The organism is Vibrio sp. VP6 (genome assembly GCF_028823755.1).
Classification (GTDB): domain Bacteria; phylum Pseudomonadota; class Gammaproteobacteria; order Enterobacterales; family Vibrionaceae; genus Vibrio; species Vibrio parahaemolyticus.
The window spans coordinates 57,672-115,342 of record NZ_JAPEID010000011.1; the positions used below are offsets into that span (position 1 = coordinate 57,672).

General features: G+C 43.8%; 50 protein-coding genes (2 of these 50 cut by a window edge). 21 read left to right on the forward strand and 29 right to left on the reverse strand.

Annotated elements, in window-relative coordinates; genetic code table 11:
- Together OU793_RS09510 and OU793_RS09515 are read right to left on the reverse strand one after the other, a co-directional pair.
- Positions 1–174, reverse strand: the 5' end (the start) of a protein-coding gene (locus tag OU793_RS09510; RefSeq protein ID WP_005455294.1) for a D-alanine--D-alanine ligase. It extends 816 nt beyond the left edge of the window; 174 of the gene's 990 nt are visible here — the first part of the coding sequence; the start codon lies at positions 172–174; its stop codon lies off the left edge, out of view.
- 151 nt (positions 175–325) lie between these two features.
- The gene (locus tag OU793_RS09515; protein ID WP_140103426.1) at positions 326–895 is read right to left on the reverse strand and encodes an SPOR domain-containing protein; all 570 of its coding nucleotides are present in this window, start codon (positions 893–895) and stop codon (positions 326–328) included.
- Positions 896–1,137: 242 nt separating this feature from the next.
- Between OU793_RS09515 and OU793_RS09520 the strand changes: the two genes are divergently transcribed.
- Positions 1,138–3,771, forward strand: a complete 2,634-nt coding sequence (locus tag OU793_RS09520) for a bifunctional acetate--CoA ligase family protein/GNAT family N-acetyltransferase (RefSeq protein WP_062888387.1) — start codon at positions 1,138–1,140, stop codon at positions 3,769–3,771.
- A gap of 86 nt (positions 3,772–3,857) precedes the next feature.
- Here the strand turns inward: OU793_RS09520 and OU793_RS09525 are convergent, their stop codons facing one another.
- A complete protein-coding gene (locus tag OU793_RS09525) occupies positions 3,858–4,745 on the reverse strand; it encodes a LysR family transcriptional regulator (RefSeq protein WP_140103427.1) in 888 nt (295 codons plus the stop codon).
- Positions 4,746–4,977: 232 nt separating this feature from the next.
- On the opposite strand from OU793_RS09525, the gene OU793_RS09530 reads away from it, so the two are divergent.
- On the forward strand, positions 4,978–7,059 hold the full coding sequence (locus tag OU793_RS09530) for a TonB-dependent hemoglobin/transferrin/lactoferrin family receptor (protein ID WP_159404336.1): 2,082 nt from the start codon (positions 4,978–4,980) through the stop codon (positions 7,057–7,059).
- An 83-nt stretch (positions 7,060–7,142) separates the two neighbouring features.
- Positions 7,143–7,268: a hypothetical protein gene (locus tag OU793_RS09535; RefSeq protein WP_005480852.1), complete on the forward strand. Its 126-nt coding sequence runs from the start codon at positions 7,143–7,145 to the stop codon at positions 7,266–7,268.
- Positions 7,269–7,394: 126 nt separating this feature from the next.
- Here OU793_RS09535 and galE read toward each other — a convergent pair whose 3' ends face one another.
- Together galE and OU793_RS09545 are read right to left on the reverse strand one after the other, a co-directional pair.
- A complete protein-coding gene (gene galE / locus OU793_RS09540) occupies positions 7,395–8,411 on the reverse strand; it encodes a UDP-glucose 4-epimerase GalE (protein WP_005498859.1) in 1,017 nt (338 codons plus the stop codon).
- Between the two features lie 54 nt (positions 8,412–8,465).
- Entirely contained in the window at positions 8,466–10,424 is a 1,959-nt protein-coding gene (locus tag OU793_RS09545) for a diguanylate cyclase (protein ID WP_025522598.1), read from the reverse strand.
- 319 nt (positions 10,425–10,743) lie between these two features.
- Between OU793_RS09545 and OU793_RS09550 the strand changes: the two genes are divergently transcribed.
- Genes OU793_RS09550 through OU793_RS09560 form a run of 3 tightly spaced genes read left to right on the forward strand, consistent with a single transcriptional unit; the run spans position 10,744 to position 13,114 of the window.
- The gene (locus OU793_RS09550) at positions 10,744–11,499 is read left to right on the forward strand and encodes a 5-oxoprolinase subunit PxpA (protein ID WP_140124211.1); all 756 of its coding nucleotides are present in this window, start codon (positions 10,744–10,746) and stop codon (positions 11,497–11,499) included.
- Positions 11,499–12,182, forward strand: a complete 684-nt coding sequence (locus OU793_RS09555) for an allophanate hydrolase subunit 1 (protein ID WP_140351675.1) — start codon at positions 11,499–11,501, stop codon at positions 12,180–12,182. Before OU793_RS09550 ends, OU793_RS09555 begins: the two co-directional genes overlap by 1 nt.
- Positions 12,179–13,114 carry a biotin-dependent carboxyltransferase family protein gene (locus tag OU793_RS09560; RefSeq protein ID WP_140351676.1) on the forward strand — a complete coding sequence of 312 codons (936 nt, stop codon included), beginning with the start codon at positions 12,179–12,181 and terminating at the stop codon, positions 13,112–13,114. The genes OU793_RS09555 and OU793_RS09560 overlap by 4 nt, the downstream gene beginning before the upstream one ends.
- A gap of 22 nt (positions 13,115–13,136) precedes the next feature.
- On the opposite strand, the gene OU793_RS09565 is transcribed toward OU793_RS09560, so the two are convergent.
- The 3 genes from OU793_RS09565 to OU793_RS09575 form a co-directional block, all read right to left on the reverse strand.
- A complete protein-coding gene (locus OU793_RS09565; RefSeq protein WP_029832362.1) occupies positions 13,137–14,570 on the reverse strand; it encodes an FAD-dependent oxidoreductase in 1,434 nt (477 codons plus the stop codon).
- Positions 14,571–14,912: 342 nt separating this feature from the next.
- On the reverse strand, positions 14,913–17,369 hold the full coding sequence (locus OU793_RS09570) for an ABC transporter permease (protein WP_193237412.1): 2,457 nt from the start codon (positions 17,367–17,369) through the stop codon (positions 14,913–14,915).
- Positions 17,369–18,061 (reverse strand): ABC transporter ATP-binding protein, encoded by a 693-nt coding sequence (locus OU793_RS09575; RefSeq protein ID WP_005455354.1) that lies wholly within the window; start codon positions 18,059–18,061, stop codon positions 17,369–17,371. Before OU793_RS09575 ends, OU793_RS09570 begins: the two co-directional genes overlap by 1 nt.
- Between OU793_RS09575 and OU793_RS09580 the strand changes: the two genes are divergently transcribed.
- The 4 genes from OU793_RS09580 (at position 18,060) to OU793_RS09595 (ending at position 23,771) form a co-directional block, all read left to right on the forward strand.
- Positions 18,060–18,662, forward strand: a complete 603-nt coding sequence (locus tag OU793_RS09580; RefSeq protein ID WP_005455373.1) for an arylesterase — start codon at positions 18,060–18,062, stop codon at positions 18,660–18,662. The two genes, OU793_RS09575 and OU793_RS09580, sit on opposite strands and share 2 nt — an antisense overlap.
- A gap of 83 nt (positions 18,663–18,745) precedes the next feature.
- On the forward strand, positions 18,746–19,945 hold the full coding sequence (gene fabV, locus OU793_RS09585) for an enoyl-ACP reductase FabV (protein ID WP_140103432.1): 1,200 nt from the start codon (positions 18,746–18,748) through the stop codon (positions 19,943–19,945).
- A gap of 188 nt (positions 19,946–20,133) precedes the next feature.
- Positions 20,134–22,044 carry a GGDEF and EAL domain-containing protein gene (locus OU793_RS09590; protein ID WP_005498840.1) on the forward strand — a complete coding sequence of 637 codons (1,911 nt, stop codon included), beginning with the start codon at positions 20,134–20,136 and terminating at the stop codon, positions 22,042–22,044.
- A 71-nt stretch (positions 22,045–22,115) separates the two neighbouring features.
- On the forward strand, positions 22,116–23,771 hold the full coding sequence (locus OU793_RS09595) for an ABC-ATPase domain-containing protein (RefSeq protein WP_140075747.1): 1,656 nt from the start codon (positions 22,116–22,118) through the stop codon (positions 23,769–23,771).
- Positions 23,772–23,899: 128 nt separating this feature from the next.
- On the opposite strand, the gene OU793_RS09600 is transcribed toward OU793_RS09595, so the two are convergent.
- Both OU793_RS09600 and OU793_RS09605 read right to left on the reverse strand, forming a co-directional pair.
- Positions 23,900–24,520 carry a DNA-J related domain-containing protein gene (locus OU793_RS09600; protein ID WP_021483976.1) on the reverse strand — a complete coding sequence of 207 codons (621 nt, stop codon included), beginning with the start codon at positions 24,518–24,520 and terminating at the stop codon, positions 23,900–23,902.
- A 132-nt stretch (positions 24,521–24,652) separates the two neighbouring features.
- The gene (locus OU793_RS09605) at positions 24,653–25,492 is read right to left on the reverse strand and encodes an isopenicillin N synthase family oxygenase (RefSeq protein ID WP_005455357.1); all 840 of its coding nucleotides are present in this window, start codon (positions 25,490–25,492) and stop codon (positions 24,653–24,655) included.
- A 275-nt stretch (positions 25,493–25,767) separates the two neighbouring features.
- On the opposite strand from OU793_RS09605, the gene OU793_RS09610 reads away from it, so the two are divergent.
- Positions 25,768–26,364 carry a DUF2238 domain-containing protein gene (locus OU793_RS09610; RefSeq protein ID WP_025532604.1) on the forward strand — a complete coding sequence of 199 codons (597 nt, stop codon included), beginning with the start codon at positions 25,768–25,770 and terminating at the stop codon, positions 26,362–26,364.
- On the opposite strand, the gene cutA is transcribed toward OU793_RS09610, so the two are convergent.
- From cutA to OU793_RS09635, 5 genes are all read right to left on the reverse strand, one after another.
- Positions 26,326–26,658 (reverse strand): divalent-cation tolerance protein CutA, encoded by a 333-nt coding sequence (gene cutA / locus OU793_RS09615; RefSeq protein WP_005455382.1) that lies wholly within the window; start codon positions 26,656–26,658, stop codon positions 26,326–26,328. The genes OU793_RS09610 and cutA overlap by 39 nt on opposite strands.
- An 8-nt stretch (positions 26,659–26,666) precedes the next feature.
- Positions 26,667–26,918 carry a hypothetical protein gene (locus OU793_RS09620; protein WP_005479768.1) on the reverse strand — a complete coding sequence of 84 codons (252 nt, stop codon included), beginning with the start codon at positions 26,916–26,918 and terminating at the stop codon, positions 26,667–26,669.
- Positions 26,902–28,608 (reverse strand): SgrR family transcriptional regulator, encoded by a 1,707-nt coding sequence (locus OU793_RS09625; protein WP_020835280.1) that lies wholly within the window; start codon positions 28,606–28,608, stop codon positions 26,902–26,904. Before OU793_RS09625 ends, OU793_RS09620 begins: the two co-directional genes overlap by 17 nt.
- A gap of 79 nt (positions 28,609–28,687) precedes the next feature.
- A complete protein-coding gene (locus OU793_RS09630; RefSeq protein WP_020835279.1) occupies positions 28,688–28,921 on the reverse strand; it encodes a DUF3389 domain-containing protein in 234 nt (77 codons plus the stop codon).
- Between the two features lie 42 nt (positions 28,922–28,963).
- Positions 28,964–29,398 carry a hotdog fold thioesterase gene (locus OU793_RS09635; RefSeq protein ID WP_005455359.1) on the reverse strand — a complete coding sequence of 145 codons (435 nt, stop codon included), beginning with the start codon at positions 29,396–29,398 and terminating at the stop codon, positions 28,964–28,966.
- Positions 29,399–29,602: 204 nt separating this feature from the next.
- Here OU793_RS09635 and OU793_RS09640 point away from each other — a divergent pair, with 204 nt between their 5' ends.
- Complete coding sequence (locus OU793_RS09640; RefSeq protein ID WP_005455384.1) at positions 29,603–30,391, forward strand: M48 family metallopeptidase; 789 nt, start codon at positions 29,603–29,605, stop codon at positions 30,389–30,391.
- 84 nt (positions 30,392–30,475) lie between these two features.
- Here the strand turns inward: OU793_RS09640 and OU793_RS09645 are convergent, their stop codons facing one another.
- Positions 30,476–31,558, reverse strand: coding sequence for a site-2 protease family protein (locus OU793_RS09645; RefSeq protein ID WP_024701252.1), 1,083 nt, complete (start codon positions 31,556–31,558; stop codon positions 30,476–30,478).
- A gap of 358 nt (positions 31,559–31,916) precedes the next feature.
- On the opposite strand from OU793_RS09645, the gene OU793_RS09650 reads away from it, so the two are divergent.
- The 3 genes from OU793_RS09650 (at position 31,917) to OU793_RS09660 (ending at position 36,424) form a co-directional block, all read left to right on the forward strand.
- The gene (locus OU793_RS09650) at positions 31,917–33,158 is read left to right on the forward strand and encodes an outer membrane protein transport protein (RefSeq protein WP_005455385.1); all 1,242 of its coding nucleotides are present in this window, start codon (positions 31,917–31,919) and stop codon (positions 33,156–33,158) included.
- Positions 33,159–33,179: 21 nt separating this feature from the next.
- Entirely contained in the window at positions 33,180–35,588 is a 2,409-nt protein-coding gene (locus OU793_RS09655; RefSeq protein WP_153644192.1) for a VolA/Pla-1 family phospholipase, read from the forward strand.
- Positions 35,589–35,866: 278 nt separating this feature from the next.
- Positions 35,867–36,424 (forward strand): PhnA domain-containing protein, encoded by a 558-nt coding sequence (locus OU793_RS09660; protein ID WP_005455388.1) that lies wholly within the window; start codon positions 35,867–35,869, stop codon positions 36,422–36,424.
- 160 nt (positions 36,425–36,584) lie between these two features.
- Here OU793_RS09660 and OU793_RS09665 read toward each other — a convergent pair whose 3' ends face one another.
- From OU793_RS09665 to OU793_RS09675, 3 genes are all read right to left on the reverse strand, one after another.
- On the reverse strand, positions 36,585–36,776 hold the full coding sequence (locus tag OU793_RS09665) for a hypothetical protein (RefSeq protein ID WP_005451745.1): 192 nt from the start codon (positions 36,774–36,776) through the stop codon (positions 36,585–36,587).
- Positions 36,777–37,055: 279 nt separating this feature from the next.
- Positions 37,056–38,075 (reverse strand): TerC/Alx family metal homeostasis membrane protein, encoded by a 1,020-nt coding sequence (locus tag OU793_RS09670; protein ID WP_159404335.1) that lies wholly within the window; start codon positions 38,073–38,075, stop codon positions 37,056–37,058.
- Positions 38,076–38,596: 521 nt separating this feature from the next.
- On the reverse strand, positions 38,597–40,339 hold the full coding sequence (locus OU793_RS09675) for a bifunctional UDP-sugar hydrolase/5'-nucleotidase (protein WP_159404334.1): 1,743 nt from the start codon (positions 40,337–40,339) through the stop codon (positions 38,597–38,599).
- Between the two features lie 271 nt (positions 40,340–40,610).
- Between OU793_RS09675 and OU793_RS09680 the strand changes: the two genes are divergently transcribed.
- Positions 40,611–42,245, forward strand: a complete 1,635-nt coding sequence (locus tag OU793_RS09680; RefSeq protein WP_015313222.1) for an ATP-dependent endonuclease — start codon at positions 40,611–40,613, stop codon at positions 42,243–42,245.
- Between the two features lie 196 nt (positions 42,246–42,441).
- Here OU793_RS09680 and OU793_RS09685 read toward each other — a convergent pair whose 3' ends face one another.
- Entirely contained in the window at positions 42,442–42,924 is a 483-nt protein-coding gene (locus OU793_RS09685; RefSeq protein WP_005483841.1) for a DUF1097 domain-containing protein, read from the reverse strand.
- Positions 42,925–43,192: 268 nt separating this feature from the next.
- Complete coding sequence (locus OU793_RS09690; protein WP_005498809.1) at positions 43,193–44,098, reverse strand: LysR substrate-binding domain-containing protein; 906 nt, start codon at positions 44,096–44,098, stop codon at positions 43,193–43,195.
- A gap of 264 nt (positions 44,099–44,362) precedes the next feature.
- Between OU793_RS09690 and focA the strand changes: the two genes are divergently transcribed.
- Positions 44,363–45,814 (forward strand): formate transporter FocA, encoded by a 1,452-nt coding sequence (focA, locus tag OU793_RS09695; protein ID WP_015313220.1) that lies wholly within the window; start codon positions 44,363–44,365, stop codon positions 45,812–45,814.
- A 119-nt stretch (positions 45,815–45,933) separates the two neighbouring features.
- On the opposite strand, the gene OU793_RS09700 is transcribed toward focA, so the two are convergent.
- From OU793_RS09700 to OU793_RS09710, 3 genes are all read right to left on the reverse strand, one after another.
- Entirely contained in the window at positions 45,934–46,503 is a 570-nt protein-coding gene (locus tag OU793_RS09700; RefSeq protein ID WP_140103936.1) for a YceI family protein, read from the reverse strand.
- A complete protein-coding gene (locus OU793_RS09705) occupies positions 46,500–47,039 on the reverse strand; it encodes a cytochrome b (protein WP_021448503.1) in 540 nt (179 codons plus the stop codon). Before OU793_RS09705 ends, OU793_RS09700 begins: the two co-directional genes overlap by 4 nt.
- A gap of 174 nt (positions 47,040–47,213) precedes the next feature.
- Positions 47,214–47,456, reverse strand: a complete 243-nt coding sequence (locus OU793_RS09710) for a DUF2164 domain-containing protein (protein ID WP_005454378.1) — start codon at positions 47,454–47,456, stop codon at positions 47,214–47,216.
- A 214-nt stretch (positions 47,457–47,670) separates the two neighbouring features.
- Here OU793_RS09710 and OU793_RS09715 point away from each other — a divergent pair, with 214 nt between their 5' ends.
- Both OU793_RS09715 and OU793_RS09720 read left to right on the forward strand, forming a co-directional pair.
- Complete coding sequence (locus OU793_RS09715) at positions 47,671–48,303, forward strand: hypothetical protein (protein WP_015313219.1); 633 nt, start codon at positions 47,671–47,673, stop codon at positions 48,301–48,303.
- A gap of 188 nt (positions 48,304–48,491) precedes the next feature.
- On the forward strand, positions 48,492–49,280 hold the full coding sequence (locus OU793_RS09720) for an EAL domain-containing protein (protein WP_005454373.1): 789 nt from the start codon (positions 48,492–48,494) through the stop codon (positions 49,278–49,280).
- A gap of 39 nt (positions 49,281–49,319) precedes the next feature.
- On the opposite strand, the gene OU793_RS09725 is transcribed toward OU793_RS09720, so the two are convergent.
- Complete coding sequence (locus OU793_RS09725; protein ID WP_005479127.1) at positions 49,320–50,573, reverse strand: DEAD/DEAH box helicase; 1,254 nt, start codon at positions 50,571–50,573, stop codon at positions 49,320–49,322.
- Between the two features lie 78 nt (positions 50,574–50,651).
- Positions 50,652–51,248, reverse strand: a complete 597-nt coding sequence (locus tag OU793_RS09730) for an ACP phosphodiesterase (protein WP_025504500.1) — start codon at positions 51,246–51,248, stop codon at positions 50,652–50,654.
- Between the two features lie 577 nt (positions 51,249–51,825).
- Between OU793_RS09730 and OU793_RS09735 the strand changes: the two genes are divergently transcribed.
- The gene (locus OU793_RS09735) at positions 51,826–53,256 is read left to right on the forward strand and encodes a methyl-accepting chemotaxis protein (protein ID WP_140103300.1); all 1,431 of its coding nucleotides are present in this window, start codon (positions 51,826–51,828) and stop codon (positions 53,254–53,256) included.
- A gap of 552 nt (positions 53,257–53,808) precedes the next feature.
- On the opposite strand, the gene OU793_RS09740 is transcribed toward OU793_RS09735, so the two are convergent.
- From OU793_RS09740 to OU793_RS09750, 3 genes are all read right to left on the reverse strand, one after another.
- The gene (locus OU793_RS09740) at positions 53,809–54,477 is read right to left on the reverse strand and encodes an HAD-IA family hydrolase (protein ID WP_020842100.1); all 669 of its coding nucleotides are present in this window, start codon (positions 54,475–54,477) and stop codon (positions 53,809–53,811) included.
- Between the two features lie 183 nt (positions 54,478–54,660).
- The gene (locus tag OU793_RS09745; RefSeq protein ID WP_140103301.1) at positions 54,661–56,412 is read right to left on the reverse strand and encodes an HD domain-containing phosphohydrolase; all 1,752 of its coding nucleotides are present in this window, start codon (positions 56,410–56,412) and stop codon (positions 54,661–54,663) included.
- A 70-nt stretch (positions 56,413–56,482) separates the two neighbouring features.
- Positions 56,483–56,992 (reverse strand): hypothetical protein, encoded by a 510-nt coding sequence (locus OU793_RS09750; protein WP_020842098.1) that lies wholly within the window; start codon positions 56,990–56,992, stop codon positions 56,483–56,485.
- Positions 56,993–57,262: 270 nt separating this feature from the next.
- Here OU793_RS09750 and OU793_RS09755 point away from each other — a divergent pair, with 270 nt between their 5' ends.
- Positions 57,263–57,671 carry the 5' portion of a CreA family protein gene (locus OU793_RS09755; RefSeq protein WP_005454218.1) on the forward strand. 65 nt of this gene lie beyond the right edge of the window, so the window shows 409 of its 474 coding nt (coding positions 1–409); its start codon is at positions 57,263–57,265; its stop codon lies off the right edge, out of view.

Sequence of the window (57,671 nt, forward strand, 5' to 3'; positions counted from 1 at the left end):
AAGGTAAACCAATTCGCCTTGATCTGTAACCCAACCTTCATTTTTTATTTCTACGCGAGTGACTTTGACGTTCTGAATTAGGTTTAGTTGTTGTTCAACAAAGTTAGCCGACAACAGTGAAATTTCGTGTTCAGAAGAGCCGCCGCCGCATAATAGAAGAATATTTTTAATCATGAATCAATCTTTCCGTGACCTACAAAAGATACTAGTTAATATGATAAACCTTTGAGGTGTAACGTACAGTTATTTTAGTGTGAGGAATTCTGTTCGAATAGGATTTGACCAAAGAAATAAGGGAGCGTATTGCTCCCTTATTTTGGTTTGATTAGTTGAGTTTGTTAAGCGTTGGAAATGATGAGTTCTTAATTGCGTCAATGCTTTTAACAAAAGGCTTCAACTGTTGGAATTGAGTTGGAAGCGTTGAAATCGCTTGTTGAGCTTCGGCGCTTGTTGCGTAGTCACCGTAAAGAACCGAGAACCACTCTGTGCCGTTGACAACTTTGTAATTCTCCCAAATCGGCTGACCGTTTTGAGGCAGTTTGTTTGCAAATTGATCAACTTTAGCTTGGCTACCTACGGCGACTACCTGGATGGTGTAACCGAATCGTTGAATACCTGCTTGCTTCTTGCTCGGAGGGACGATTTTAACGGGTTTTACCTGCTCTTTTGGTGTGAGTTTCACCACTTTTTTCTCTTCAGGCTTTGCCGTCATTTTCACGACTTCAGGCTTAACGTCTTGTTCTACAACTGCACTTTCAGACGCCATTATAGGCTTAGAGACTGCGTCTGATTTGTAGTCTTCTCGGTAGCTTTCGGAGGTGACATCTGTGATGTAAGTTTCCGAAACACAAGCTGAAAGAAGGACTGATAAGCCAATGATTGCGATTTTTTTCATGAAGTAACAAACGCTCTGGATAAATATTACGATAAATCATGCCGATAGCAGGCCCGTTTATCAAGCATCAAATACAATAATCTGCGAATTTGATGTGATGAGTAACACAAACTCTACAAGCACTGTATAGATTTGCTTCAATGTCCGGTTCGTTTATGTTTTCTGGCCTATTTATTCGTTTATGATTGTTGATATCAACGTAGCAGATTGCAAGTAAGTCGCGACAAGCCGCAGGAGTTCACATGAATAAACTACATAAGCTCTTTAAACCTAGTTCTGTAGCGGTAATTGGCGCCTCTCAAAAAGAACTCCGTGCAGGGCAAGTCGTTATGCGGAATCTTCTGCAAAGTGGGTTTGACGGTGCAATCATGCCAGTTACCCCAAGGTATAAAGCGGTATCGGGTGTCATTGCCTATCGCGATGTTGCTTCCCTGCCCTATACGCCGGATATCGCGATTCTCTGTACTAATGCTTCGCGAAATGAACAACTTCTCAAAGAGCTGGATGAGCGTGGTACTCCATTCGCGATAGTAATTTCTGATGATGCACAAACGCTAGATTTGTCATCTCTTAATATTCGGGTTCTTGGACCAAACAGTCTTGGAATTATCTTACCTTGGCATAATTTCAATTGTACGTTTTCGCCTGTCGCAGCAAAGCCGGGAAAGATTGCTTTTATCTCTCAATCGGCTGCCGTTTGTACCACGGTTTTAGATTGGGCTAACGACAAAAATATCGGGTTTTCTTCATTTATCTCGATTGGGCGTGGACAAGATATTGATTTTGCAGATTTGCTCGATTATTTGAGTATGGATGGCAATACCGAAGCAATATTGTTGTATGTCGACTCCATTCAAGATGCACGACGATTTATGTCCGCAGCCCGTGCCGCTTCTCGCAATCGTCGTATATTGGTGTTGAAAGCTGGTCGTTCAAAAGAAATGAATACGTTCGAGCAGCAAGATGGCGATACGCTCGATGTGATTTATGACTCTGCGATACGAAGAACGGGTATGCTGCGTGTTAGCAATACGCATGAGTTATTTGCTGCGGTAGAGACGCTGACGCACTCAGTTCCGTTGCGTGGAGAACGCTTAGCCATCATCACTAACGGTGGAGGCCCTGCCGTCATGGCGGTCGATACACTAGTTGAACGAGGTGGCAATTTAGCGACTCTGGACGAAGTAACAACCGATCAGCTCAGAGCCATTTTACCGTCTAACTGGCGGGGTGTTAATCCGATAGATCTTTCCGGAGATGCAACGAAAAAACGCTACGTAGATGCGATCAATGCGGTAATGAATAATGATTGTGCTGATGCGATTTTGATTATGCACAGTCCTTCTGCCGTGTCTGATTCTTATGAAACGGCTTTGGCGGTTATTGAAGCCATCAAGAATCACCCTCGACATAAACATTTTAATGTCCTAACTAACTGGTCTGGGGAACAAACATCTCGAGATGCTAGACTGGCATTCACTCAAGCGGGGATACCTACCTATCGTACGCCGGAAAGCGCGGTCGTTGCGTACATGCACCTAGTTGAATACAGGCGAAACCAGAAACAGTTGATGGAAACGCCAACAACAGCAGAGCCGCTGCACTCAGGTAGCGTAAATTCTGCAAAAGAATGGGTAGATGAACGACTACTGGATAAAAACACAGTTACACTGGATACACACCAAACTAGCCCATTATTTAAGCTCTTTGGCTTTAATGTTTTGCCTACTTGGATAGCATCGGATGAAATCGAAGCTGTTCACATGGCAGAAAATATTGGCTACCCGGTCGCCGTGAAGCTTCGCTCTCCTGATATTCCTCACAAATCAGACGTACACGGCGTGGCGCTTAATTTGAGAAATAGTCGAGAAGTTTCTAACGCTGCACAATCGATTTTAGATGCCGTCAAATTCAGTTACCCATCTGCAAGCGTACACGGCCTGCTAGTTCAAGGCATGGCGAAGCTTGGCAGCGCGGAAGAGTTGCGAATCAGTATCGCGGTCGACAAGGTATTTGGGCCTGTCATTTTACTTGGTCAAGGTGGATCTGAATGGAACATCGCTCAAGATGCAGTGGCCGCCCTGCCTCCTTTGAATATGACGCTTGCACGCTATTTAGTCGTGGTTGCATTAAAGTCCGGGAAGATCCGTCTTCAGAAACACAAAGATGCGCTCGATATTACTGAGCTGTCAAAATTCTTAGTTCGTATTTCGCAAATGGCGGTTGAGTTACCTGAAATACAAAGACTGGATATCCATCCAGTGTTGGTATCTGGAGATGACTTAACCATACTTGATGCTGATGTGACGCTTTGTAAATATGAAGGTGACGCTCAAAAACGACTGGCTATTCGCCCTTTCCCTGCTGAATTTGTTGAAACTGTGACACTGCGTGATGGTCAACCAATCCTTCTTCGTCCAATTCTTCCTGAAGATGAGCCACTCCACGCTCAGTTCATAAATAGTGTATCCAAAGAAGATCTCTATAAACGGTTCTTCTCAGAGGTTGGTGAGTTTAACCACGAAGCTTTAGCTAATTTTACTCAAATTGACTACGACCGAGAGATGGCCTTTGTCGCAGTAGCCTTTGATAAAAGTGGACCGTCGATCATTGGTGTAGCGCGTGCGCTGATCACGCCAGACAATAGTGATGCTGAATTTGCGATTTTGGTTCGCTCAGATTTGAAAGGAAAAGGATTAGGAAAAATCTTGATGGAGAAGATCATCAGCTATTGCAAAATTAAAGGCACGAAACAAATGTCAGGTATGACAATGCCTACCAATCGAGGGATGCTGATGCTTGCTCAACGTTTGGGGTTTGAAGTTGATGTCCAGTTTGCAGACGGTACGGCAGATATGGTGCTACCTTTAAATTAATGAGTGAGGAGCGTGCTCTCTTTCTACCGCTCAACTTCTTAGATTCAGTAGTCTCATCTGAATCTAAGAAGTAAAAAGTGACGCTGTTACTTTAGTTTCCAATTCTTCTTCAGATACTGAATGCACCAAGATTTCGCTTCACCCATGGTGTTTCTTCTCCACGCTAGAATGATATCCATCGGCTGCTCTTCTGTGCCTTCAATTTGTTTAAGTACGCTTTTTTCTATTAACGGTAGCGCGATTTGTCTAGGTAAGGTACCAATCCCTAAGCCTGCGGTTAATGCTTCTACTTTTGCTGTAAAGTTAGTAACAGTGAGTCTAGGTTGCTTTTGAATGATGTTTATCGAAAGTGCTGGCTGTTCGCGTGCGGTGTCTGCAATGGCAATAATTCGGTATTTCTCTCTTGCTGAATCATCAAACTCGCCACTGCGTTTGTGAACGTAATGCTCGGTTGCCGCAACCCAAATCATGGACATCTTGCCAATTTTCTCTGCTTTCACTTCTTGCGGTAACGTATCCAACGAAGGGCACACAAGCAGATCCGCTCTTCCCGTATTCAGAGATTCCCAGCTTCCTGCAAGAATTTCTTCTTGCAGCCTAATGCGTGTCGAGCTTACTTCCGCCAGTGCATCCACCATCGGGAAGAAGTTTGAAATTGGAATGATGCCATCAAACGCAACAGTAATATCCAACTCCCAACCGTTAGCAAGCAAAGTTGCATCATTCACTAACTTTTCACTCGCTTGCAGAATTGCACGCCCTCTTTCCAAAATGAGCTTGCCTGCCTCCGTAAAGAGCGCTTTATGTCCTGAACGGTCAAAAATATTGATGTCGAGATCTTGTTCGAGCTTTTGGATTTGGTAACTCAGCGAAGATGGTGCTCTATCGAGCTCATTTGCCGCTGCCGCAAAGCTGCCTCTGCGATCTATCGCATCCAAGATATGGAGCGCTTCTAAAGTGATAGGGCTCTGCACGATAACTCCCTTTGTGTGATGTGAATCACAGCTGTGATATTTGGATAGATTTGTCAGAAATCGTTTTCAACAATATAACACACTGATAAATAAAGACTAGAAATGCTAAGCATTCAAGAATAGACGACATCAAAATTTAAATATTAAAATGATAATGATAGTAATTATTATTTAGATCCATTAACATTTGCGCGTTGTTATTGCCTATTATGGATTTAAGGTATTGAAACCAATGTATAATAAATCAATTTTATCAGCCTCTATTCTAATTGCACTATCCCAAGGTGCCTACGCTGAAGACCATTCAACTTTCAATGAAGTGGTCGTGACTGCGACTCGTACTAATAGCCAAATCGAAGATACTGCTGCTTCTGTTGCCGTCGTTACTGATAAGAACATCGAAGAAAGCATGGTCACTGGCTTAGATGATCTCTTTGAGTACACGCCAGGAGTCACGGTTAAGACAAACTCGCGTCAAGGTGTCCAGAGTATCAATATTCGTGGTATCGAAGGTAACCGAATTAAGGTTCTTGTGGACGGCGTATCTCAAGGTAACCAGTTCGAATCAGGGAATACGTTCATTAACTCTGCTCGCGTTAACGTGGATACCGACCTAATAAAAGCGGTTGAAATTGTAAAAGGTGCAGCATCGTCTCTGCATGGTTCTGACGCAATTGGTGGCATTGTTGCATTTGAAACCAAAGATCCGGCTGATTTCCTTAAGGGTCGTAACTTTGGGGGCCATGCGAAGTTCAACTACTCTTCTGAAGACAATACATTCAGTGAATCTGTTGCACTAGCGAACAAAACTGGCGATTTGGAATCTCTAGTTGCCTATACGCGTCGCGACGGCAATGAACTGGATAACTTTGGAGATCTAGCAGATGCAAGTACTGAAGCGAACAACTTACTAGTTAAACTTCAGTACCAAGTCAATGATGCACATCGTGTTGAATTCAATGGGAATTATATTCGCAACAAAGGCAATGGAAAGCAGTCTTACAACGGTTATACGAATGCAACAAGTGAAGATGTAACAGAGCAATATCAAGTTGGTATAAAACATATTTGGGAGATGCAAACGGCCCTAGCGGACTCCCTTACCTGGCAACTAGATTGGCTTAGCAAGGAAGAAAACGGCATTACTGATCGTGTAAAAGGCCAGAATATCCAACGTAAAGACTACATCTACGAGGATGAAGGCTACCAGTTTGACTCACAGTTTGACAAATATCTCTCGCTTGGTAGTACAGAGCATTACTTTGTGTACGGTGCATCCTTAAGTGATAAAGACATTAAGAACGTCAACAAAGAGTACAACAGTGCAAGCGCGAACAAAGAAATTTTCTATATTCCTTCTGCGAGTGAGCGTCGTTACGGGCTCTTTTTACAAGACGAGATTACGGTAGGTAACTTTACGATTACTCCGGGCGTACGGTGGGATGCATTTGAAACCGATCCAGGCGACACAAGCAGTAACCCAAGTGGTAACGCGGCTAGCGACTACAAAAAGTTCTCTGATTCTGCATTTACAGGCCGCTTAGGTTCTGTTTATAAGCTTAATGAACAACATCGTTTATTCGCGCAAATCAGCCAAGGTTTCCGTGCTCCAGATTTCCAGGAGTTGTACTACTCTTTCGGTAACCCATTGCATGGCTACATTTTTAAGCCAAATCCTGATTTAAAAGCAGAAGACAGTATTTCGTACGAGTTTGGTTGGCGACATAACAATGACATTTCTAGCAGTGAAGTGTCAGTTTTCTACAGCGACTACGACAACTTCATCGAAAGTAAAACCGTCTCTGGCACTGGGACGCCAGTGACTGACCCTGCGATTAAGCAGTATGTGAATATAGGCAAAGCGACAATTAAAGGTATTGAGTTTTCAAACCAACTTTCGTGGAACAAGTTCATGCCAATCGAAGGCTTTAGCTCTCGTGTAGCAGCGGCGTATACGGAAGGTGAAGATGGAAACAATAATCCACTAAACAGTGTTAACCCTTGGAACCTTGTCGCTGGTTTTAATTACGATTCAGAACAAAACTGGGGAACCACGTTAACCATTAACTACACAGCTTCTAAAGACAAAAGCGACATAAATGACGATAAAGTGTTGCCTATCTCTGCTGCTACGGTTGTAGATATCACCGCGTACTACAAACCTATTAAAGATCTTACGTTGCGAGCAGGTCTGTTCAACGTGACAGATGAAGAGTACTATAATTGGAATGATGTGCGTGACCTTCAGACTGAGAACAAAGATCTGACTCAAGCTGGGCGGAACTGGTCAATTACAGCAAAATACGAGTTCTAAAGCCTCCGAAAACACAAAAGCCAGCTTAATGCTGGCTTTTTTAATTGGCTTTCATTTCAAAAATGTTAAGAAAAGTATGAAAAATGAAAGCTTACTGTTTTGCCATCTCTTTCTTCACCATCACTGCTGCTGCAACGATGAATGCGATGATCAGACCAAGCTCCATGAACTACCCCAATAGCTACAAGAAAATTTACGACCTAAATTAAGAGTCATGGGTAGTTTAGCACTTATCTATTTGGTTGCTACCTTTTAACCAGGAATTTACGATTTTTTCCGATTTAGATCAAAAAAGGCGCTGGAATGCGCCTTTTTGTTATTATTGTGTTAAAGGGCTATGCATCTGGGTAACCTTGTGGGTTATTTGATTGCCAGCGCCATGTGTCTCCTGTCATCTCTTCAAGAGTACGTGATGCTTTCCAGCCTAGTTCATTCATTGCTTTTGAAGGATCTGCCCAACATTCTGCAATGTCACCAGGTCGACGTTCGACCAGCTGGTATGGCACATTTTTACCGCATGCGCTTTCAAATGCTTTTACCATTTCAAGAACGCTGTAACCATTACCGGTACCAAGGTTGTAGATGTGCAAACCAGCTTTACTGCCGACTTTTTCTAGCGCAGCAACGTGGCCATCTGATAGATCCATTACGTGAATGTAATCACGAACACCAGTACCATCTTTGGTTGGGTAATCACTACCGAATACAGATAGAAACTCGCGACGACCAACCGCTACTTGAGAAATAAATGGCATTAGGTTGTTCGGAATACCTTGCGGGTCTTCACCTAACTCACCAGTTGGGTGCGAACCAACAGGATTGAAGTAACGAAGAAGTGTGATGCTCCAGTCTGGGTTCGCTTTTTGGAAGTCAGTTAAGCACTCTTCTACCATTAACTTGCTACGACCGTATGGGTTAGTCGCACTAGTTGGGAAGTCCTCAGTAATTGGCACTGATGCAGGATCACCATAAACTGTCGCAGATGAGCTAAATACCAGTGATTTCACGCCTGCTTCACGCATTGCGTCCACAAGAACAAGTGTGCCATTTACGTTGTTATCGTAATACTCAAGCGGTTTTTCTACTGATTCTCCGACTGCTTTTAGGCCAGCAAAGTGAATAACGGCTTCAATATTGTGTGCTTTTAGTGCCTCAACAAGCGCAGCCTTATCGCGAATATCCGCTTCAATAAAAGTTGGCTTTACGCCACATACTTTTTCAATGCGCTCTAAGACTGTGGATTTGCTGTTGTATAGGTTATCGAGAATAACTGGTGTCATACCAGCTTCGATCATTTGAATACAAGTGTGACTGCCAATGTAGCCCATACCACCCGTAACAAGTACTTTCATTTTATCAATCCTTCTGACGCGAATCCGGTTAGTGTAAAGCTTTAATGCGACAATTTAAACGGTCTCTTGCAATTCGCATCCCATTAATATTGCTTGCCCTTTTCCGGCTTTCTTCGCTTGGTACATTGCGGTATCCGCACTCTTTAAAATACGGGTTGCGTCTCGTTCATTAACGCCAACCAATTTCACCCCAATGCTCACGCCGACTTTTAGCTCATTACCTTTGTATTCAATAGGCGCACAGATGCTCTCTAACAATTGCTCGGCGATTCGCGTTACGACTTTTTGATTGGCCGGGTTGACCAGCATAACAAACTCATCGCCAGACAGGCGTGCGATTAAGTCACTGTGCCTAGTCGCCGATGTCAAACGATCTGCGACACGTTTTAAAACTTCATCCCCAGCGTCATGGCCGTATGTGTCGTTGATTTCCTTAAAACCATCTAGATCAAGATAAAGTACCGCAAATTCATCGCGCTGATAGCCTGATCTTTGGACTAAATCTTCCAGCTCTAAATGGAACTTAGAACGATTTGCTAATCCTGTAAGCGCGTCATGATGTGCGAGATACTCGAGGCGCTCCATCTCTTTTGCATTGGAGAGATCGGTAAGAATAATGACCAAATCGTAGAAACCGTTATCCTCGCACTTCACGATGCGGTTTACTCGAGCAAACATTGGCACAAGTAAGCCTAAGTGATTTTGCTCAATCACTTCTCCTTGCCACACGCCATAGTTTTCAATGGATTCAATGATACTCGGCATCATTTCTTGTAATTTTCGCCAACGAATAGTTTGAATGAAAGACTGACCAACTAACTGGTCGATTTCTAAACCCACAAGTTTGGTGACTGCTGGGTTAACCATGGTAATGACGCCTTTGTGATTAAGCACAATAAGGCCGTCTTGACTGGCTTCAAACACTCGACCAGCTACGCGCTGGCGATTCATCGCCTCTTCAATCTCTGTGATGTCTTGAATGGCGAATAGAAGATAACCGTGGTTAGACAAACGACGAGTCGTTAGGCTTAGCTGCTGTTCGTTATCAATGTTTTGAAGGTGGATATCATCACACTCTAAGCATCGACTAAGAATTTGGCTAAGCTCGTTCGGCATTTTGGTTTTTATCAGATCGCGGATATTCGCATTTTCTAATGCTTCCGGTGTTTTCTGAAATATATGCTGAGTCGCAGCATTACTGTGGATAATGGTGCCAAGGTTGTCGGTAATAACCAACGCATACTGAATGGATTCAATGACTTCTTCTGAAAATGCTCTTTTTTGTTCGAGCGTAGCTAACGAATGCTGGCGTTGTTTTTCCCTTTTTCGGAGTTTGGTCATCATTCGGTTGAATGAGTGAATAACTTCGCCCAGTTCGTCTTTAGAATGATGACGAATTTGTACGTGAGAGGCATTACCAAAAGTAACATCTTGAATTGCACCGTTGAGATCGAGCAACGGTCTTAGAATGATACGATCAATGGTAATGTAGAAAATAATGCCACCAGCCGCCAATATCAGCAGAAGTACGCCGGCATCTTTCAAGAATGAATGTTGCGCATTTATAATTGGAATATGTGACAACGTCACTCGAATTGAACCAATCACATGCCCTTCATGGATGATAGGCTCAAGTACGTACAAAAACTTGGCGGACAACGCATACCCTAATGCATCGAGCTTACTTCTTTCATTTTGATTAGGAACGGGAGCAGACTCCCCACTCCCTTCAAGCACAACAAAAGGTTCATTGGCCCTATCATACAATTTCACTCTAGAAACGTTGGGCTGTTCTAGAAGATCGGCCAGAATAGTTTGTGCTTTTCGCTTGTTCTTTGTTGTGAGCGCATCTTTAATTGAATAAGACACGTTATTGATTAACTTGCGAGTTTGCTCAACCAACTCATGTTTTGACGATTGGTATGCGGTGTACGAGGTATAACCTTTTGAAGCAACAAAGATCGCCGTAATAAAAACCAGAATCGGCCAGATAAGCTTTGCTCGTAATGACATATATATTCCTGTCGCACAACAACAACTAGAAGACAAAAGAGTTGTTATGCAAACTATCACCCAATAGAAGCCGTAAGACTAACATGACGGCAAAGCAAAATAACGTTAAATTCTCAAAAATTGGATTGAAAAGGACCGAATTACCTTAAAATTCGGATCAAATCAAAGAACGATAACGACGTGCTGGACTCTAATGATCTTTCTCAGCTCGAGTTCTAAGTAAAAATCTCATTCTGGTTGTTTGAAGAATGAACTGAGTCACTGAAGATAAAAGGTTTTTCCTGCATCGTGATGTGATTGCTAAGGTAACTATAAATATATGACATTGAATAAACAGCAACTGACATTAAATTGCGATATGGGCGAGAGCTTTGGTTCTTGGACGATGGGCGCTGACGATAGCGTGATGCCTCATGTCGATATGGCGAACATTGCTTGTGGCTTTCACGCTTCCGATCCGAACGTGATGCACGACACGATTACCTTAGCGAATCTTCACGATGTTGATATTGGTGCGCATCCCGGTTATCCCGACTTACAAGGTTTTGGTCGACGCAGCCTCAGTATGAGCAGCGATGAAATTACTAACATGGTGATCTATCAAGTAGGCGCGTTGCAGGCATTGTGTCGTGCGCAGTATACCGATATCGGTTATATCAAGCCTCATGGTGCCCTTTACAACGATATGATGAAAAGCGATGCGGTTTTTCGATCGGTCGTTAAAGCAGCCGCGCTGTTTAAAGTGCCGTTGATGATCCTTGCATCGCAAGAGAACGAAAAATATTTAGAAATCGCGGACGATTATGATGTGCCATTGTTGTTTGAGGCGTTTGCCGATCGTCTGTATCAAGATGATGGGATGTTGACACCAAGAACGCACCCAAATGCCGTTTTGAAAGATGAGCTTGCGATTTTAGAACAAGTCAGAACATTGGCTGATTCGGGCCGAGTAAAAACCGCTTCAGGCAGTTATATCTTGTTAGAAGCGGACACAATATGCGTCCATGGAGACAATGAAGAGTCGATCGCTTTGATTCAAAAAATTCGTCAAAGCCTCTACTCCGGAGGAAATTAATGCATCAAACAAAGTTCTCGATTGATTTGGTTTGTGAATGCAGCATTTTGATTCGATTTGATGAAACCATTTCTGAAAACTCAATTGGACAGTTAGCGCGAGCAATGAACCAACATCTGTCTCATATTGTCATGAATATCGTTCCTTCCTATCGAACCGTGTTAATTGATTACTTACCGTTCAGAATCAGTGAATTTCAGTTAGTCGACATACTGCACAATATCTTAGTTGCTTTTGACCCAAATAAAGCCGATGAGGCTGAGCCTAACGAAATTTCGATACCCGTTTATTACTCGGAAGAAACTGCTTTAGATTTGAAGCGTTTTGAAGAACAAGGCATTGATCTCGGCGCGCTTATTGATGCTCATACAAAGCCGGTATATACCGTTTCCGCGATTGGGTTCGCACCTGGCTTCGCCTTTCTTTCTGATGTGGAAGAGAGTATCGCCATGCCTAGGTTAAAAACGCCGAGAACGTTTGTGCCATCAGGAAGTGTCGGCATTGCCGATAGTAAGACCGCCGTTTACCCATCAGACAGTCCAGGTGGTTGGAATATCATAGGTCGCTCTCCACTCTCACTCTTTTCGGATACTCCTCCTTTTATTCCTTTTGAAGTTGGTGACAAGGTCACGTTTTATACGGTATCAAAACAGGAATTTCTTGAGTTAGGGGGAGCGTTATGAGCGCATCAGGATTATTAGTTGAAAAGTCAGGGCCTTTGTCATTGATTCAAGACTTTGGCCGTTTTGGTCTTGCTCACATCGGGATAACGCAAGGTGGCCCTGTTGATGATTACGCCTACAGTTGGGCTAATCATTTACTTGGAAATCGTGTGAATTGCTCAGCAATCGAGATTACGCTAGGCAATGCTTGTTTTGTCGCCTTGCAAGACTGTCACCTGGCAATTTGTGGCGGCGATCTTAATGCATCAGTAGATGGTCACCCTATTGCTAATTGGTCGGATTTTTCGATAAAAAAAGGTCAAAAGCTTCAGTTCGGAATGGCAAAAAATGGCCTTCGCGCCTATCTCGCTGTAAAAGGTGGCTTCAATGTGCCTGAGCACCTTGGGAGCTCATCGACCGTGCTTCGTGAAGCATTAGGTGGACTAGAAGCCAATGGTAACGCTCTAAAAGCTGGAGATGTTCTCCCTTTTGACGCGCATTCATTACCTAACCATAAACCAAGAATCATGACATTTCGTTTCAAGCCAGATTACAACTTGCCAATTACACTACGCGTTATTGAAGGTTATCAATGTGATGATTTCAGTGTTGAAGCTAAAGAAAAATTCTATTCGGGAAGCTTTGCGATCTCGCCAGACTCTAATCGAATGGGCTATCGCCTTGAAGGAAATACGGTAAAGCCACCTTATGATGGCATCTTATCTGAAGGGATCGCGCTAGGCGCCATTCAAATTCCCGATGATGGTAATCCGATTGTATTACTCAATGACCACCAAACCATTGGTGGGTATCCAAAGCTTGGTTGTGTTGCAAGAATAGATTTACCTAGATTAGCGCAAGCGAAGCCGGGTCAGAAAGTGCGTTTTATCAAGGGTGATAGACAAGGTTTGCAGGATGTGTGGTGTCAGTGGGCTCAGTTTTTCGGCTACTGAGCCCTATTCAGTTTTTGGCTGTTTACATCCCGTAGCGTTCAGCTAGAGCATGCGGATAGCCTCGTTCTTCGGTCAGTTTAATCGCGTATTGTTCGATTTCGTCTTCAGACCAATTAACGGTCACTGGATGTTGCGCTTCTACATTATGTTGAGGCGTGATATCAAACCAATACTGAAGCATTTTTTGAGCAGCCAACAACGTAGAAGACGCTTTCACAACTTCAATTCGAGCGTAGTGATTTTGTTCGAATGAAACATCTGCCGCGCGAAGCACGGGATCTGTGCCTGGAATTTGTTGAGCACCAAACAACGCTTTGCCACCTTTTTCCGCTGTTTTGTAATCAGGGATAAATTGGGCCATGTGTTGTATTGCGTTATGCGTTCTTTCACCCAAAATTTCTTCACGCCACCCACTGCGAATTTTAGACAGTAACGGTACAGGTAGCTCAGGTTGAGCAGAGAGTGCCGTGCTTTCAACTAAGCCATCTTCAAACAACGTGATCTCTTTCGTCATGCCGTGCAGCTGGAAATAGCCATCTCCATAAGGAGTTAACTGCGCCATTCCTTTATCTGTGCCACGGGGGCCGTGGAAAATGACTTCTGGCCATTGCTGGTTACATTCGTTCCATTTGGTCACGTAAGCGGCTTTGAATTCAACTAAACGGTCACGCTTAGCGCCAACTGCGTTATCAATAGTTCCCGTCTCGAAACCACATGCGTTGACTAAGTAATCACAAGTAAGCAAACAATTGACGCCATTGTGTTCGTAAGTCAATTGCCAATGATCACCAAGCCAATCAGCCTGATTCAGTGTCGCTTGAGTAATCACGTTTGAATTCGGCAGTTTTGCTAAGGTTAAGTTAGCAATAGCCGCTAAACGGAACACGCTCCAACCATACTCCTGAACGGCAACGACCGGATATTTTAATTGCTCTAAATCAGCGTGCTGAGCAAAAGGAATGCTCCATTCATCAAATGTGGATGGATGTTCTGGTTGGTTTTGTTTTGCCAGTTCCTGCAGTTCTTCTTTCGAATACAGTTTGAAATACTCTTCAGGCTCGCCAAGTACTTTGTTGTGTTCGTCTTTGTCGACTAACGCCTGGTAAGCACTTTTAATCACCTCTAAGCGAGGCAGCAGCGCGAATGGGTCCCCCCCATCAGAGTGAGGTACGGCAATAATGGTAGGACGAATATTCAGTGAGTGAGGATACAGTCTGATCGTATCTATAGATTGCGTAAGCAAATCCAAACATTGTTGTTCAGAAATTTCACGATACAAATTACCGCCCGCATGAAGGTGACAAATTGGTGGGCCGTTGACTAACGAGACGCCCTTTTCAATAACAGAGACTTTGAATCCCAACTCTGCAAAATGAATGGCGGCTGTGGCACCGGCTACACCACCACCTATAACGGCGATGTGTTTATCTTTATGACTTAGAAACTCAGACTTCATTGCTTCACTAAAAATTTTATAAGGAGAAATCTTTACTAACCGTGATTCTACTCGGGTTTTGGCATGATTAAAATCACAAAAAGTTCATGGGTTTGCGATAACTTTAAAAGTTGCTTTACGGAATAAAAAAATTGCAAAAAAAGTGCTTGACGAAGTGGTTTGATGAGCGAATTTTTAGCCTGTTGTGTATAAGAATCCCACTCTAAGACCCATGGCGTAAAGCTTGCGGAAACACCCCTATTTTTGACCTCTCCAGTTATCCCAAAAGTTATCCACCGTTTTTGTGGATAACTAAAATAAAAATGTCATGGAGTGAGTCCGCGTTAGTTATATAAATGGGTATTAAGTGTTTACTGGCGTTAGTAATCTTTTCAACAAACTCATTACAACAAGTGCCAGTGTAACGAAAGTGGCTAACGGTAAAGCTATCCACAATTCAGGGTGAATTTGAGCATTGAGGTCAAACCCATACTTCATCACTGCTGCTACACAGGCTTCGGCAGCCGTAACGGCTACAGAACTTGCGACAAGCGCCATAATTCCGTATTCCGCCCACAAGGTTGTATTAATCCGTTTTTTGCTTGAGCCGAGCGTACGATACAGACGGATTTCTTGCTGACGTTGAGACAAGCTCAAGCGCAATAATGTAAAAATGAGCAATAGCCCTGCAACTACGCCTAACAAAGCAAGAATGGTGATCGCAGAAACGATTTGTTGTATTAGCGCCTGTATTTTTTCTCCCATAGTTCGGATGTCTAACACAGAAACTGTTGGGTGCGCTCTCGACATTGATGTAAGCAGCGATTCGTTTCCTTCATTGATTCGATAGCTAATTAAATATGAACCCGGAACATTTGCCATCACATCAGAAGAAAAGATGAAATAGAAGTTAGGCTTCATATCTCGCCACTCAACATGACGAATGGTATCCACCGTCGCATCAAAGTTTTGGCTGTTGATAACAAACCTTAATTTGTCTCCAAGTTGAATACTCAAATCGCGCGCGACATCGGCTTCAACAGATACACTGTTTGCGTTCATCCATTTTCCTGAAAGAACGTCATTGTATTCTGGTAACTGATCACCCCATGTTAAGTTGAGCTCTCGACGGATTGCGTCAGAGCCTTCCCCTTCATATTCAACGTCTTTAACGTTTTGGCCATTAATCTCTGTGAGTCGTCCTCGAATAATTGGAAATGCTTGTGACCGCATCACTCCATTTTTATCCAGTGTTTCTAGGTAGTTAGCCAGTTCATAATCGGCAATGTTTAATGCAAATACATTAGGCGCATCCGCAGGCAAAGTCCGTTCCCAATCCGCGAGGATGTCACTACGGACAAGCCAAATAATGGAAAGGAGCATCAAAGAAAGCGACAGCGCACCAAACTGCAGACCGCTGGTTATAGGCGTGCGGTTGATCCGGCTCAGTGCCAACTTCATCGCTGGTTTGGTGGCAAAGCGGGAGAATAACTTCGTCAGTGCGATGCTTAATCCTGCCAACACGACAAATAGTGCTGCAATACCCGCAAGTACAATCCAAACCAAAGTGTTGTTTGCGTACAACGCGAGCAATGGAAGCACAGGGACAAGAACGAGCAGCAGTCGCTTCCAAGATCGTTGCGCTGTGCCCTGCTGTAAAACCTCAAGTGCTGGTGTCTTAATTAACCCAAGTAGCGGGATACCAAGCGCCGGAACGGTGATGAGAATGGCAGAAACCACAGCGACAATAAATGGAGTGACGCCGTAACTCGGTAGTGGGTTTGGCAAGAGATCTTTCAGAGGAATACGTAACAAATATTCCAAGCCGCTACCCAGAATGAGTCCGACAATACTGGCGGTTACCAATAGAATGGCAACTTGAATCAATAACCACTTTTCTATCCAACGTCTGCTCGCGCCAAGGCTTTTCAACATTGCGATGGTTTGAGTTCGGCTATTCACGTAGTTTTGGCAAGTAAGAACCAACGTTGTCGCGGCCATAATTATGACGATAGCTACGGTCAATGATAAATACTGTGTAGTTCGATCAAAAACTTCATTGCTGCGACTCGCGGTATCTTGAGTACGCCAGCGATCACTTGGTGACAGCTCTGTCGTATCTTGGAGTTGCTTTAGCGCCGCATTGTCAGCTTTTAGAAACAGTCGATACTGCACTCGACTGCCGACTTGTATCGCGCCTGTTTTTTCTACGTCGCTTTGGTGAATATACGCCGCAGGCATTTGTTGGAATGGATTGAAACTTAAACCCGGCTCCATCAGCACGGCACCTGAAACGGTGAAATCTGCATCACCAATGGTGACATTGTCACCTTTGTTAACTTCTAATTGAGCCATAATGCGTTCGTCTAACCAAAGCTGGTTAGGCTTCACGCGACCTGACTCATTCCCATCTAAAACCAACTCTCCCATTAAAGGATAACTTTCATCGACACCTCGTACAGAAATAAGCTGCATTCCGTGATCGCTAAAAGCCATGGTCGAAAATCGGGTCATAACGGAGCGCTCAAGTTGCTCTGTCGATTTTAATAGCGAGTCAGATAATGGGTTTGCGGAAACGAACACCGCATCCGCAGTTAATGCATCCTTGCCCTGCTTGACAATCACTTGCTCCATACGAGATGCAAGTGCAGACAATGCAAAAATACTCGCGATGACCAACACAAGAGCGACGCTGATCGGCCAAAGGTTTCCTTGCCTAATTTCGCCCAAACTCCAACGCACCAAACTTTTATTCGGAGAGTGTTGCTTCAATCCACGTTGATCTGAAGATGTTACTTCACTTGAAGATACTGCTGACATTACATCTCCTCCTTAAGCTCACCCGCCTCCATACGATAAATTCTGTCGCATCGGCTTGCTAAGTTCACATCATGAGTGACCAATATTAATGTCGTACCGTGCTGGCTATTGAGATCGAACAACAGCTCGATGACTTTATCCGCGGTTTGGTGATCAAGGTTCCCTGTCGGTTCATCAGCAAACAGCAATTCTGGCTGAGTCATAAATGCCCTGGCCAACGCGACGCGTTGTTGTTCACCACCAGAAAGTTGACTTGGTAAGTGGTCGAGTCGCTTTTCCAATCCTACAGCGCTTAATAATTCTGTCGCTCGTGCTTCATCTTCGGCTTCTCCGCGTAAAAGACACGGTAAGGTCACATTGCGAAGTGCACTCAAACTTGGGATAAGTAGAAAGCTTTGAAAGACAAATCCTAGAGAATCGGCTCGGATTTTTGCACGCGCTTCGTCATCTAGCTTCGAAAGTTCGTGTCCTAGAAGAGTGATTTCTCCGGAGGTTGGTGTGTCGAGCCCCGCCAACAATGTCATTAGCGTGGATTTGCCTGCACCAGATGTGCCGACAATTGCGATGGTCTCGCCCTTTCTGATGTCAACATTTACATCTTTAAGGATTGTTAATTGTTCTTGATTAGTAGAGACTTGTTTAGAAACCAAATTCGCTTGAACAATAGGTGCTTTGAGTACAGGTGTTTGCATGATTCGTTTACTTTCCTTAGTTCTCTTTTTTTGTCTTTCCGCCGCATCGCAAGCAAGCGAAAAGCTTCTTGTTCTTGGTGATAGCTTGAGTGCGGGCTATCAAATGCCGATTGAGAAGAGTTGGCCTAGCTTACTCCCTGACGCGCTGCTCGAACACGGGCAAGATGTAACAGTTATTAATGGCAGCATCTCCGGAGACACTACTGGCAACGGTTTGGCTCGCCTCCCGCAACTGCTTGACCAACATACACCAGACTTAGTTCTTATCGAGTTGGGCGCCAATGATGGGTTGCGTGGCTTCCCTCCAAAAGTTATTACGTCGAATCTTTCTAAAATGATTAGCATGATCAAAGATTCTGGTGCCAATGTGGTCATGATGCAAATTCGTGTCCCACCTAACTACGGCAAGCGCTACAGCGACATGTTTTACGATATCTATCCTAAATTGGCTGAACATCAACAAGTTCAGTTAATGCCGTTCTTCTTAGAGCATGTGATCACCAAACCAGAGTGGATGATGGATGATGGCTTACATCCGAAACCTGAAGCGCAACCTTGGATTGCGGAATTCGTTGCTCAAGAATTGGTTAAACATCTCTAATTTTGATGGTCTAGCTCAATAAGTTTTACCTAACTTTACGTTAATCTAACCAGAATTCCACTCACCGAGGTTAGATCACAACAATGCGAATAGAACCGTTAATTCAAGGTGTTGTTGCTCGCTCTGCGCATCCACACGGTTGCCATGCATCCATAAAAGAGCAAATTGAATATGTAAAAAAAGCCCCGCAGATCAAAAGCGGCCCTAAACGAGTTTTAATTATTGGTGCTTCCTCCGGTTTTGGGTTAGCAGCACGTATTGCCCTAACGTTTGGCGGCGCTGAAGCAGACACCATTGGCGTCTCGTTTGAACGAGGTCCATCTGAGAAAGGGGTTGGCAGCGCAGGCTGGTACAACAACATCTTTTTCAAACAAGAAGCAACACATGCAGGACGCACTGCAATCAATATTGTTGGTGATGCATTCTCTGACTCTGTCCGTAATGAAGTTATCGAAGCGATCGAAACCTACTTTGAAGGTGAAGTCGATTTGGTGATTTACAGCCTTGCAGCGGGCGTTCGTCCAAAACCTAATTCAGATACGTTCTGGCGCAGTGTGATTAAGCCTATTGGTGAATCGGTTACTGGCGCTTCCATCTTACTTGAAAATGATCAATGGGTTGAAACCACGCTCGAGCCTGCCACCGAAGAGGAAGCAGAAGCGACCATTAAGGTCATGGGTGGAGAAGATTGGGAAAGCTGGATTGATACTCTCATCAACACGGAATCCGTCGCTCAAGGTTGCAAAACCATTGCATTCTCATACATGGGCCCAGAAGTTACTCACCCAATCTATCTCGATGGTACTTTAGGCCGAGCCAAAATTGACTTGCACCAAACCAGCCATGCATTGAATCTGAAACTGGCTAACTTCGACGGTGGTGCTTACGCCACGGTGTGTAAAGCGCTGGTAACCAAAGCCAGTGTTTTCATTCCTGCTCTGAGCCCTTACCTTTTAGCTCTGTACCGAGTAATGAAAGAGAAAGGCACGCATGAACGCTGCATCGAACAAATGCAACGTCTGTTCACGACAAAGCTCTACGATCAGCCTAAAGTGCCTGTTGATGGCGAGCGATTGATTCGAATTGATGACTTAGAACTGGATCCACAAACACAGGCTGAAGTGAGTCATTTGTTAGAACAAATGAATGCGGAGAACTTTAAAGAGATTGGTGATTACCAAGGCTTTAAAGACGAGTTCATGAAACTCAACGGCTTTAACTTTGACGATGTAGACTACTCGCAAGACATTTCGTTAGAAACCTTGTCGTCACTTAAGCCATAAGTTCGTCAAATTTGTTTCATATTTGAGATGGCTTCCAACAATTTAGGGTCCTGAAAGGTTTTCAGGACTTTTTTTTGTTTCGTCTGTGGGCGACCCTATACTTAAGTAAAACGACTAATGTTATAACAATTACTACTGCATAAATCTTCGATTCACAGGATGTGAAACTACCGGAAAGGAAGGCCTCTATGGGGAGATTTCAAACACTAGATTATGAGATTCCTGAATCCATGCAGCGAAGCTGGCAGGATATCGTCAATCTCCTCGCACAGATTGCAGACGTGCCAACCACGCTTATTATGCGAGTGCATCAAAACCACATCGAAGTAAACACCTCAAGCGACACTCAAGGTAATCCATATAAAGCTGGTGACAAAGAAGATCTTGGACATGGTTTGTACTGTGAACATGTCATTGAAACCAAAAGCCAACTGGTTGTTCCCGATGCCCTTGCCGATGAAAAATGGTCGAATAATCCGGACATCAAACTTGGTATGCTCTCCTATTGTGGTTTGCCGTTGTTTTGGCCAAATGGCGAAACGTTTGGAACCATTTGTATGTTGGACTCCAAAGCCAATGAGTACAGCGAAACTTACCGGCAATTGCTCAACACGTTCAAGGACTCAATAGAAGCTCAACTTGCTGTTGTCTACCAACAATACAAACTGTTGAGACTTAACAGCGAACTTAAAAATCGCGTAGAAAACCGAACCACTGACCTCGCCCAACTCAGCTTTTCACTCACTCAAGAAATTGACCGCCGCAAAGCCGCAGAAAGACAAGTTAACTACCAGAAAACCCATGACCAAGGTACCGGATTTCTTAATCGCGCCGCACTGGAAGCGGTGGTTGAAGATACGCTTCAATCCCTAGAACACGGGCATCAGTCTTTAATTGTTATAAATGTGGGCTTTAGTAATGCGCGTAGCATACAAACTCGATACGGCTTTGAAGCGTTTGATGAGATCCTCAAAGAATTTCGTAAGCGCCTTGGGACGAACGATTCAAACTACTTCATTACTGGCCGCCCAAGTTCAAACGACTTAGTGCTTTTGTTATGGGGAGAAGATGCTGATTCGAAACTGCATAATCTGCTCGATAAAATCACTAATATCAGCGTGGGGAACTTCTACATCAACGACACAGAAGTGCATTTGCACTCCTACGTTGGTGTAGTTCAGGCTCATCGCTCGAGCAGCGCCAAACAACTTCTACAAAATGCTTGTTACGCAATGTTGCTATGTAAAGAGTCGGGTGAAGCTTACAGTTACTTCTGTGAGAGCCACACGCATGAGTTGAACAACCATAATCAGCTCGAAAGTTATCTGCTCCAAGCTGTACGTAATGACGATTTGATGTTGTATTTCCAACCGAAGGTGAACCCTCATACGCACAAATGGATAGGTGCAGAAGCGCTATTACGCTGGCGTCACCCCGTTTTAGGGGATGTATCTAACGAAGCGCTGATCCACATGGCTGAGCAAAATGGGCTCATATTTGAAGTTGGCTCATTTGTTTTGCGTACTGCTATCGACAAAGCCAAACAGTGGTCTGAGTTATTCGATAATTTCAAAGTCGCGGTAAATGTCTCTCCTATTCAACTGCAAAACGTGAATTTCGCCGAGCAAGTTGAACACCTTCTCGAAGCGTTCCACCTTCCGGCACGTTTTCTTGAGTTAGAAGTGACGGAAAGTGCGTTAATTGCTGATGAAGTGGTCGCACGAACGACCCTTAAAAAATTGAACAAACTTGGCGTGACATTGTCACTTGATGATTTTGGTACGGGCTACGCCTCTTTCAGTTATTTGAAGAAGTACCCTTTTGATGCCATCAAAATCGACAAGAGTTTTGTTCAGCAAATGGAAAAATCCGACGATGACCGCGCAATCATTTGTTCCATCATCCATATTGCGAAAAAACTTGAGCTGCAAGTGGTCATTGAAGGAATTGAATCGCCACAACAAGAGCAGTTTTTGATTGGCGAAGGATGCGATATCGGACAAGGCTTTTTGTACGGAAAACCGATGCCTTGTAACGAGTTCGAACAAAGTTTGTTTAATCAGCGTCAAATTGGTGGCCAATACGCCTATTCTTCCTAAGCTCTCCTTTACTCTCCTTGCGGTGGTTTCTATAATCGCCGCCCGCTTCTAATTAAAAGGCCAATATCTTCATGGATCAGTTAACTGCCACGCTTAAGAAAATTGAAAAGCAGAACTACCGTGCTTACCAACAAATCAAAGGTCAGTATGACTTCACTGATTTCACGTTGTTTATCGATCATGTTCAAGGCGACCCGTATGCTTCTGCGTCACGTTTTCGTGCGACTCGTGCTTGGTCACTAACTGGTCTTGAGTGGCTAAAAAACGAGTCTCCGGCGTTCCAACGCGCGGCTCGCGACTTTATTGCTCGTAGCTTTGAGCAATTTGCTAAACAAGAAAATACCGTATCAATCGCTTTAAATGGTCAAACGGTTTTAGACAGCACAGCGGTGCTATTCACAGAAGAAGGGATTGAACTGCGTTTTCGTGTCAACCTACCCGCTGAAGGCCGTTCTGTGCTTGGTAAAAAGGCGAACAACATCCTCACGTTTCATCTGCCTAAGTTTATTCGACGCGCGACGCTTGAGCGTGAGTTGGATAGAGAAGCAATGGTGAAGCACTGTCAAGTCGTAGAAGATCAAAGCGCATTAAGAGAACAATTAGAAGCACACAATCTTGTTGCGTTTGTTGCGAATGGTAGCGTTCTACCACGTATTGCGGGTAACTGTGATTTGCCGATGAAAGAAGCAGTGGAGTTTACGGCTCCTGAGTCTTTGCAAGTGACTTTGCATGCACCAAACAAAGGTTACGTGACTGGACTGGGCATTCCCAAAGGCATCACTTTGATTGTCGGCGGTGGTTTTCATGGTAAGTCGACATTGCTGAACGCCATTGAACGTTCTATTTACGATCATATTCCTGGCGATGGTCGCGAGTACATCGTAACAGATCAGAAAGCGATGAAGATTCGTGCAGAAGATGGCCGTTGTGTGCATCACTTAAATCTGTCGAACTACATCAACCATTTGCCAATGGGTAAAGATACTGCAGATTTCTCAACGCAAGATGCATCAGGTTCAACATCGCAAGCGGCTTGGTTACAGGAATCTATCGAAGCCGGTGCGACATCACTGCTGATCGATGAAGACACATCTGCAACTAACTTTATGATTCGTGATGAGCGTATGCAGGCACTTGTGGCAAAAGGCGATGAGCCAATCACACCGTTGGTTGACCGTATCGGTCAATTACGTGATGAACTGGATATCTCTACTATCATCGTTATGGGTGGCTCTGGTGATTACCTGGATGTGGCGAATACCGTTATTCAGATGCATGACTACCAAGCGGTCGACGTGACTGAAAAAGCAAAACAAGTGATTGCGCAGCACCCTACTCAGCGCCATAACGAATCAGAAGAGAGCTTACAAACTTTCCGACCACGCGCACTAAACCGCGTGGCTCTTATGAATATATTGACTGACGGTAAATTCCGTGTAAGTGCAAAAGGCAAAGACTCACTGCGTTTTGGTAAAGAATTTACTGACCTTAGTGCGCTAGAGCAGATTGAGTCTGCTGACGAAGTGAACGCCATTGGTTGGTTGTGGTTCCAGCTTGCACAACTGCCTGGTTGGTGTAACAACCCAGCAAAAGAAATTGAAGAGATGTTATCGGGCGAATGGCACGCATCACTGCCTAAACAAGGTGACCTTGCTAAACCACGTACTTTGGATGTGATGGCTGCACTTAACCGTATGCGTAAGTCACAGTTCAAACCTTCACACTAAGTATTTTGTATTTGACGTATCATGACTTATCCAAGTCGGGCTCGTCTAAAACACAAAGGCAGCGATAATCGCTGCCTTTTTTATTTTCAGCCCTAAACCACCTACTACAGTAGGTAGTTATTTACTATTTATCCATTTCGAAGCACATTCCATGCTTCGCACAACACTCTGAATCTTTCGGCATCGCCATTTTCTCTATCAGGATGCCAGCGTAACGCCAGTTTTCGCCATTGTCGGCGGATTTCAGTACGAGATGCGTCACCCGCTAGGTCAAAGAGTTTAAGCGCTTTCGCTTTATCGATGTTATGCTCCGAGGCGCCGCCTACAAAACGTTGATAACGACTCCAAAACTCATTGAGTAATCGACGAACTTCATCTTCGTTCGCTTCATAATGGCTCCAATCCAAATAGTATTGTCGCAAAGGATCGTTTGGATCGACGCTGTTTCTACTCGCTTCTAATGCTGACATCAACATGATATCCATCGCTTCTACTTGCAACCAACTGTCCGGAAAGAGCGTCTCTTGCAGTTGATACAGCGCATTCATTATCAGAAAGTTTCTTTTGAATAAGTCTTTATCTGGCAAGGGGTCAAGCTGGTTAATGTAACCGCGTTCACTGAGCTTGCTGGCCAAGGTGTGTACTTTCCAACCAGACGGTTGCTTTTTGAGAATCTCAAGCATTGGCCAAAGCAACGGGTTTTCTATTTCACTCTGACTGCTATCGCATACGCCATATTGATCTTCCATGCGCCCTCGTTTGATTTATAAGCGATTAAAATTGAGCAAATTTCGAAGCTCAACGTCGTTACTTTTGTACCATAAACGAAAAAAGGCCGATAGCGAAAAACCATCGACCTTTGGAATCAGGATCGCGTTTGATTAAATAACGCCTAGCTCACGTAAGCGTTCCATCAAGTAGCTGTGTGCTGTGTAACGCTCAGAAAGTACCGTATCTGGTTTTGGGTGCAAGAAAAGCGGTAATGAAATGCGCGATTTTTCTTGGCGAGCACCTGTTGGGTTGATAACTCGGTGTGTCGTCGACGGGAAGTAACCACCTGACGCTTCTTGTAGCATGTCACCGATGTTAATGATCAAGTTACCAAAGTCACATGGAACATCGATCCACTCGCCATCTTTACTCATAACTTGCAGACCAGGCTCGTTCGCCGCTGGCAGTACAGTCAGTAGGTTGATGTCTTCATGAGCGGCTGCGCGAATTGCACCAGGCTCTTCTTCGCCTGTCATTGGCGGGTAATGAAGAACGCGAAGCAACGTTTTGTCGCTGTTATTGATCATTTCTGACAGCGCGATAGAGAACTTCTCTTGTACGTCTTTTGGTGCGTACTCTTCTACCCAACCTAGCAGTTCTTGTGCAAAAGCGTTTGCGCGCTCGTAGTACTCAAGAATCTCTGCTTTCAACTGTTCGGGGATTTGTCCCCAAGGGTAAACATGAAAGTACTCTTTGATGTCTTTTACTTTGTGGCCTTTCGCAACTTCAGAAACCGAAGGTGGGAAATAACCATCTTGCGTTTCTACATTAAATTGGAAATCATTTTTTTCTTCTGAGCAGAAAAACTCGTGCCAGTTTTTGTAAATGGACTCAACCAACTCTTGAGGGATTGGGTGATTCTTTAATACGCCAAATCCTGTTTCGCGTAGTGATGCTACGAACTGTTGAGCAGCGTCGTCAGCAAGATAATCGACAGTTTCCAGTTTCATGACTTTACTTCTTTTTTATTAGACTGAGTCACGGATTCTATGGATGGGCATGTTGTAAATCAAACTTTAATGAAATGTGCACGCGCAAACGTTTTAATGTTGAGCAGTTCGCTAATAATTCAACATGTTTAGTTAATAATTGACCAATAAAAATAAACAATTGCACACCGTTCAATTAAGTGTAATCATTGTTAACGCATTACAAACAGAGATATAAACGGTTTAACTCGATGCTTGTACGCTCTAAAAAATCAATTGAAGGATCAACTAACCCTATGAAAAGCACTTCTACACTATTGGGATTGACGATTTTTTACGCCATCGTTTTTTTATTTTCAGCATTAGAACCTAGCTCGCGTGCTGTCTGGTTTGCTGAAATCATTCCGGCGATTGGTATTCTCATTGCGATTTGGGCGATTTCGATTCGCTACCAGTTCAGCAACACCGCTTACCTTTTGATGTTTATTTGGTTGTGCCTACACACCATTGGCGCGAAATACACCTTCGCTGAAGTGCCGTTTGATTGGTTCAATAACCTAATTGGATCAGAGAGAAACAATTTTGATCGCGTAGCCCACTTTGCGATTGGTTTATATGCCTACCCGATCGCTGAGTATTTGATTCGCAAAAAAAAATTCAACCCAACTTTTTCATGCTGGTTTGCGTTGTTTGCCATTATGTCTTTGGCTGCAGGCTACGAAATCATTGAGTGGTGGTATGCCGAACTGGCTGGTGGCGATGAAGGCATTGCCTTCCTAGGTTCCCAAGGAGACATTTGGGATGCCCAGAAAGACATGTTGTGTGATACGACGGGTGCCATACTGTCGTTGTTTTTAATGTCGGCTCAACGTCGATTCGCGAAGCCATTCTAAATACGGATTAAAACCATCCACAATAGGAACCTGTACGATTTGAGCAACCTCGTATTCGTGCAGGTTTTCAATTTTTTCTTCCACTAACTCGTAAAGTTCACGTCGTGTTTTGATGATGAGTAACCATTCGTGATCAGTACAAACTTCCCCTTTCCAAACATAATGGCTCTCAATTGGCATCGTCTGAATACACGCCGCTAATTGAGCCTCTAACAAACCTTTGATGATTTCATCGCGATTTTTTTCATTATTGGTGGTACTTAACACCATGCAGCAATCGTTTTGTTGGCTCATTATTTTTCCTACTTCATTGTCACTTTTCCGCCAATCATCTTAAACGCAGGCGTACCTCTGACTAACGTATCTCGTGCAAACTCTTGCCCGCAGCTCGGGCAAAAACAAGGGGTTTGAGTGTAATCTTCTACAATGCGTTCTTTAAAGCACTTCACCAAGGCCCCCTTTCCGCCCTTGCGATATTTATATAGCTGCGCTTTGCATTTCGCACAATAAATTTCTACAGTTTTACTCGGTTGCTTTTTATTCGGCTTGGCCATTATCTTCTATCTCTGGCTTGACCCACACATTGCTGAAATCGAACCACCCCAGCGCATTACATTTTGCGTTTTGAAGCGCTCCGCTGTGGTCTTTGTTTACACCAAGCCAGCAATGGAACATTGGAATAACCTGGCAGCTTTTCACTAACTGCCTTCCTAATTCGCGAGCAGGAAAGTCGGCGTGAATGCCTGCACGCCATTGATCGACTAATGTCGCCCATTCTGAAAAATCGTAACCAGCGCTGAATTTTTCGATGTCGCTGTAATCAAGTAGCCAACCCGCTAAGGCATCGTTGCGATTGGTCGCAATACCCATTGCTTTTACCCAAACGTCGACTTCTTCTGGATTTGGTGGCTGCGTATCGTAGCGAATAAACTCGACATCGACACTGTGCGGTTTGAGCAAATGTTTAATTGCTTTGGCAATGACAGGAAACATCGGATGTTTTTTCTGATAAGCGACGGTGATCGATTTACCTTGCTGCGGGACTTCACCCACTGATGTCGGCCTTAAGTCAATCCACCCCGGTTTTAAACCAAATGCTTGCAGTACACCCAGTTCAATCACTTTATCTTGGGGAACGTGCGCGTAGATTTGATGGCTATTTAGTGTTTGGCTTAAAAATTCGGCCCAACGTGGGTCTTTTGCGATCCCGGTGTTTTTGTTAAGCAGCAAGAAGGTACAACCCGGATCGAGTTCCACTTCATCGGTCGACGCTTGTTTGTTCATTTGTGGCTTGGACAGGCTTGGATACACCATTGATGAGTAGGCTTCATCAATCACCCACACTTCAACTTGGTCCAGCAGTGGACGAAACCCAAAGTAACCATCGAAAGCAGTAAGGATAAGGCGTTTGTCGTCGTTCACTTTCACTTGGAACGGACCTGTGCCAATAGGCTTACGGTCAAAATCCTCAGAGCGAAGCGCTTGTGGCAATAATACTTTGGCTTGAGACTCGCTCAATGCTAACGGTAAATAGCGATCTGGACGAACAAGCTTAATATCAACGGTCCAAGGCTGTGGTGACGAAACTTGCTGAATGTGAGAGAACAAATTCAATCCACTCAAGGCAAGAATGCTCTCTACAACACAATCTGTCGTGAGTGGTTCACCATTATGGAAGCGTACGCCACGACGCAAATAGAAACGCCAATGAGTGTCAGAAAGCGCCTCCCACGTATGTGCGAGATCCGGTTGAAGTTGTTCGTTTTCATCAAGACGCGTTAAACCGCTAAAAACTTGTCGCGCGATGTGTTGTTCCGAGCGACGCATCGGCTTTTGCGGATTCAGCATGGCTAACGGTCGGTAATAAGGCAATCTCACGACTTGCTCGCCTTGTCGATGCTGCAATCCCAAATAACCTTGAATCACCTGGGTTAAACGTGCGGCGTCATTGTCTAACGCATCGAGCGCCTGTCCAATCTTTCCTTCGTCTAGGTAGCGTCTCGCTAAGTTTTCGCTTACGTCACTACGATTGCGTTTAAAGATCAGTTTGGATAGTTTTCCTCGGCCAGCAGCCGGGTGCCATTCTATCCACCCTTCTTCTTCGAGCTTATTGAGAACGATACGCGCATTTCGTCGCGTACAAAACAGAGCGTCGGTAATGTCTTCTAGCTGAACTTCTGTGTCGTTACCGGCAAATTTTTCAAAGAGTGTTTCGAACTGAACACGTAAACGAGGGCTACTCATAAAGAGGAAATACTTGTCTTGATGTCAATAAGTCAAGTTTCCTCATTTTTATGAAAAAGTGCAAATATGAAGGGGTAAATTATTGAATATCGATACCAATTTCTTGTGCGAGTTGGATAAGTTGTTCCTCATTATCCAATTTTATTGACCATTTGCATTCGGCCCCATGGGCTAACACAACATTTGCGCTACGACCAAGAAGTTGAAGTGCATCGGTTTGTGCTTGCAATGTGACCATTGCCTCACCCGTTAGTTTGATGACGATTTCACGCTGCGTCGCGATAATTTTACCTAATGAAAACTCGATAACCATGTTCTGCCTTTGGGTGTATCTCTGCTGATTGATGACGTCGAATTAAGCCAATTTTGCTTTTTGTTGTTTCACAGCAATCGTTAGACGACTAGTACACACCAAACGATCACGTTCGTCTGTAATTTCAATCTGCCAAACTTGAGTCGAAACACCAAGGTGAATAGGTTTTGCGGTACCGATAACATAACCACTGCGCATTGCTCGTACATGGTTTGCGTTGATATCTAAACCTACGCAGTAGTTACCTTCACTCACGCAAAAGTTTGCGGCAATGGAACCTAATGTTTCTGCTAGCACGACGGATGCACCACCATGCAACATACCCAGCGGTTGGTGAGTAAAACTGCACACTGGCATCGTTGCACTTAATGAATCATCCGTGAAGTTGGTGTACTCAATTTGTAGGTGCTCCATCATGGTATTTCTTGATGTAGCGTTAAGGATGTCCAAACTGATCGGCTTTTTCCAAATACTCATTTTTCGCTCTTACTGTTTGCAGGTTGAGACTGCTTATTCATATTTATGCCAAGCGCTTAGCATAGTCTCTATTGCTGCGACACTTCAAGACAAAACGCGCTAGCCCTCAACTCTACAATCACACTTACCTCGCCTATGCATCTTGTCATCATTTGGGTATATACTACTGGTTCAAAACAAGAATTAGTGAATATGGAGCCACTTATGAAGGTATGGATTAAAGCCTCTGCTCTCTTGACCTTAGCAGGCTTAACTGCGTGCAGCGCCTCACCAACTGGTCGAAATCAAATACTGATGTTTTCAGATCAAGAAATGTCATCACTTGGTGCAAAATCCTTTGATCAAATGAAGAAGGATATTCCAATCAGTAAAGATAAAAAGACCAACGCTTACGTACAATGCGTAGCTAAGCAGATCACCAATGCCATTCCACCTCAAGCTGGTTTCAAAGATTGGGAGGTCGTGGTGTTTGATAGTGACCAAGTCAATGCGTTTGCGTTGCCAGGAGGAAAAATTGGTGTTTACACTGGCCTTCTCAAGGTAGCGAAAAACCAAGATCAGTTAGCAACGGTTATCGGGCACGAAGTGGCGCACGTTTTAGCAGAACACAGTAACGAGCGGCTGTCTCAAAGCCAATTGGCCAATGCTGGGCTGTCGTTAGCGAATGTGGCAATTGGCGCATCTGAATACAAACAATATCAACAGCTCACTATGGCCGCGTTAGGTGTTGGTGTGCAGTACGGCGTAATTCTCCCTTATGGAAGAACGCAAGAGTCTGAAGCAGATATCGTTGGCTTAGAGTACATGGCGAAAGCTGGATTCAATCCTAATCAAAGCGTCGATCTGTGGAAAAACATGAGTGCAGCATCAGGTGGAGCGCAGCCGCCGGAGTTTTTCTCTACTCACCCTTCTCACAGTACGCGAATCAAAGACTTGCAGGCAACCATCAACAAGTTACCGAAGTACAATGTGAAAGCACCGAAATGTGGTTAGAAAGCGTATAACCCTACAAAAGTCTGATACAAAAAAGCTCCTACTTAAGGAGCTTTTTCGTTATCTGTGTGTTGAGAACTTTCGTTAAGCTCCAAGAATTTGCAAAGGTAAGCTGAGTAAGCTGTCACCCAGTCCTGCGAAATACCAAATAATCCCAACAAAACCACCAACGGATGCTAAATACCAAATCAATGAGAACAATTGACCGTAGCGAGTGAGTGGCAACAAGTGGCTGTGATGTCTTGCTCGCCATTCCATGACCACTTCCAGCATCCCCATCATCAGTAAGAATCCGAGCAGCGTTAAACCAAATGAATAGCTGAGCGCAATACCAAGTAGTGCTGTAACAATGCTGCCCGCCAACCCAATCCAAGTATTCATCGAGAAAGTAATACTCTTTAGAACATGGCCACCATCTAACGGTAAGATCGGCAGCAAGTTAAAGAGGTTTAGCAGCGCGTTAAACACAGCAAGACCAGCGAATATCATTTCGCCTGTCATCCAATAAAGCAGAGTAAACACAATGCTTAAAACCAATCCAAAGAAAGGCCCCATGATAGAAATGACGACATCTTGCCAACGCGTGTTTATTTTCTCGTCACTTAAAGCCAAGCCACCTAGAAACGGGATCAAGTAAATGCCCTTGGTTTTCATACCGAAATACTTCATCGCTTTGATATGCCCATATTCGTGGAACATAAGACAAGCGATAAGAGCCAGAGCAAACTCAATAGAAAACAACCATGAATAGGCAGCTAAACTTGCTGACGCCAGCGCAACTTTAATCACTTTCGCGCTTTTTAAGGCTTTCATACCTAAGGAAAAAATACCGATGACACTCAAGCGCTTTTCTGATGGCGGCGCGACCTGTGGCACCTGCCTTTCAATATCTTTTTCGTTTCTTGAACCTTCCGTAATTAGCTCACCGTTAACGGTGGCGCGATAGGTCAGATCAAAAGGTTGCCAATCCAATGTGCAGTCTAATTGGCAAAGCAAAACCTCTTCTCCAGCACTCAGCTTAAATTGATGCGTGTAAGTTTCGGTTTTCTTTTCGCTCGCATCAATTTGAGAAACTAGAGTGTTATCCCAGTACAATTGCTGCCATCCCGCCATCGATCCTTCTAATCTTAACGGGCGACCTAAAAATTCAGTGTGTAGTAATTCCAACGCGATTCCTAATGCGATAACCACAAAGGTCGAATTATGCCTCTTATAACAAGTGACATCAAAGCATGTGAACTCAAGATTTGAAGGTTATTTAATCATAAGATTTGCAAAACAATTCTGGTCGTACCATTTCCACAAAAAATATAACGATAATACATGCCCTTACGAGCAGGCGTTTGACGTATGCATCAAATTTAAAACGCCAAATACGCTCAAACTTTGACAAGTTATTAAACATACAATTAACATTACGTTTACATCACAGCTGTGTTTCAACGCAATCACAACTGCTGTTTAGTACCACACAACAATTACAAGGACTTCGGTCCAGCATAATGACACCCTAGGAGGGTCAAGGATGAACAAGAAGCACTGCTCTCTGCTGACAATTTCAATATTGTTTGCGTGTAATGCCCATTCAGCGGGCTTTCAGGTTGCTGAACACTCGGCATCTGGTCTTGGTCGAGCATTCTCAGGTGAAGGGGCTGTAGCAGACAATGCCAGCGTTCTTGCACGTAACCCAGCAGCAATGACTCTTTTCAAAGAAGCTCAGTTTTCTGGCGCACTTTCTATCGTTGATCCTGAAGTCAACGTTTACGATACGCTTCATAAAGAGCAATCTGATGACGTAGCACCACTGCAAGTGGTTCCTGCGGGTTATTACATCAGCCCAATCAATGACAACTGGGCTTGGGGTATCGGTATGTTCACCACTTACGGTGTTGCAACAGATTATCCAGATGATATTTCTGCGGGTGATATGGCTGGCGACACCTCGCTACTTTCTGTCAATATCAATCCAAACATTGCTTACCGCATCAACGAAAAATTCAGTGTTGGTGGCGGCATCAACTTAGTTTATGCAGAAGCAGAACTGACACGTCATAAAGGTGCGTTGGCGCCGCTATTTGGTTCTGGTAGCAGTAAGTCCGATAACCTAATTGGCATGGAAGGTGAGACTTTCGCATGGGGTTGGAACGTCGGTGCCCTATTTGAACTTAACGAAAACAATCGTTTTGGCTTTGGCTACCGTTCTAAAGTCGATCTAGATTTTGATGATGGTGAATTCAGCAGCTACGACTCTGGCATCGCAACCGCAGCAAAAGTCGATGGTCGCTTGAAGATTTCGCTTCCTTCTATTATCGAACTATCTGCATTCCATCAATTGAACGACCAATGGGCGATTCATTACGGTTGGCAACAAACTGACTGGAGCACTTTTAAAGAGCTAAAAGCGACCAGTAATGAATGTAAAGGCGGCGTATGTTTCTTCAAACCAGAAAAGTATGAAGATAACAACCGTTACTCTGTAGGTGCAACTTACACGCTAAACACCGAGTGGACATTCCGCGCAGGCTTGGCTTATGACGAGCAAGCGGGTGAAGCAACATTGAGTATCCCTGATAGTGACCGTATGTGGTACAGCGCGGGTCTAACGTATGCAATGAATGAAAACCTATCGTTTGATGCTGGTTTTGCATTGGTACAAAGTGAGTCGGGCTCTTTTACTGAGACTAACGCAGCAGGTCAAGAAATTAAGTTTGATTCAGAAGGTACGGCATACATCAGTGCAGTACAGATGAACTACACCTTCAAATAATAGGATTCTCGGAGTAACCCAATGAAACATACGTTTAAACTATCACTGCTTTGTTCTGCGATCCTACTTGCAGGTTGTGGCGACAACACATCAAGCTCAGGCACAACAGATAAAGTAACGTTTGAATCGGAAGTTCAAGCATTGCTAGATCGTGGCACTTCAATTAGCTTTACTATCCAAGGTGCAAACGCAGACGTACCTGCCCCTTCTTACCTACTTATGGATACGTCAGATGGTACGCTTGGTTTGCCAACTAACGGTGATGATGCCCTTACTAATCCACGCGCATCAATGAACACAATGGACGGTTGGTCAACGTCTATGCCTATCGTTTTGAACTTTAACGGCGATGGCTTCGCTCCTGGCATGTTGGCTTCTGGCGTTAAAGTTATCAAAATCAACCAGCGTTTGACGGAATGGGACGGAAAAACTAACCCGATTTCAAAAGTCCTTGTTCAGAACCAAGATTACGTTGTTCAAGCCAATGGTAAATCTCTTTATGTTCAGTTTGCCGATTCTCTTGATGAATCTAGCGAATACATTTTCGCAGTCACACAAGACGTAACTGACGTTAATGGCGAGCCTATTGGCACCTCTTCAAGCTACGCGGTGGCAAAGAGCAAACAAGTTAAGTACGAATCAGGCGATCTTGCATCTGTACAAGCGGTAACAGAAGCTGTCGAAGGCATTTTTGGTCTAGCGCAAGTCAACCCAGCAGATATTGTCTACTCCTCATGGTTCAGCACTCAATCTGTAGGTGACACGTTAGCGGCTGTTAAAGGTGTTACTGCGACAGGTTTTGCTACTGGCGCGAACACGCTAAATACCATTTACAAAAATGATACTAACGAGAATGCTGTCGACCTTTCTACTGCGTACACAATGGTGCTTGGTGACACACAAGACTTTATGACAGCGTTAGATTCGGACAGTGACTTTAATAAATACGTCAGTGACCTAGATGCAGCGAAAACCGCGATTAAAGGTCTTTACCTGCAATCTGGCGCGAGTGTGAATGTTACTCAGGGTCAAGTAAGACTGCCACACTACCTTGAAAAAGGCGCAAACTGGAACATGCAACCGATGGTGTCTGCGATGCCAAGCCTAGCGAAGCTAAACGCAGCACTTACCGATCCAGCAGAACAAGCGAACATGGTTCAGCAACTTTCTTCTGGCGTTTTCGCAAGCTCTCCTGTAGACGTTAGCAAGCTGGCAACAGATCCAACAGAGCAGCTAAAACTGGTAGGCTCGAAACTGTACTTAAACGACGGTACACAATTGGATAGCGAGCGAGTTATTACTCGTTACTCTCCTGTTCCTGCGGTTAAGTCTTTAGAAAATGTCGAGTTTTTACTGTTTACTCCTCAAAATGGTGTAGCGAAAGACGTGGTGATCTACCAACACGGTATCACCTCAGCGAAAGAAAACGCGTATGCATTTGCTTTTAATATGGTGCAGGCTGGCGTAGCTGTTATCGCTATTGATCTTCCAATCCACGGAACACGTAGCCTAGACGAACAACGATCGGCAAATGCGAACGTTCTTGCTTACTTGAACCTTTCTAACCTTGCTGTAGCGCGTGATAACCTTCGTCAAAGCGTGCTGGATGTACTGGGCTTACGTGCTAGTTTAGTAGTATCAGCGCAAGGCGGTCTATTGGCTGGAGGCCCTCTTCAAGGTTTTAACCCAATGACGGGCTCTCAAGTAAAAATGCTAGGTCACTCACTAGGCGGTATTGTTGGTACGTCTGCGGTTGCTGCTGCAAACAACACACTAGGCAGCCCTACTGCTGACGCACTGTATACATTTAGCGCGGCCTCTATTCAGAACTCTGGTGGTCAAATCGGTAATCTATTGTTGGGTTCTTCAGACTTTGGTCCACAAATCAAGCACAACCTTGCTTATGTAGCATCAACGGATTACAAGTCTTACGCTGACGCGCAATGTGCTCAGTTAGATGACAAAGCATGTTACGAGGTCTTTGAAGGTTTAGCGACGCCGGAACAGCTTGCAGCTCTGAGTGCTGGTTTCTCACAGTTCATCTACGCAGCGCAAACCACGCTTGATACTGTAGATCCATTTACTAATGCCGCAGACCTAGTTGCTTCAGGCACTCTAACTACCCCATTCTTGATGACAGAAGTTGAAGGTGATAAGACGGTACCGAATAACGTTGCGAACGCTCCATTTGCAGGTACAGAGCCGTTAGCCAAGAAATTGGGCTTAACTGAGGTTAATAGCTTAAATACAGCGGTCTCTGCGACGTCAAGCTTTGTTCAATTCAACGCTATTGCTTCACACAGTACGTTTGCGTCGCCATCAGGCACACTTGCCGATGTCAATCATCATGCTGAAATGCAAAAAGAAAACGCGGACTTCTTGATGGACAACGCATTGAGTGATGTTTCGGATACAACAGTACTGAAATAATCGACCATTCATCCATCGAAAAAACCCAGCTTAGGCTGGGTTTTTTATTTTTCGCACTCAAAAGAGTGTTGAATAATTCACACAACAATTCATAACCCAAGGTAATTGACCACTTCTTTTATATTCCAAATATTATTTATTTAGCGATTGTTTTACATCTTTCACCTAATCAGGTTGGAATATTGTAAAATCTCGGCTTTAATTCGCTAACACCCTTTTATTTCTCAGGATAAAGTGGATAATACCGCCACAAAATAACATTACTAAGGTGAGTCCTTATGTCTATCGAAGCTACTCTGCTTGCACGCTGCGAGTCAAAATGTGAACTGTGTTCATCTGAATCTCCATTAACTGCTTACGCTGTACCACCACACGGTAACGTAACAGTTGATACCGCTATCATGGTATGTGACAAATGCCACAGCGAGATCGAAGAACCTAAAGACATTAACCATTGGCGTTGTCTGAACGAAAGCATGTGGAGCCAGGTTCCTGCAGTACAAGTAACTGCATGGCGCCAACTAACTCGCCTAAACTCTGAAAGCTGGGCTCAAGACGCTCTTGACATGATGTACATGGAAGAAGAGCAAAAGAACTGGGCAATGACAGGTATGTCTGCTGATGACAAAACTGTTGACTGCAACGGCACTGAACTTAAGAAAGGTGACGATGTAACAGTAATCAAAGATCTACCAGTTAAAGGTACAAACCAAGTAATTAAGCAAGGTACTGTGATTCGCGGTATCAGCCTTGGTGATGACCCTAAACTGATTTCAGGTAAGGCAAACGGTGGTCAGTCAATGTACGTGATCGCAGAGTACTGCCGTAAGAAGTAATTTTAGTTACTTTTGTATAAAACGGGGTTCCAGTTGGAACCCCGTTTTTGTTTGTGCTTCGGAAGGCCCCCTAACCCATGCGTTTGAATCAGGTCCCTTTGAAACAGCAAATACAAAAATGCCAGCGGCTAAGCTGGCATTTTTTTTCACAGTGTTCAGATTAACGGTACATACCGATATCTTTTTGAATGTGAGCTGACAAATCTTCTGCGTAGTAGCTGCGAGGAGCAGAGTTATCTACAAAAAGAATGTCGAGTAAGTGAGCAATCAATCCTTTGAAGTTAACCGCGTAGGTTTTCTTATCCATAGAGGTTGGTAAAGCTACATTTGTCATTTGCATTGCTTGTGCCATGATTGCCTCTCTTTAAAAGCAGTAATATGTTTTGTTGGTTGTATAGTAGTCACTTCCTCACTGTTTAAAAAATGACAAAATTTGACCAACCAAATTAGTTTTTCTAATAAAACAAATCATTCACATTGCTGCGAGCTAGAAATGCCCACTTTTCGCATAAAAATTCAACAACCGCCTACTTTTCTTGAATAACTTGGAGTTACGGGGATAACCCCAAGCTTTTAAGTAACAAATTCTTAACCAATCAATACTGAAAATATCTTTCCAAAAATCCGGTTATCAATATTTTTGATTAGTAATATTAACTCGAGAACGACTGTTTTCTTTGTTCTTATACACCGAAGCAACTACCGCGGAAGTCATTACTAGAATCAAGAACGTCAATGACCAAATCGTTGGGATTTCGTATTCCGTTCCGACCAATAGCATCTTCACACCGATAAACATCATGATCACAGAGAGCGCAGGTTTTAAGTAGATAAACTTGTCCAGCATCGCTTGCAGCACGAAGTACAGCGAGCGTAAGCCTAACAACGCGAATACGTTAGCCGCTAACACCAAGAATGGCTCGCGAGTGACCGCAAAAATAGCCGGAATTGAATCGAGTGCAAACATCACATCCATCACGGCGATCACGCCCACTACAATTAACATTGGCGTCGCAACCCACTTCCCTGCTTGCTTCAAGAACATATGATTACCTTGATAATCATCCGTCACTGGCAGCAATTTACGAATCACTTGCTCTGGGTATGGGTTCACTTTTTCATCTTCACCTTTGTCGCGAGCAAGCTTAATGCCTGTCCAGATTAGGAACGCCGCAAATAGGTAGAGTACCCAATGGTATTGGGCGAGCAGCTGCGCGCCGACAGCAATCATAATTGCACGCAGAAGCAACGCGCCAATCACACCCCACAGCAACGCACGAGGACGAAGATGCTCTGGCACTTTGTATTGGGCAAATATGATGGCGAAGACAAATAAGTTATCAACGCTTAATGATTTTTCGAGCAAGTAACCAGTTAGGAATGAAACGGTCGCTTTCTCATTGCTGTAAGCACTATGAGGAGCGTAAACGTCCCAAAAGAAATAGATGGAACCTGCAAAAAGAAACGCGAGTAAGAACCAGAATATGCTCCAAACGATGGCTTTTTGCATCGTAATGGCACCGCCTCGGGTTTGATAGATATCAAGCGCAACCAAAACGAGTGTGAAAAGGCCGAATGCACCATACATTGTCAGTGATTCTTGAAATAGAACAGATTGGCTTAACTGGGTGGTATTTTCAATAAGAGACATGCTTCCTCCCACGCGGAAGGACAGCAGTGTTTGGTGACCTTCCGCAAACAATACAAACCAGCAGTCACATTACCCATGTGTCTGCTAATCAATGAATGCGTTGGTCTCGTTGAAGTGCCAAGATTGAATGTTCAATCAGACACCTTTACTTACCGGATAAGCGTTCGCTTAACGAGATGACGATAAGTAAACTTGCGCTAACTACTCCCCAAACGCCGCCATCATACGCCTGATCATTCTGATTTCCAACAAAAATTCCCTATCAATAAAATCAATGCATTTAATCGCCAGCAGTCCATCAAATATATGAATATAAAGAAAAAGGAGCACTGACTAGCGCTCCCTCTTATTACTCTTTGTTCTTTATAGCCCATTTAGTGGCACAAAATACACAAGCATGGACCAAGCGGCTACCCACGCAATGACCACTGCAGCGTCTGCCCAGTCTTTTTTCCACATACTTTCCACCCTCTCACTCGCATGTAGTGTGGAAAGTACAGCAAAATCAATACCAAGAATGATTAACGATTTTGTTGAGAGTAAAGTTTGTGACTTTCGTTCAAACAGTTAGGCTCATCTGTAAGTAGTTCAATAAAGCAATCCGCCATTGATAAGTTACTCACACAACCCTCGCCTTTCATATCAAGCAGGGCTTCATAGCCTTCTTTGCCTTTCATCGTGTAAGCCGAAGAGGTGCCTCGATACCAAGCGTCATCATCAACCTTTACCCAGCGGTATCCATCAAATATTTCTAATCGTTGGACTCTCTCACCTTTTGGCGCATCGGCTTGATAGTCAAAGTTCAGATTGTACGTATATGGGTAACTGCCTGACCCAGTACCTTCTACGCCGTTGTTTAGTGCGTTATTGATTGCACCTTCTAGAGCTCGACGAATAACCGCACCTTTCACATCGTAAAACCCGATCGGTACGGCAAAAGGCAATAATCGTCCGGCAACATCTGCCACTGTAATATCACCTGGATTGAGTGAAGTACGAACGCCACCTGCATTATGAATTGCAAATTGAACGTTGTGCCCGCGTTTATTTAAGCTATGAAGGAAAGAACGAGCGACCGCACCGGCAAGTTCACTTCCGCCTAACTCATCCGGTATACGGACATGACGCTTTTTGCTTTCCACATGAGCAATCACCTGCGATTGCAAGGCACGCACGCGAGGTATGTATTTATCTCTCAAAATAGCTTGAGTTTCTGAGTGTTTCTTACAGACCACAACATTTGGTTGGCCGTGAATAAAATCACAAGCGGTTTCAAATACGCCTTGGTCCAATTGTTGATTCAACGTTGAATCCCAGAAAATACGGCGCCCTAGCAGCAATTCATTTTGACCATTCAACATGGTTGCTTGGCCATTCTCGTCAAACTCAAGCACACAATGGCCCATGGTCAGAGCATGAAAACCGGCTTGCACAACGTAGGTTCCATTTACTTTGATACCATAAGGATCATCTTCACCCAAACCAATCGCAGTAAAGTCACCTTGCAAACGGTGGCTATGACCACCCACGATGATACCTATGCCTTCCACTTGCTCTGCAAGTTCTAAGTCGCCCTCGTAACCAAGGTGGCTCAGTAAAATAATGTTTTTGATTCCATCATTGTGAATTTGTGCGACTGTCGCTTTCGCGGTTTCAATTGCAGTCATAAATGGCGTATCGGCGTCAGGGTTTGCTATATCGCTCATTTTATCGATGGACAAACCAAAAATAGCGACTTTTACACCGTTAAACTCTTTCACAAGGTATTGCGCACTGCGTGAATCCGGTTGATAGCTCAGTACGTTGTTACAGTCGCTTAGTCGGTGCGCTTTGTTTTTTGACTCATTGGACAGATCCCAGTTGCCTGCGAGCAGCGGAAAATTGGTGCGCTGACAAAATAGTGCAACCGGTTCGTTCCCCATGTCGAGCTCGTGGTTTCCCAATGCCATGGCATCAATATTCAAGGCGTTCAACAAATCGGCGTTCGCTTTGCCTTTAAATAAGGAGAAATAGAGCGTGCCTTGGAAGCAGTCGCCAGCATGAAGGAACAACATTCCCTGCCCTTGACGCTGTGCATCATCACGTAGCTGTTCAACTCGAGTCGCGATTCGTGAGAATCCGCCCGCACTAACATAAGGTTCTAATATGAGGTCTTTGTTGATTTTGAGTTTTAGCTGTAATGACGTTGGCTCAAAGTAGGAATGAGTGTCATTGATGTGTGCCAGTTTGATTCTTACTGGCTTATGATTTTTATTCATTTTCATCTTCTCTCTTTTCATTCCTTATAATAATAAGAAGTGAATCATGACAGAATCATGAATTTTATGAAACTGTGAATTTTTGATTTCACGTTTACGTGATCACGATGCTATCTGTCGTTCAATTGAAAGCAACTTACGCCTGTCGCGGTCTCTATTCAATAGGAGGCTCTCGTAATTTTGTGAACTGAGCTTAACTCAAAAATTTCGAATTCATATATGCTTAGGAGTAGCAAAATAACTCTCTATAATTCAAATAATTGCAAGGAGGATTGAGATGAGACTAGAACGCATCGAAATCTCCGGGTTTAGAGGCATCAAACGCCTTTCACTCTCTTTTGATGAACTCACTACCCTCATTGGTGAGAATACGTGGGGTAAATCTTCATTGCTCGACGCCCTATCTATCGCGTTACCAGCCAACGGAAGTCTATATGAGTTCGAACTGAAAGATTTCCACGTCGACTACTCCATTTCTCACCCTCAGTCGCAACACATCCAAATTATTGTTTGCTTCAAAGCACAAGATAAACATGAAGCAAACGCTGGTCGTTATCGCCGCATCAAACCCGCTTGGTGCACAACAGAAGATGGTGAACATGTCATTTATTATCGAATCAGTGCCTCTCGCGTTGATCATGACATCACAACCAAATACGCGTTTCTTGACCGTGATGGCAAACCGAAACAGATTCACCATTCAGAGAAATTAGCGGTTGAGTTGATGACGTTGCACCCTGTCATTCGACTAAGGGATTCTCGTCGCTTTCCTCGTCCGTCGCACATTAATGGTGACAGCAAAAACGCGCGTATCGAAAAACGCATCAACAATACCTGTCGACGTTTATTGGCGATGCCGGGTCATGTAAACAAAGGGGAAATACGAAGCAGTCTCGATGCCATGAAAACGTTGGTCGAGCACTATTTTGCGTTTCGTAGCATCAGTAAAGGCAATCCTAGAAAACCGAGAGACGGATTATTCTACACTAGCCCATCTTCTGATAAAGGATTGAGCCAATACCTGAAAGAGACCAACGATAAGCAAAGTCGCTTGCTCTTAATGGGGTTGCTTAATGCATATCTCCAAGCCAAAGGGCCGACGGATTTAAGACGTTGCGCGCGGCCTATTTTGATCATCGAAGATCCAGAAGGTCGTTTACACCCAACGCATTTAGCTCGAGCTTGGTCGTTGCTTCAACTTTTGCCAATGCAAAAAATCTTAACCACGAACAGTGGCAGTTTGCTTGGTTCCGTGCCGCTCTACTCCATCCGTAGGCTTATCCGTCTGTCCGACAAAACTATCGCGAAGAGTCTAAACACGTCTAAGTTTGGTGGTGACGAGCTAAGACGAATTGGTTTCCACATTCGTTTTCATCGCGCTGGTGCTTTGTTTGCGCGTTGCTGGCTATTAGTGGAAGGCGAAACTGAGGTTTGGTTGTTTAATGAATTGGCAAGACAATGTGGATACGATCTCGCCGCTGAAGGGGTTCAGATTGTCGAATTTGCACAATCTGGCTTACGTTCATTAATAAAAGTAGCCAAAGAGTTCGGTATCGATTGGCATGTGGTTACCGATGGTGACCCTGCGGGTAAAAAATACGCCCACACAGTAAGAGCGCAGCTTGGGCATGATCAAGAGCGCCATAGGCTCACTGAACTGCCCGATCGGGACATCGAGCATTTTCTTTATAATCATGGTTTCGAGCTTTTCTTTAAGGACATGATCAAAGTCCCTCATGACCATCCAATTCCGGCGAAGAAAGTGGTTAACCGCGTTTTGAAAAAACATGCGAAGCCAGATTTGGCTCTAGCCATTGTGTCTCACTGCGAAGAGAAAGGCATGGAATGTATCCCTGTGTTGTTGCGTTGGACTTTAAAACGCATCGTTACTATGGCAAGCGGGAATACTTGAGCGTTATATATCTATTTACTCATTTCTTTCCATTTAAATAGTCTTTGGGGATAGCACTGCGCTATCCCCTTAAAATTTAGGCAAAAAAAAGCACACTAAATTAGTGTGCTTGTATCAAATATCATTAATTTTGATTAACTGTATTGAGAGGGATAAAGCTCAATACACAGCGGATACAAATTAGATCGGGGGTTCACTACTGTGCTTGCTCAGCGAGCGAAGAAGAAGTAGCGGTTGATTTCGCATGTAACCAAAGTCCTGTTGCTTTCATCAAGTAACCAAATACGCCACCTAATACAAGCGATGGAACAACAAGTTGCCAATTGCCATCTGCTGCGAATGTCGCGCAAGAACCAATGAAAGTACCAGGAATGTACGCTAGCCAAGCCTGTTTCGCTTGAATACACATGAAAAACGCTACAACAGCTGTGATCACATAACCCAAGATCTCTAAACCTGCGTAAGTGGAGCCATAAATAATTACCATTGCCCAGAATACACCGGTCAAGTTAGTAATTAAGCTTGTCGCTAAACCTTTTAATCCACTCGTTGGAGCAGCGAAGTAGCTTGTACAGCCTAAAAAGCCTGCCCAAGATAAAAGGCCAAGAGAAATGGCAATCCAACCCCAAACGCCGGACAGAATCCCAGTAGTAATAGAGATAGCTAAAAGTGTTGTCATGGTATTCGTACCTGCTCGGCGACTATCGCACCCTTTTGGTTTGATAACTGCCTTCATACATTGAAATCAAGAACCAATACTAGGCACATCGCGCCAGTTTATCGGTGATAATGATCACAACAATATCACCTTTCGTTTCATGTTTTACACAAATTATTTGACGCAACCGATAAATCAACAGATTTAGAAAATAATAAAAAACAGAGATGGACGAATAAAAGAGATAAAAAAGGCCCTGCGATGCAGAGCCCATTAAAATTGATAGTACCTATAAGACGGATGGTTTGCCCTTCATCATGCGTAAACCTTCACGCTTTATGCAATCGACCAAGGGGTTTTCGGCCATATCCGCACGCCAAATAAAGGACAATGTGCGCTCCATTTTCAGATCTGGCACGTTTAGCGCGACTAAACGTCCAGCCTCAATGTAACGTTCAACATCCAAATATGGCAAACAAGTTAAGTATTGTCCGTTAGCCACCAAGCTGCGCAACACAGGAACGTGTTCGTACTCACGCCATACATCTAAATCTTCAATCAAATGATGAATGGAGCTATCAAAGGTTTTACGAGTACCTGAGCCATGCTCACGCAACACCCATTTCGCCTGCTCTAATTGAGCTAAACTGACTGAAGGGTTACGAGCAAAAGGATGATGAGAAGCTGCGACTACAGTAAGGTGGTCACGACACCAGATTTCTTGGTGTAAACGGTTATCGTCACAACGTCCTTCAATAATGCCTAAATCGTATTTGTAATCTAACACGCCATCGATAACCCCTTTCGTACTTTGTACGCCTAGCGAGATTCGCATCTCAGGAAAATCGTTATCAATGATACTGATAAGGTCAGGCACCAAGTGTTCTGCTGGTGTTTGGCTCGCACCAAGACGGATCTCTCCGCTTAACAAATGTTGCTCATAGAATCCCATTTCTATCTGCAAGGCATCTTGTAATAAACGCTTTGCTTTGGGCCTTAACCACATCCCCCAATGTGTTAGGGCCATTTGCTTTCCTTGCCTTTCAAATAAAGGCCTGCCAAGCATTTTTTCTAACTGCGCGAGCGACATACTTGTCGCCGATTGTGTCAGAGCCAGTTTGTCTGCGGCCTGGCTTACACTGCCGGTATCTGCAACTGCGTCGAAAACCGCTAATTGCTTAAGAGAGTAGCGCAAAGTGTCCTCCATCATGGGCGAGTATTCCCATACTCTCACAACCTCAAAAACATGCCCCAATAAGCAATAGGGTTCATTTTACTCCGCGCTAAAAACTTATCAAATAATTTGATGAGATTTCTAAATATTATCAATTTTACCTGTACCACTGCCCGCCCTATTCTGGATATGCGGTTCGGGAACACCGCAAAACAAAAACAACAATTCATTTTTGAGCTAATAAATCAAGGAGCTTTTTATGGAACCACAAACTAAGGAGTCATTATGGCGGTGACCAGTTCTCAAACTCACCAGGACTTTTCTCCTAAAGAGATGATGGCTGAGGCGGAGAAATTCGCATTAAGTAAAGCAAACAAAACCAGCAGCATGACACTTGGCCTAGCAATAATGGCTGGTGCGTTTATCGGTTTGGCATTTTTGTTTTACATCACAGTGACAACTGGCAGTGCGAATACAGGTTGGGGTTTAAGCCGCTTAGCCGGTGGTATCGCCTTCAGCATGGGGTTAATCCTTATCGTTATTTGCGGTGGGGAGCTGTTTACCAGTTCGGTGCTTTCCAGCATCTCATGGGCAAACAAACAAATCTCTTTCGGCAAAATGTTGTCGATTTGGGGCAAGGTTTACGTAGGTAACTTCATCGGCGCTATGTTTTTGCTTGCTCTTGTGACTGCGGCAGGTTTGTACCAAATGGATGCAGGCCAATGGGGTTTGAATGCTCTTAATATCGCACAACACAAACTACACCATACGTTGCTTCAAGCCTTTGCTTTGGGCGTTCTATGTAACCTACTGGTTTGTCTTGCAATTTGGTTGACGTTTAGTTCTGCAAACGCAATGACGAAAGCGCTTATGACCATTCTTCCAGTTGCGATGTTCGTCAGCAGTGGCTTTGAGCACTGTGTGGCAAACATGTTTATGGTCCCACTAGGCATCGTTATTGCCAATTTTGCCCCTGAATCATTTTGGGCATCTGTTGGTGTACCGGCTTCCCAATATGCGGATTTAAATGTCGCACACTTTATTAGTGCGAACTTAATTCCAGTAACGTTTGGCAACATCGTCGGTGGCGCGGTACTCGTTGGTTTGGCTAACTGGTGTATCTACCGCCGTCCAGAGTTAAAAGCAGCCAATGTTTCATCTATCACAAATACAACTCAGTTATCGTCAGTTAAGGAAATCACAATGAAAAACGCATCTTTCGTAAAGGACATCATGAATCCAAAACCGGTTACACTCAGCGTGGAAATGCCTGTAGCCGCAGCTCTTGATACTCTATTAGACAACAATCTAACAAGCGCACCAGTGGTGGATCTCCACAATCGTTTAGTTGGTTTCTTCTCTGCACACGACGTGATGGTTGAACTGTGGTGTCAAGATTACATCCCAGTGAAAGATCAAAAAGTGGTTGATTTGATGAGTCGTGATGTCGTTGCAATTGATGCTGGCGATCGTTTGGTGGATGTGGTCGAGTTCCTATGCATCGACAAAGAGCAACTATACCCAACAAGCAGCATGGGGATTGCAACTCGCCTAACTTCTCTATCTCTAGAAGAACGAGCGAAAAGCATGAAGGTTAGCAAGCCGCAAGTATTGCCGGTTCTTGAAAATGGTCAAATGGTTGGTGTTGTTACTCGCCAAGAAGTTCTTAAAGCTCTACGTCCAGTATTCGGTGAGCGACTAAACCTTGTTGAAGATAAAGCACTAGAAACTGCTTAAACAATAAAGAAAGAACGAACAATAACAAAACGCTAGTTGTTAGAAACTAACAGCGTTACATGGCACCAATAAAAAAGCGCTCTTGAAACCAAGAGCGCTTTCATTTATTCAAAGCGTAATTACTTCTTCACGCCTTCGATATGCAGTTCCATATCAACGTAGCTTGATGAACCCATTACTGGGATATCGAAATCAGCAAGCTCTAGACGAGTTGTGCCAACAAAACCAGCACGCTCACCACCCCATGGGTCGTTACCTGCGCCAACAAACTCTGCTTCGATAGTAATAGGCTTAGTCACACCGTGTAGCGTTAGATCACCCGTTACGTTTAGCTTACCATTACCTTTATCAACCACTTTCGTGCTCTTAAAAGTCGCTTCGCTGTATTTGCCAGCATCAATAAAATCGCCGCTGCGGATGTGTTTATCACGCTCAGCGTGGTTTGAGTCTAAGCTTGTGGTGTCTACTACTACGTTTACTTTTGAGTCAGCAATGTTTTTTTCATCAAAAGAAAAGTCACCAGAAAAAGTATTAAAACGACCTTTGATGAAGCTGTAACCTAAGTGGCTAACTTTGAAGTTGATAGACGCGTGAGCACCTTTCGTATCGATAACGTAGTCTGCAGCCTGAGCACCTAAAGGCAGTGCCATAGCGATTGCTAGTCCTGTAGCGAAGAGTGACTTTTTCATTTTGAAGCTCCTAACATTTTTCTTAATGTGTTGTCTTTATCGATAAAGTGATGTTTGAGCGCAGCGACAGCGTGTAAACCTGCAATTAGGATCACAGCCCAAGCTGCATAGAAGTGAATTTCACCTGCGATATCTGATTGACCAGAAAATAATTCTCCTGCGCCGGGTACAGTAAACCAATTGAATACTTCAATACCGCGACCATCAGATGTAGAGATGAGGTAACCTGAAACAAAGATTGTGAGAAGTAATAAATACATCACACCGTGTGCCGCTTTAGCTGCGACGACTTCAAATCGACTGCCTTCTACTTTTGGTGACGCCGTAACATACTTCCACACGATGCGACCCACAGTAAGAATGGCCAGAAGAATACCGACAGAGCGATGATAATGTGGCGCAGTTCGATACCATTCGCTGTAATAGCTAAGATCGACCATCCACAAACCCACAGCAAACAGACCAATAATGCAAAGCGCAGAAAGCCAGTGCATTACTCGAGCAGGCAGGTTATAGCTTTTTACCAGTGTTTCCATCTCACGTTCCTAGATATATTCCTAAGTTAATGTTGAGCAAGAAACACAACATTAACCTATTTACCTTATATGAAACAGATTATTTACCATCCTTTACATCCAGCCAATCGCACCGTATCTATCAACTTGTTCGAAAATTTTGAAGGAACTTTGGCGTATTGAATGCGCAAAAGCTTAAATTGATACTTCTTGCTCTATCTCGTAAAGCTCATCAGACATTTCAAGCATTCGACGTTCTATCACGGCTTTCGCATCTTCAACGCCTTTGTTGTAATAGACTGCGCCTAGTTTATCGGTAATAAAATCTATCAGAAATTCGCTGTCAAACTGGCCAATCTCAATGCTGAGTTCATCCTGCATATAATCTTGAATTGCCGACGCTAATGTTTCTTTTTGGGCTCTTTCTAACTTAATCATGCGTGTTCCTTTTAGTGCGACGTAATGGGGATTTCGCTAACCGTTACGAAATAATCGAGTTTCGTCTCGATTGTGTAGCCTTTAATCACCCCAAATTCGTATTGCTTCTAATTTTGGTGTTTAGATCAAGAAGTTGCCGATCTAAATTAGTCTATTCTGAAAAGACTATGCTAACCTTTTGCGGTTCGTTTTGTTAACCATTAAGGGATATTCCTTGCTACTCGACCTAGTGATCCAAAGTGTCAATGATTTTCAGGACGATTGTCTTAAACTGTGTGAGAAGCATTATCCTGCCGTACATAACCAAGGTATGAGTGAACACCATCTTGGTCTTGCATTTTCTCGCCGAATGGAACACACCTTCCGTCATTTTGGTTACAACAGCATCGTAAGACCGATTGAAGTACTCGACGCTCCAGACCTACCTCACCACTATCGCATTTCTTCTGAGATTGGAACGGTTTGGGTGTTAAGCCATCACATGGTCAGTGCCGGTAAATCGTGTCGCGAAAACTTGTTGTCTTCAATTACCGAATGGCAAAGCGAATATGGCTACGCTCTCCAACCTAACGACCTACTCTTTCTTGTTTGCGATCATTGGATCAGTCGCAGTAAAACCAGCCGAGAACTGCTCCATTGGTGGATGGGCGAATTGCCGGATCAAATCAACGAATATACTGAGCAAGGCATCACTCTTTACACCAGTGAATCTCAGCTCACTCAATCCCTTGATACACGCTTTGGTATCAGCCCTTGTTACATCAAATTTGGCCACCCTTTGCGTCGTTCTAACAAACAACAACTGGTTCGAAAGTACTTGCAGTTGTACGCCGTATTACAGTGGTAGTATCAAATTGCAACAGGTAGATTATCAGTCTATTCATACATTTGTTTGATACGGCTCGATAAATCTAATCATCTCGTATTAACCCTCTTGCCTCATATGGCCTAGCCCAATTAGATTCTGACTACTGAAATCAAAGTTGGTGTCCATGTAACACCAATCAAAAACCATTGATCTAGGTTGTCGTAATAATGATGAGCATCTCGCAGCTTCTTGGTTGCATTTCTAAACAAGTAGATGGGCAGTACATCGCGCAATATGAGGACTTGACACTTCGCAGTGTCTTCCAACCCATTTATAAAAAGGATCTTTCCATCATCGGCTTGGAAGCCTTAGTGCGAATCAGCACTGCTGATGGTTCTATGATACGTCCGGATCTCTTTTTCCAATCTCCTTCCATCTCTGAACATGTTCAACTTAATGTCGAGCGACTTAGTCGCCTTATTCACATCAAAAACTTCGGGCAATCTCGTTACCGCAACAAAAAGCTCTTTCTTAATGTGCTTCCCAGAGCTGCAGAAATGCTGGCGAAGGACCTTTCATACAGCCATTTACTAAAGCAAGTGATTTGTGAGGCGGATTTACGTCGAGAACAAATCGTGATGGAGTTAGTTGAATTAAGCGCAGGCGATGAGTCCTTTCTGTACAAAGCGACGAAAGAACTGAGTGACGGAGGCTTTAAACTTGCTATTGACGACTACGGCATTAATGCCTCAACCATCGAGCGAGTGAAATGCGTTCGACCAGACATCATCAAGATGGATCGTTCATTGCTGTTGAAATACGAAGACGGGGATTTTTCTGCGTTAATAGAAGCGTTAGCGCTCGCGAAAGAACTGAGTTCAAAAACCGTTATCGAGGGAATTGAAACCGAGCATCAACTTAACTTAATGAAAAAACTCGGTTTCGATATGTACCAAGGCTACTTGCTTGCGATGCCTCAAACCCTAGAAATGTACGAGGAAGCCAAAACGGCCTAAGACCGTCTTGTTAAGCACCGCTGCCTTTGAATTCCTGGATTACTTGCGGTGCTTGCCACGATTTTTATGAATCGCGAGTTTTGCTTTTAGTTTGCGCTTTTCTGACGAGCGACTCTTACGACGACCGCCACCATCACGCTCAGGTTCTACCTCTTCGATTAGACTTGGTTCGAATCCCTCTAGCCATTCTTGAGGCAAACGTTGGTCTAACAACGTTTCGATCGCACGAAGCAGATATTCTTCATCTCGGCTCATTAACGAAACGGCCAAACCGGATTTACCCGCGCGGCCAGTACGACCAATACGATGTACGTAGTCTTCGGCTTTAAATGGCATATCAAAGTTCACCACTTGTTCAAGCTCTTGAATATCTAGACCGCGAGCCGCCACGTCTGTCGCAATCAGGGCTCGAACTTTACCTTGTTTGAATTCATCAAGTGCACGCTGGCGAGCACCTTGCGATTTATCACCATTAATCGAAACCGCTTTAATACCATCCAGTTTGAGCTCCTTTGCAAGCTCGTCGCTGCCTTGTTTGGTTTTAGTGAAAACAAGTACTTGTTGCCAGTTTCGTGAACCAATTAAATACGCTAACAATTCACGCTTACGCTTTTTATCAACTGGATACACCATCTGCTTAACCGTTTCTGCCGTTGTATTCGCTGGAGACACTTCCACCTCAACAGGAGAATCCATCAGTTTGTAAGCGATGGTTTTAATGCGTTTTTCAAACGTCGCCGAAAACAGCATGATTTGTTTGTCATTCGGTAGTCGACGAAGAATGCGTTGCAGATCAGGCCAAAAACCCATGTCCAACATTCGGTCAGCTTCATCAAGCACCAACACGCCAGTTTTAGAAATGTTTACGTTGCCGTTAAACAAGTGGTCTAACAATCGGCCCGGCGTAGCAATAAGAATATCCGCGCCCTCTTCCAACTTGTTCTTTTGCACGCCAATACTTGTACCGCCGTACACACAAACAATACGTAGATCCGTGTGTTCCGCGTATTGCGTTAAATTGTCAAACACTTGCTGCGCCAATTCACGAGTTGGAACTAGGATGAGAGCGTGAGGTGTGCCATTACGTTTCTTTTGCTGTACCGCCTGAATAATCGGCAAACCAAATGCCGCCGTTTTACCGGTACCCGTTTGCGCAGCCGCAAGAAGATCTTTGCCTTCCAGTACGTGTGGAATCGATTTTTCTTGGACTGGCGTTGGCGTCACAATATTCATATTGTTCAACGTTTCGACTAACTGTTGTTCAATGCCAAGATCAGCAAAATTAACGGACATGATAAACCTCATAATTTTTGGAGCGCAGAGTTTACCAGAGCCGCCATAGCCATACTACCTCTTCGCCAAAGGATTGAGTTATGAACTGATTAGCTGTTGGTGAAATTCAAGTGATTGGCGCAGCACGTCTTGATAAAGCTCTGAGAAATTCGCCTCTAACGCTGCGTATTCACCATCTAACACCTCAAACGTTGTCGTCAAGTCGGCCATTCTCGGGCTTCGCTGAGACATCCGATGCAGTGCAAACTCGATGTTGGAGAGATCTTGATAAGATTGCAGCCAGCCGCCCCGCCACATGCGTTGATGCAATAACATAAAACGCGCAGGAAGCGGTTCGTGAACATCTTGGTCTACTTTTTGAAATGCAAACTCGACAAAGTCGTCTAACGACTCTTGATGAAAATCATTCCAATGCTTGGCTAAACAATGGTCCCAAAACATGTCTAGCGCAATTGGCGCGAAGCGTCTCGCCACGCCTTTAAAATGAGGCTTACATTCTTCGACAATAGGGTGATGATCAGTAATTCGGTCAACGAAGCGGTGGAGTTTGATGCCATTAGTAATGTCAGAATCGTATAGCTTGCTTGGATCTCCTTTGACGAAGTCTCCAAGCAAGTTTCCCATAAAATGGCTATTACAGTGATCTGCAATATGCAGGTGGGCTAAAAAGTTCATTTACCGTCTTTCGCCCTTCTTGGCTCGGTGTTTCATGAACTTAGTATAACGTCTAAAAGAACGTGAAGAGAGTACTAAACGGTACTATTCGTTTTCGTTGTCAGAGCCAACGTATTCCGACAAAATAATGCCAATTTCAAGCGCATCTAGCAGCTCTAGGCTTTCGTCGTTTTGGTATTGGTCGCTCATTGTGACCTCCTTTATGAAACTATGAAACATTGCGGTTTCAACTTACTGCCACCATTCCTATTTCATTCGGTGACAGCAACTCCTTTTTATAGACTTTATATGACACATTCATGACAGCGAAAAGTAAAGATTTAAAAACCTATGAGCATAATCATAAGTAAACGATTGCAGCGTCGTTACTCTTCTCTGCCATCTTCACTTAGATAGCTGGAATTACATCGACATTTCTATCATTAAAAGACATAACATACTGTTATAGGCGACCCTAGATCTCATTTTGTAAAATAAACTCACCCTTCGTTACATATTTTGCTGATTCGCATCGCATATTTTGTTTCGATATACCCATAGATTTGTTCAATATCTTTTATCTCTAATGGAGTAATCAATGAGAGAAGTTGAGTTTAGAACGATAGACCGACTATTTATTAAGATGTCTATCAACGACAAAATGTGGGTTATTTTCCTCCTATTTCTGGTGGCACTCACTTCGGTAGCAGGAAGCCGATACCTAAATGATTTGCATCAGTTCGAGCAACAATCTATCGCCAACGTGCAAGCAAAACTAGATGGCATCATCGAAGCTAATCCCACAGATATCTATCAAATTACTGGTATCTCAAAAGCTAACCATCAACAAAAAAGCTTGTTTGCAGATGGTGTTACCACGGTTTATGGCACAACCTCTGCGGGTGAGCTTGTTCAATTGACCGAGCACGCTGGCAATCAATACAACGCCCTGCGCTCCGACGCCCTTACCTCTTTCCTTCTTAGTTTTCTATGGGTTTTGCCGTTTGCAGTATTTTGCTATTGGGTAGCGACATTCATCGGAGGTGCTTTGTGGGTGCTATACACCACAACAGAGAAAATTGGTGACGGTGACTTAACTTCTCGATTGGGCTTTCACCCTGGCCGTGACGAGTTTGGCACCATTGGCTGTGCACTAGATAAGTCGATGGATACATTAAGCGAACTGGTCAATAGCGTAAAAGAAAACGCCAATACGCTAAGTGAAACGTCATCTACATTTGAACAAGACATGAAACTGAGCGAAACACAGATTACGCACCAGTACCAAACACTTGATTCTGTCGCAACCGCAATGGAAGAAATGACGGCGTCTGCCAAAGAGGTTTCGAGCATCTCTCAACAAGCGACCATGCAATCGGATCAAGATGCACAAAAAATAGAAACGAGCCGTAGCCGAGTACAGCACGTTATTGCTGAGATCGAAACCTTGTCGAGCTACATCGAGCAAGCTTCTTCATCAGTCACCAACTTAAATGAAAACACTACGCAGATTAATGATGTCATCACGACCATTAATGCAATTTCTGAGCAGACCAACCTGTTAGCTCTCAATGCCGCTATCGAAGCGGCTCGCGCAGGCGAACAAGGCCGCGGTTTTGCCGTTGTAGCCGATGAAGTCCGAACGCTGGCAAGTCGTACACAACAAGCCACGGTAGAGATCCAAGCCATGATTGAGAAGCTGCAATCGGAAAGCCAAAACATCGCTTCGATTACTGGCAGAACGGTCAAGCAAGCCCAAACAAGCAGCCAGTTGATCGATGAAATTGGTCAAGATGTCACAGCGATTGCGGACTCTGCTCGTTCATTGATGGACATGAGCATTCAAATCTCCACTTCCGCGGAGGAACAAAGTGCGGTTGCGAATGATATCGCCTCTGAGCTTGCTGATATCCGTACTCAGTCCAGCACAATTCGAGAGGTGGCGGAGCAGTCTACTGTTGGTGTCGCGAACTTAACCAAAGCTTCGGTTTCACTCGGTGAAGTATTAGAGCGTTACCGCACTGCTTGATAACAAGGTAATAACAAATAAAGGCTCCTAATTGGGAGCCTTTATTTTCTACATTTGTATTCACTTATTTGTTTCGAGAATATAACTCGCATTCACTTTCTCTACGTACTTGTCTCGTACTCATTCTTTGGTGTAATAAAACCGAACTTATTGAATAATTTGAAGTCTATTTGAGGAGTGAAAGGAAAATAGCATTGATCAAATACCGATTGGGAAACGGTTTATTTTGAAGTGAATCTCAAGTTCTCCTTGTACCTGATGAAATAATGTTCAAGCGGACGGCGTTCCGCTATGCTTAACCTGCCAATTCCAATTTGCTGCTGGAAAACAATATGAATAATTACAACGATACAAAAGACAACGAAAACCTAAACTGCCCTATTTGCCAATGTGATGAATACTTAATCTCATCAAACGGTGAAAAATTCACGTGTGCTGCTTGTGGATTCCACACGAAAAATTTCTCATCCATTCAATGCCTTTACCAAGCGCCATATTTACAGTCGAAAATTAAACAAATTCATAACCTAAGTCATTCTCGTCATTAAACGGTTAAACAGAGCAGCCCATGAGCTGCTCTTTTAATTCATCCAAATGTTGAATGCGAATAACTCGGTCATCGTCGACTCGGTTAATGGCCTCACCATTAAATAGCTGAACCGTCTTAATTCCGGCATTCAACCCTGCTTCTACACCCTTGGGTGTATCATCGATATACAAACAATCGCTAGGTAAAAATCCCATGCTCATCGCGCTGTACATGATCAAATCAGGTTCAGGTTTCCAACTATTTGCTTCAAACGCAGAGAATACTTTTCCTTTGAATGCATCAAGTAGACCGGTTAACTCAAGTGCGTATTCAATTTTATCTTTGGGACCATTTGACGCGACGCAGTATTCAATATTGTGAGAGTCGAGGAATTGGATCAGCCTTTTAGCGCCATCCATTGGTTGTAAATGACGAACAAACAATTTTTGAACTTCTGTTCGGTATTGGGGTTCAAGAACATCAATTGGAACATTAATGTTCATCAACTCTTTGGTATCAAGAAGAATATCGGCCAGTTTTCCACCTTTAAAGTGAGAAACACATTCTTCCATCGTTAACTCTGCACCGTGTTGATTAAATACATTCACTAGTGCTTGGCAGCATAAACGCTCACTGTCGACCAACGTGCCATCACAATCAAAAATCACGCATTTAATATTGGTAATTGCCATAGCCTTCCCCTAGACGCATTTGTCGATGTCGCTGATCAAACTTATTTTTTAATACAAATGTATGGCTTAATCATATTTGAGTTTAGATTTGTTTAAACGACAGACTTGGCATTTCGTAGAAATGGGGAAAAGCAATTCCTGTTTTTCTAAGCAAGATCACCGAATGTAATCTTGCTCAGTTTGTTATGCATCAGGATACATGTATCGAACTTCGATGAAGTCATCTAAATTATCTAGCAACAGTTGGCATAATATTGGGTCAAAGTGTTTGCCTTGTTCCAACTTAAACCAATCGACGACTTCATTAATTGTCCAAGCCCGTTTGTAGCAACGCTCTGTTAATAATGCGTCAAATACATCAGCAATTGCGACGATGCGTGCGAAGAGATGAATGTCCTCACCTTTTAGATTATTTGGATAACCCGTACCGTCCCATTTTTCATGGTGTTCGTGGGCAACCACCGCTGCTAATTTGGTGATGTCGCCCTCTTTCATGTTCAGCAACTCATAACCTTTAATGGTATGTTGCTTCATGATTTCACGCTCTGAACTTGTCAATGCGCCAGGCTTATCGAGAATCGATTCTGGCACGGAGATTTTACCGACATCGTGCATAGGGCTAATGATTTCAATCATTTCCACTTCACGATGCGTCAATCCGCAAAGTTGAGCCAAACGACGAGACAGTTTAGCGACACGTTTTACATGTTGGCCAGTTTCTCCAGAGCGACTTTCAATCGCCTCACCCAATACGTGAATCATCTCTTTTTGGACGTTTAGCGTTCGTTTTTGAAGCAACACAATCTTTCTATTTTTCTTATCAATCTCTTTGCGTTGGCGAATAGTCATAAACTGAATCACAACAACAAGAGAAAGCAGCACAATAATGCCGCACGTGAACAACAGTGTTTTGAGGTTTACTTTAAACAGTGGCGGTGGCGCATTAAGAATTTCAGCGTTTTTAGGGATGTCATAATGGCTGATTTCATACTTTGTGAGCGCCTTATAATCCAAGACCGCTTCAGTGATAGCCAGCGCATGCGCCGCTGACGTCAGAGACATCCCCATCTTACTCGCCATTATCTCCGCAGCTTCATAACCAAATTGCTCAGAACGGTTCACAAAGCCACCCAGTATTCCCGGCTCGCCTAAATAGAGTTCCCACATCACAAACACGGGGGCACGGCTTTTTGCACCAATAGCTCGAGCCACTTCTCTGTAGGTGTGATATTTACCTGAATCCCCTTCCGTATTGTAGTGAGTCAACAAAACCGCATCATTAGCACTGACTGTAGAAAGCTGATTTGCCGCCTCTTGTAGGCTCGCGTCTCTGATTTCTATCAAATTGATACGTGGAAACTTGTTCATCTCTGCTTTTACGCGTTGATATATAAGTTCTGAGGTCACACTGCGATCGGCAAGGTAATACAAATTTTTGATACGGGGACGCAAACGATTGATCAACGCGATGTTTTCGACCACGCGATCTTCTTCGTAAATCACACTGCCATTTGTACTTACTGTATCGAGAGAAGAGCCTTTATCATTAATCCCAATCGCGACCATAGGAACATTGCGCTTGGGGTTCTGAAAATAATTTCTGACGAAACGCATGGCTGCGTCGTCAGAGATAATTACACCATCAAATTCATAAGCTCGATATTTAAACCGAAGATAACCCGCCATTTGTTGCAAATAGCCTTCGGAATGAACACGCTTCGCGTCCAAATATTCAATGGATAGTTTGACTTCGCCGTCAGTTTGCTTGAATCCCTTTTCGATTCCCGCCTGAATGTCATTAGTCCATTGATAAGACGGATCATAGGAGTGAAGCACGAGAACTCGTTTGAGCTCCCAATTTGTTTCCTCTGCTTGTACGGCAACCGTGCCTATGCACAACACAAGAGTGAGAAAACGCGCTAAACGCTTAACCATTTTTTACCCAGCCGAACCAATGCAATGCTGCATATAGTAGCGCTTCATTTTTAAATGAAGCCGATATTGATCAACTTTCTATTATAATTGTGTCACATAATTTGTGATCACTATTAAGTCTTTTCGCAATATCCGCTGAAAACTGTTGTTTATCTAAAGATTGAGAAACGGCCACGTCAGAAATCAGCGTGTTACCTTCATAGCTACTCGCAATGGCGGCACCCACCGGGTTGCCATCTTTAAAACCAACGTACAACTCAAAATCCGGCGTTAAGATAATTTGGGTAAGGTATTCAACTATCATCTCTTGGTCATACTGTTCTTCCCAACGTTGAGACTGAAGAATCGAAAACATAATAGTCAGTCGATGAAAATCCACGAGGAAAATGTCATCAGCCTGCAAATTCGCTTCGCCTTCCAACAAGGAGTCTTTAGCAACGATTTGGTATTCTTGAGCATTTATTGCTTGGAAATAGGTTTCGCGACCTTTCAAGCTTTCAGGAGTGGGAAATTCAACTTCGACGAGATCGTGCAGCCACGCATTTTTGCGTTCGATGCTGGCTAACTGCTGTTCATTCATTTGAGTACCTTAAATATCTCAGGCTACAGAGTAGTAGCGAGTCAAAAACGAGAGCTGTATATGAGCCATCACGCCAATATTTCGAAAACCTAACTGGATTTTCTATACCGCATTGACTCGACTCTTAAACATGAACTCGCTTTGAAACGGTACATTAGCATGAAGCCCTTAACAAACCTAGCTAAAGTCCTGAGGTTGCGCCAAATTTTGTTTTAGATGCCAACGTCTGATAGATTGAATCTATATATTTTTCTAATTAAGGACGGAATAATGAAAAAACGTTTGCTTGCTTTAGGTTTGGTTACCATTCTTGCTGGCTGTGGCAACGATGAGGTTGGTGATGTGTCTTTGGGTATGTTTACTATGAAAGACATAAAACTGAATACGCTCGTAGACCCTGAAGTTCCAGGCGTTACTTGTCATGTAGCGAGCATCGAAGCGGACTTCAGTTTAGCGGACCCAAGCGACAGTTCAATTTCTTGCCGTCAAACTGGTGAAATTACACCTGAGATGATTACTAAAATTGATAAGAGCAAATCAGGTGAAGTGGTATTTAAAAAGTCCAAGAGCGTTTTCTTCAAATCGATGAAGATTCGCCGTATTTATGATCCAGAAAATCAAACCTTGATGTACCTTTCTTACTCAACTAAAGAGACATCAGGCAGCTTCAAACACAGTC

Coding starts and splice junctions, on each gene's coding strand:
- OU793_RS09515 (WP_140103426.1), bottom strand. CDS start 895: ATGAAAAAAATCGCAATCATTGGCTTATCAGTCCTTCTTTCAGCTTGT.
- OU793_RS09520 (WP_062888387.1), top strand. CDS start 1,138: ATGAATAAACTACATAAGCTCTTTAAACCTAGTTCTGTAGCGGTAATT.
- OU793_RS09530 (WP_159404336.1), top strand. CDS start 4,978: ATGTATAATAAATCAATTTTATCAGCCTCTATTCTAATTGCACTATCC.
- OU793_RS09535 (WP_005480852.1), top strand. CDS start 7,143: ATGAAAGCTTACTGTTTTGCCATCTCTTTCTTCACCATCACTGCTGCT.
- galE (WP_005498859.1), bottom strand. CDS start 8,411: ATGAAAGTACTTGTTACGGGTGGTATGGGCTACATTGGCAGTCACACT.
- OU793_RS09545 (WP_025522598.1), bottom strand. CDS start 10,424: ATGTCATTACGAGCAAAGCTTATCTGGCCGATTCTGGTTTTTATTACG.
- OU793_RS09550 (WP_140124211.1), top strand. CDS start 10,744: ATGACATTGAATAAACAGCAACTGACATTAAATTGCGATATGGGCGAG.
- OU793_RS09555 (WP_140351675.1), top strand. CDS start 11,499: ATGCATCAAACAAAGTTCTCGATTGATTTGGTTTGTGAATGCAGCATT.
- OU793_RS09560 (WP_140351676.1), top strand. CDS start 12,179: ATGAGCGCATCAGGATTATTAGTTGAAAAGTCAGGGCCTTTGTCATTG.
- OU793_RS09565 (WP_029832362.1), bottom strand. CDS start 14,570: ATGAAGTCTGAGTTTCTAAGTCATAAAGATAAACACATCGCCGTTATA.
- OU793_RS09570 (WP_193237412.1), bottom strand. CDS start 17,369: ATGTCAGCAGTATCTTCAAGTGAAGTAACATCTTCAGATCAACGTGGA.
- OU793_RS09580 (WP_005455373.1), top strand. CDS start 18,060: ATGATTCGTTTACTTTCCTTAGTTCTCTTTTTTTGTCTTTCCGCCGCA.
- OU793_RS09575 (WP_005455354.1), bottom strand. CDS start 18,061: ATGCAAACACCTGTACTCAAAGCACCTATTGTTCAAGCGAATTTGGTT.
- fabV (WP_140103432.1), top strand. CDS start 18,746: ATGCGAATAGAACCGTTAATTCAAGGTGTTGTTGCTCGCTCTGCGCAT.
- OU793_RS09590 (WP_005498840.1), top strand. CDS start 20,134: ATGGGGAGATTTCAAACACTAGATTATGAGATTCCTGAATCCATGCAG.
- OU793_RS09595 (WP_140075747.1), top strand. CDS start 22,116: ATGGATCAGTTAACTGCCACGCTTAAGAAAATTGAAAAGCAGAACTAC.
- OU793_RS09600 (WP_021483976.1), bottom strand. CDS start 24,520: ATGGAAGATCAATATGGCGTATGCGATAGCAGTCAGAGTGAAATAGAA.
- OU793_RS09605 (WP_005455357.1), bottom strand. CDS start 25,492: ATGAAACTGGAAACTGTCGATTATCTTGCTGACGACGCTGCTCAACAG.
- OU793_RS09610 (WP_025532604.1), top strand. CDS start 25,768: ATGAAAAGCACTTCTACACTATTGGGATTGACGATTTTTTACGCCATC.
- cutA (WP_005455382.1), bottom strand. CDS start 26,658: ATGAGCCAACAAAACGATTGCTGCATGGTGTTAAGTACCACCAATAAT.
- OU793_RS09620 (WP_005479768.1), bottom strand. CDS start 26,918: ATGGCCAAGCCGAATAAAAAGCAACCGAGTAAAACTGTAGAAATTTAT.
- OU793_RS09625 (WP_020835280.1), bottom strand. CDS start 28,608: ATGAGTAGCCCTCGTTTACGTGTTCAGTTCGAAACACTCTTTGAAAAA.
- OU793_RS09630 (WP_020835279.1), bottom strand. CDS start 28,921: ATGGTTATCGAGTTTTCATTAGGTAAAATTATCGCGACGCAGCGTGAA.
- OU793_RS09635 (WP_005455359.1), bottom strand. CDS start 29,398: ATGAGTATTTGGAAAAAGCCGATCAGTTTGGACATCCTTAACGCTACA.
- OU793_RS09640 (WP_005455384.1), top strand. CDS start 29,603: ATGAAGGTATGGATTAAAGCCTCTGCTCTCTTGACCTTAGCAGGCTTA.
- OU793_RS09650 (WP_005455385.1), top strand. CDS start 31,917: ATGAACAAGAAGCACTGCTCTCTGCTGACAATTTCAATATTGTTTGCG.
- OU793_RS09655 (WP_153644192.1), top strand. CDS start 33,180: ATGAAACATACGTTTAAACTATCACTGCTTTGTTCTGCGATCCTACTT.
- OU793_RS09660 (WP_005455388.1), top strand. CDS start 35,867: ATGTCTATCGAAGCTACTCTGCTTGCACGCTGCGAGTCAAAATGTGAA.
- OU793_RS09665 (WP_005451745.1), bottom strand. CDS start 36,776: ATGGCACAAGCAATGCAAATGACAAATGTAGCTTTACCAACCTCTATG.
- OU793_RS09670 (WP_159404335.1), bottom strand. CDS start 38,075: ATGTCTCTTATTGAAAATACCACCCAGTTAAGCCAATCTGTTCTATTT.
- OU793_RS09675 (WP_159404334.1), bottom strand. CDS start 40,339: ATGAAAATGAATAAAAATCATAAGCCAGTAAGAATCAAACTGGCACAC.
- OU793_RS09680 (WP_015313222.1), top strand. CDS start 40,611: ATGAGACTAGAACGCATCGAAATCTCCGGGTTTAGAGGCATCAAACGC.
- OU793_RS09685 (WP_005483841.1), bottom strand. CDS start 42,924: ATGACAACACTTTTAGCTATCTCTATTACTACTGGGATTCTGTCCGGC.
- focA (WP_015313220.1), top strand. CDS start 44,363: ATGGCGGTGACCAGTTCTCAAACTCACCAGGACTTTTCTCCTAAAGAG.
- OU793_RS09700 (WP_140103936.1), bottom strand. CDS start 46,503: ATGAAAAAGTCACTCTTCGCTACAGGACTAGCAATCGCTATGGCACTG.
- OU793_RS09705 (WP_021448503.1), bottom strand. CDS start 47,039: ATGGAAACACTGGTAAAAAGCTATAACCTGCCTGCTCGAGTAATGCAC.
- OU793_RS09710 (WP_005454378.1), bottom strand. CDS start 47,456: ATGATTAAGTTAGAAAGAGCCCAAAAAGAAACATTAGCGTCGGCAATT.
- OU793_RS09720 (WP_005454373.1), top strand. CDS start 48,492: ATGATGAGCATCTCGCAGCTTCTTGGTTGCATTTCTAAACAAGTAGAT.
- OU793_RS09725 (WP_005479127.1), bottom strand. CDS start 50,573: ATGTCCGTTAATTTTGCTGATCTTGGCATTGAACAACAGTTAGTCGAA.
- OU793_RS09730 (WP_025504500.1), bottom strand. CDS start 51,248: ATGAACTTTTTAGCCCACCTGCATATTGCAGATCACTGTAATAGCCAT.
- OU793_RS09735 (WP_140103300.1), top strand. CDS start 51,826: ATGAGAGAAGTTGAGTTTAGAACGATAGACCGACTATTTATTAAGATG.
- OU793_RS09740 (WP_020842100.1), bottom strand. CDS start 54,477: ATGGCAATTACCAATATTAAATGCGTGATTTTTGATTGTGATGGCACG.
- OU793_RS09745 (WP_140103301.1), bottom strand. CDS start 56,412: ATGGTTAAGCGTTTAGCGCGTTTTCTCACTCTTGTGTTGTGCATAGGC.
- OU793_RS09750 (WP_020842098.1), bottom strand. CDS start 56,992: ATGAATGAACAGCAGTTAGCCAGCATCGAACGCAAAAATGCGTGGCTG.